At 73.1% G+C, this 57671-nt stretch carries 50 protein-coding genes, 1 pseudogene and 1 riboswitch (1 of these 52 running past the window's edge); of the genes and pseudogenes, 32 read left to right on the top strand and 19 right to left on the bottom strand.

What is annotated here, in order from left to right; all coding sequences use genetic code 11:
• From BG482_RS28570 to BG482_RS28555, 4 genes are all read left to right on the top strand, one after another.
• Positions 1–1056, top strand: the 3' portion of a protein-coding gene (locus BG482_RS28570) for an HAD-IA family hydrolase (RefSeq protein WP_069772040.1). Its footprint begins 408 nt before the window's first position; the window shows 1056 of its 1464 coding nt (coding positions 409–1464); the start codon falls outside the window, past its left edge; the stop codon is at positions 1054–1056.
• 106 nt (positions 1057–1162) lie between these two features.
• Complete coding sequence (locus tag BG482_RS28565) at positions 1163–2272, top strand: MFS transporter (RefSeq protein WP_079142247.1); 1110 nt, start codon at positions 1163–1165, stop codon at positions 2270–2272.
• 187 nt (positions 2273–2459) lie between these two features.
• Positions 2460–3248, top strand: coding sequence for a carbon-nitrogen hydrolase family protein (locus BG482_RS28560; RefSeq protein WP_069772038.1), 789 nt, complete (start codon positions 2460–2462; stop codon positions 3246–3248).
• A 53-nt stretch (positions 3249–3301) separates the two neighbouring features.
• Positions 3302–5014, top strand: coding sequence for an NAD(P)/FAD-dependent oxidoreductase (locus BG482_RS28555; RefSeq protein WP_069772037.1), 1713 nt, complete (start codon positions 3302–3304; stop codon positions 5012–5014).
• Between the two features lie 19 nt (positions 5015–5033).
• On the opposite strand, the gene BG482_RS28550 is transcribed toward BG482_RS28555, so the two are convergent.
• Both BG482_RS28550 and BG482_RS28545 read right to left on the bottom strand, forming a co-directional pair.
• Positions 5034–5756 (bottom strand): DUF5995 family protein, encoded by a 723-nt coding sequence (locus BG482_RS28550; RefSeq protein ID WP_306287006.1) that lies wholly within the window; start codon positions 5754–5756, stop codon positions 5034–5036.
• 108 nt (positions 5757–5864) lie between these two features.
• Complete coding sequence (locus BG482_RS28545) at positions 5865–7244, bottom strand: uracil-xanthine permease family protein (RefSeq protein WP_069772036.1); 1380 nt, start codon at positions 7242–7244, stop codon at positions 5865–5867.
• Between the two features lie 130 nt (positions 7245–7374).
• Here BG482_RS28545 and BG482_RS28540 point away from each other — a divergent pair, with 130 nt between their 5' ends.
• The gene (locus BG482_RS28540; protein ID WP_069772035.1) at positions 7375–7833 is read left to right on the top strand and encodes a thioesterase family protein; all 459 of its coding nucleotides are present in this window, start codon (positions 7375–7377) and stop codon (positions 7831–7833) included.
• Here the strand turns inward: BG482_RS28540 and BG482_RS28535 are convergent.
• A complete protein-coding gene (locus BG482_RS28535) occupies positions 7793–9013 on the bottom strand; it encodes an MFS transporter (RefSeq protein ID WP_069772034.1) in 1221 nt (406 codons plus the stop codon). The two genes, BG482_RS28540 and BG482_RS28535, sit on opposite strands and share 41 nt — an antisense overlap.
• Positions 9014–9146: 133 nt before the next feature.
• Here BG482_RS28535 and BG482_RS28530 point away from each other — a divergent pair, with 133 nt between their 5' ends.
• The gene (locus BG482_RS28530; RefSeq protein ID WP_069772033.1) at positions 9147–10463 is read left to right on the top strand and encodes an ROK family transcriptional regulator; all 1317 of its coding nucleotides are present in this window, start codon (positions 9147–9149) and stop codon (positions 10461–10463) included.
• Here BG482_RS28530 and BG482_RS28525 read toward each other — a convergent pair.
• A complete protein-coding gene (locus BG482_RS28525) occupies positions 10436–11179 on the bottom strand; it encodes an SDR family oxidoreductase (RefSeq protein ID WP_069772032.1) in 744 nt (247 codons plus the stop codon). The two genes, BG482_RS28530 and BG482_RS28525, sit on opposite strands and share 28 nt — an antisense overlap.
• A gap of 738 nt (positions 11180–11917) precedes the next feature.
• Positions 11918–12048: riboswitch (FMN riboswitch) on the top strand.
• Positions 12049–12194: 146 nt separating this feature from the next.
• Here BG482_RS28525 and BG482_RS28520 point away from each other — a divergent pair.
• From BG482_RS28520 to BG482_RS28480, 9 genes are all read left to right on the top strand, one after another.
• Positions 12195–12818 carry a riboflavin synthase gene (locus BG482_RS28520; RefSeq protein ID WP_069772031.1) on the top strand — a complete coding sequence of 208 codons (624 nt, stop codon included), beginning with the start codon at positions 12195–12197 and terminating at the stop codon, positions 12816–12818.
• Positions 12815–13456 (top strand): nicotinamide riboside transporter PnuC, encoded by a 642-nt coding sequence (gene pnuC, locus BG482_RS28515; protein ID WP_069772030.1) that lies wholly within the window; start codon positions 12815–12817, stop codon positions 13454–13456. Before BG482_RS28520 ends, pnuC begins: the two co-directional genes overlap by 4 nt.
• Positions 13453–14742: a bifunctional 3,4-dihydroxy-2-butanone-4-phosphate synthase/GTP cyclohydrolase II gene (locus BG482_RS28510; RefSeq protein WP_069772029.1), complete on the top strand. Its 1290-nt coding sequence runs from the start codon at positions 13453–13455 to the stop codon at positions 14740–14742. Before pnuC ends, BG482_RS28510 begins: the two co-directional genes overlap by 4 nt.
• A gap of 83 nt (positions 14743–14825) precedes the next feature.
• Positions 14826–15311: a 6,7-dimethyl-8-ribityllumazine synthase gene (ribH, locus tag BG482_RS28505; protein ID WP_020138141.1), complete on the top strand. Its 486-nt coding sequence runs from the start codon at positions 14826–14828 to the stop codon at positions 15309–15311.
• A gap of 33 nt (positions 15312–15344) precedes the next feature.
• On the top strand, positions 15345–15617 hold the full coding sequence (locus tag BG482_RS28500) for a phosphoribosyl-ATP diphosphatase (protein ID WP_018534786.1): 273 nt from the start codon (positions 15345–15347) through the stop codon (positions 15615–15617).
• A 79-nt stretch (positions 15618–15696) separates the two neighbouring features.
• Complete coding sequence (gene hisG / locus BG482_RS28495) at positions 15697–16554, top strand: ATP phosphoribosyltransferase (protein ID WP_069772028.1); 858 nt, start codon at positions 15697–15699, stop codon at positions 16552–16554.
• 14 nt (positions 16555–16568) lie between these two features.
• A complete protein-coding gene (locus BG482_RS28490) occupies positions 16569–17051 on the top strand; it encodes a PH domain-containing protein (protein WP_069772027.1) in 483 nt (160 codons plus the stop codon).
• Positions 17052–17257: 206 nt separating this feature from the next.
• Complete coding sequence (locus BG482_RS28485; RefSeq protein ID WP_069772026.1) at positions 17258–18583, top strand: hemolysin family protein; 1326 nt, start codon at positions 17258–17260, stop codon at positions 18581–18583.
• Entirely contained in the window at positions 18580–19665 is a 1086-nt protein-coding gene (locus BG482_RS28480; RefSeq protein ID WP_069772025.1) for a hemolysin family protein, read from the top strand. The genes BG482_RS28485 and BG482_RS28480 overlap by 4 nt, the downstream gene beginning before the upstream one ends.
• A gap of 18 nt (positions 19666–19683) precedes the next feature.
• Here BG482_RS28480 and BG482_RS28475 read toward each other — a convergent pair whose 3' ends face one another.
• Both BG482_RS28475 and BG482_RS28470 read right to left on the bottom strand, forming a co-directional pair.
• Positions 19684–21552, bottom strand: coding sequence for an AAA family ATPase (locus tag BG482_RS28475; protein WP_069772024.1), 1869 nt, complete (start codon positions 21550–21552; stop codon positions 19684–19686).
• Between the two features lie 439 nt (positions 21553–21991).
• Positions 21992–22612: a uridine kinase gene (locus tag BG482_RS28470; protein ID WP_079142249.1), complete on the bottom strand. Its 621-nt coding sequence runs from the start codon at positions 22610–22612 to the stop codon at positions 21992–21994.
• 259 nt (positions 22613–22871) lie between these two features.
• On the opposite strand from BG482_RS28470, the gene BG482_RS28465 reads away from it, so the two are divergent.
• The 3 genes from BG482_RS28465 (at position 22872) to BG482_RS28460 (ending at position 25213) form a co-directional block, all read left to right on the top strand.
• Positions 22872–24248 (top strand): peptidase C39 family protein, encoded by a 1377-nt coding sequence (locus tag BG482_RS28465; protein WP_069772022.1) that lies wholly within the window; start codon positions 22872–22874, stop codon positions 24246–24248.
• Positions 24249–24338: 90 nt separating this feature from the next.
• Complete coding sequence (locus tag BG482_RS42870; protein WP_107450791.1) at positions 24339–24479, top strand: SCO1431 family membrane protein; 141 nt, start codon at positions 24339–24341, stop codon at positions 24477–24479.
• A gap of 74 nt (positions 24480–24553) precedes the next feature.
• Positions 24554–25213 (top strand): TetR/AcrR family transcriptional regulator, encoded by a 660-nt coding sequence (locus BG482_RS28460; RefSeq protein ID WP_069772021.1) that lies wholly within the window; start codon positions 24554–24556, stop codon positions 25211–25213.
• A 68-nt stretch (positions 25214–25281) separates the two neighbouring features.
• Here BG482_RS28460 and BG482_RS28455 read toward each other — a convergent pair whose 3' ends face one another.
• Complete coding sequence (locus tag BG482_RS28455; RefSeq protein ID WP_069772020.1) at positions 25282–26538, bottom strand: glycoside hydrolase family 18 protein; 1257 nt, start codon at positions 26536–26538, stop codon at positions 25282–25284.
• 900 nt (positions 26539–27438) lie between these two features.
• Positions 27439–27894 (bottom strand): hypothetical protein, encoded by a 456-nt coding sequence (locus tag BG482_RS28450; RefSeq protein ID WP_069772019.1) that lies wholly within the window; start codon positions 27892–27894, stop codon positions 27439–27441.
• Between the two features lie 241 nt (positions 27895–28135).
• On the opposite strand from BG482_RS28450, the gene BG482_RS28445 reads away from it, so the two are divergent.
• From BG482_RS28445 to fxsA, 4 genes are all read left to right on the top strand, one after another.
• On the top strand, positions 28136–28576 hold the full coding sequence (locus BG482_RS28445; RefSeq protein ID WP_069772018.1) for an Lrp/AsnC family transcriptional regulator: 441 nt from the start codon (positions 28136–28138) through the stop codon (positions 28574–28576).
• Between the two features lie 46 nt (positions 28577–28622).
• Complete coding sequence (locus BG482_RS28440; protein ID WP_069772017.1) at positions 28623–30239, top strand: amidohydrolase; 1617 nt, start codon at positions 28623–28625, stop codon at positions 30237–30239.
• A 568-nt stretch (positions 30240–30807) separates the two neighbouring features.
• Positions 30808–31776: a polyprenol monophosphomannose synthase gene (locus BG482_RS28435; protein ID WP_256096498.1), complete on the top strand. Its 969-nt coding sequence runs from the start codon at positions 30808–30810 to the stop codon at positions 31774–31776.
• 65 nt (positions 31777–31841) lie between these two features.
• A complete protein-coding gene (fxsA, locus tag BG482_RS28430) occupies positions 31842–32372 on the top strand; it encodes an FxsA family membrane protein (protein ID WP_069772016.1) in 531 nt (176 codons plus the stop codon).
• Between the two features lie 917 nt (positions 32373–33289).
• On the opposite strand, the gene BG482_RS28425 is transcribed toward fxsA, so the two are convergent.
• The 4 genes from BG482_RS28425 to BG482_RS28410 all read right to left on the bottom strand — a co-directional run bounded on the left by BG482_RS28425 (position 33290) and on the right by BG482_RS28410 (position 36815).
• On the bottom strand, positions 33290–33664 hold the full coding sequence (locus BG482_RS28425) for an RNA polymerase-binding protein RbpA (protein ID WP_020128921.1): 375 nt from the start codon (positions 33662–33664) through the stop codon (positions 33290–33292).
• 279 nt (positions 33665–33943) lie between these two features.
• Positions 33944–35293, bottom strand: coding sequence for an MFS transporter (locus BG482_RS28420; protein ID WP_069772015.1), 1350 nt, complete (start codon positions 35291–35293; stop codon positions 33944–33946).
• 53 nt (positions 35294–35346) lie between these two features.
• Positions 35347–36114: a glycerophosphodiester phosphodiesterase gene (locus BG482_RS28415; protein ID WP_069772014.1), complete on the bottom strand. Its 768-nt coding sequence runs from the start codon at positions 36112–36114 to the stop codon at positions 35347–35349.
• Positions 36111–36815 carry a YitT family protein gene (locus tag BG482_RS28410; RefSeq protein ID WP_256096497.1) on the bottom strand — a complete coding sequence of 235 codons (705 nt, stop codon included), beginning with the start codon at positions 36813–36815 and terminating at the stop codon, positions 36111–36113. The genes BG482_RS28415 and BG482_RS28410 overlap by 4 nt, the downstream gene beginning before the upstream one ends.
• Before the next feature lie 99 nt (positions 36816–36914).
• Between BG482_RS28410 and BG482_RS28405 the strand changes: the two genes are divergently transcribed.
• On the top strand, positions 36915–38411 hold the full coding sequence (locus BG482_RS28405) for a PLP-dependent aminotransferase family protein (protein ID WP_069772013.1): 1497 nt from the start codon (positions 36915–36917) through the stop codon (positions 38409–38411).
• A 185-nt stretch (positions 38412–38596) separates the two neighbouring features.
• On the opposite strand, the gene BG482_RS28400 is transcribed toward BG482_RS28405, so the two are convergent.
• Together BG482_RS28400 and BG482_RS28395 are read right to left on the bottom strand one after the other, a co-directional pair.
• The gene (locus tag BG482_RS28400; protein WP_256096496.1) at positions 38597–40531 is read right to left on the bottom strand and encodes a hypothetical protein; all 1935 of its coding nucleotides are present in this window, start codon (positions 40529–40531) and stop codon (positions 38597–38599) included.
• 40 nt (positions 40532–40571) lie between these two features.
• Positions 40572–40766: a hypothetical protein gene (locus BG482_RS28395; protein WP_069772012.1), complete on the bottom strand. Its 195-nt coding sequence runs from the start codon at positions 40764–40766 to the stop codon at positions 40572–40574.
• A 262-nt stretch (positions 40767–41028) separates the two neighbouring features.
• Between BG482_RS28395 and BG482_RS28390 the strand changes: the two genes are divergently transcribed.
• The 5 genes from BG482_RS28390 (at position 41029) to BG482_RS28370 (ending at position 46745) form a co-directional block, all read left to right on the top strand.
• The gene (locus tag BG482_RS28390; protein ID WP_069772011.1) at positions 41029–41421 is read left to right on the top strand and encodes an ankyrin repeat domain-containing protein; all 393 of its coding nucleotides are present in this window, start codon (positions 41029–41031) and stop codon (positions 41419–41421) included.
• Positions 41422–41745: 324 nt separating this feature from the next.
• Positions 41746–43167, top strand: coding sequence for a HEAT repeat domain-containing protein (locus BG482_RS28385; RefSeq protein ID WP_069772010.1), 1422 nt, complete (start codon positions 41746–41748; stop codon positions 43165–43167).
• 219 nt (positions 43168–43386) lie between these two features.
• The gene (locus tag BG482_RS28380; protein ID WP_069772009.1) at positions 43387–44514 is read left to right on the top strand and encodes a glycosyltransferase family 1 protein; all 1128 of its coding nucleotides are present in this window, start codon (positions 43387–43389) and stop codon (positions 44512–44514) included.
• Positions 44511–45788: a glycosyltransferase gene (locus tag BG482_RS28375; protein WP_256096495.1), complete on the top strand. Its 1278-nt coding sequence runs from the start codon at positions 44511–44513 to the stop codon at positions 45786–45788. The genes BG482_RS28380 and BG482_RS28375 overlap by 4 nt, the downstream gene beginning before the upstream one ends.
• Positions 45789–46004: 216 nt before the next feature.
• Complete coding sequence (locus tag BG482_RS28370; RefSeq protein ID WP_069772008.1) at positions 46005–46745, top strand: SGNH/GDSL hydrolase family protein; 741 nt, start codon at positions 46005–46007, stop codon at positions 46743–46745.
• Between the two features lie 127 nt (positions 46746–46872).
• Here the strand turns inward: BG482_RS28370 and BG482_RS28365 are convergent, their stop codons facing one another.
• Genes BG482_RS28365 through BG482_RS28345 form a run of 5 tightly spaced genes read right to left on the bottom strand, consistent with a single transcriptional unit; the run spans position 46873 to position 51325 of the window.
• Positions 46873–47742 carry a biotin-dependent carboxyltransferase family protein gene (locus BG482_RS28365; RefSeq protein WP_069772007.1) on the bottom strand — a complete coding sequence of 290 codons (870 nt, stop codon included), beginning with the start codon at positions 47740–47742 and terminating at the stop codon, positions 46873–46875.
• Complete coding sequence (gene pxpB, locus BG482_RS28360; RefSeq protein ID WP_069772058.1) at positions 47739–48374, bottom strand: 5-oxoprolinase subunit PxpB; 636 nt, start codon at positions 48372–48374, stop codon at positions 47739–47741. Before pxpB ends, BG482_RS28365 begins: the two co-directional genes overlap by 4 nt.
• A gap of 2 nt (positions 48375–48376) precedes the next feature.
• Positions 48377–49153, bottom strand: a complete 777-nt coding sequence (locus BG482_RS28355) for a LamB/YcsF family protein (protein ID WP_069772006.1) — start codon at positions 49151–49153, stop codon at positions 48377–48379.
• Positions 49154–49172: 19 nt separating this feature from the next.
• Entirely contained in the window at positions 49173–49988 is an 816-nt protein-coding gene (locus BG482_RS28350; RefSeq protein WP_069772057.1) for a putative hydro-lyase, read from the bottom strand.
• 35 nt (positions 49989–50023) lie between these two features.
• Positions 50024–51325, bottom strand: a complete 1302-nt coding sequence (locus tag BG482_RS28345; protein ID WP_069772005.1) for an MFS transporter — start codon at positions 51323–51325, stop codon at positions 50024–50026.
• Between the two features lie 171 nt (positions 51326–51496).
• Here BG482_RS28345 and BG482_RS28340 point away from each other — a divergent pair, with 171 nt between their 5' ends.
• From BG482_RS28340 to BG482_RS28325, 4 genes and pseudogenes are all read left to right on the top strand, one after another.
• On the top strand, positions 51497–52198 hold the full coding sequence (locus BG482_RS28340) for a GntR family transcriptional regulator (RefSeq protein ID WP_069772004.1): 702 nt from the start codon (positions 51497–51499) through the stop codon (positions 52196–52198).
• A gap of 210 nt (positions 52199–52408) precedes the next feature.
• On the top strand, positions 52409–53935 hold the full coding sequence (locus tag BG482_RS28335) for a hypothetical protein (RefSeq protein WP_069772003.1): 1527 nt from the start codon (positions 52409–52411) through the stop codon (positions 53933–53935).
• Between the two features lie 82 nt (positions 53936–54017).
• Complete coding sequence (locus BG482_RS28330; RefSeq protein ID WP_069772002.1) at positions 54018–54896, top strand: hypothetical protein; 879 nt, start codon at positions 54018–54020, stop codon at positions 54894–54896.
• 79 nt (positions 54897–54975) lie between these two features.
• Positions 54976–57671: pseudogene (locus BG482_RS28325) on the top strand (hypothetical protein); the annotation flags it as partial.

Here is a 57671-nt window from a genome sequence, read left to right as displayed (position 1 = left end):
CACACCAAGCCCGCCCCCGACCCCTACCTCGCCGCCTGCCGGGCCCTCGGCGTCGACCCGGCGGCCTGTGTGGCCGTCGAGGACACCGAGACCGGGGTGTCCTCCGCCGAGGCCGCCGGGTGCACGGTGCTCGCGGTGCCGTCGCTCGCGCCGATCGGAACGGCGCCCGGCCGGACCGTGGTGGCCGGCCTGGACCGGGTCACCCCGCAGCGGCTGCGCTCCCTGATGCCGCACCGGCTCCGCGTCATGAGCTGGAACCTCTGGCACGGCGGCACCGAGGTCCGCGACCACCGGGCCAAACAGCTCAAGATCCTCACCGAGACCGACGTGGACGTGGTCGGCCTCCAGGAGACGTACGGCGTCGCGGCCGAGGAGCTCGCCGAGGCCCTCGGCTGGCACCACCACCGGGCCGGGGACAACCTCGGGATCATCAGCCGCCACCCGATCACGGCCGCCCTCGGCGACCCCGGCGTGGGCTTCTACGGCGCGGCCGGCGTCCGGATCGAGGTGGGCGGACACGAGGTCGACGTGTGGACGGCCCACCTGGACTGCGCGCCGTACGGGCCCTACGAGTCCGCCTTCGACGGGCTCACCGCGGACGCCCTGATCGCCCACGAGGGGGTGCGGCTCGCCCGGCTGCGGGACGCCCTGCGGCGGATCGGAGCGGCGCCGGGCGTGCCGGTCGTCCTCGTCGGCGACTTCAACAGCCCCTCCCACCTGGACCGGCCGGACGTCGCGTGGCCGGTGACGCGGGCCGCCGAGGAGGCCGGCTTCGCCGACTCCTATCGCGAGGCGCACCCCGATCCCGTACGCGAGCCCGGGCACACCTGGTCGCCGGTCCACACCGAGCACGAGGACGGCAGCGGGCGCCCCGAACCGCAGGACCGGATCGACTTCGTGCTCCACCGGGGCCTCAGGGTGCTCGACTCCCGCACCCATGTCACCGGCCGCCCCCGGCCCTGGCCGGACGTCGAGGACAACGAGTGGCCCTCCGACCACGCGGCGGTGATCACCACCTTCGCGCTGGCCGGGAAACCGGTGGGCGGCGGGGCCTGACCCGGCTACCATCGGTGCCATGACCTGGCGACATTGATCCTCGACCGGCTCCGGCGTCCGTCGACTGACCGCCGCGCTCTACGCGTACGCGTTCCTCGACGAGTTCGTGCTGCTCTACCCGGTGTACGTGCTGCTGTTCGCGGACAGCGGGCTGTCCGTCGCACGGATCTCCTCCCTCTTCGTCCTGTGGTCGCTGACCGGCGTCCTGCTGGAGGTTCCCTCCGGGGCCTGGGCCGACGCCGTGTCCCGGCGGATGCTGCTGTGGATCGGCCCCCTGCTGGGCGCGGCCGGCTTCGCCCTGTGGGTGCTGTTCCCGTCGTACTGGGCCTTCGCGGCCGGATTCGTCCTGTGGGGGGCGCGCGGCGCGCTGGGTTCCGGTGCGCTGGAGGCGCTGGTCTACGAGGAGCTGGAACGGGCCGGCGCCGCGGACCGGTACGCCCGGGTGATGGGCCGCGCCCATGCGCTGGGCCAGGCGGCCGTGATGGCGGCTACGGCACTGGCCGGGCCGGTGCTCTCGGCGGGCGGCTACCGGGCCGTCGGCGCGGCCAGCGTGCTGGCGAGCCTGCTCTGCGCCGCGGCCGCGACCCGCTTCCCCGAGCACCGCGCCCCGGCCGCCCCGTCCGAGGACGGCTGGGCCGCCACCCTGCGCACCGGGTTCGCCGACGTCCGCCGGGACCGTTCGGTCCTCGGCGCCCTGCTGCTCGTGCCGGCCGTCACCGCGGTGTGGGGCGCCCTCGACGAGTACACCCCGCTGCTGGTCGGGGAGACCGGCGTCCCCGACGCCGACGTCCCCTACCTCCTCGTGCTGATCTGGGCCGGCGTCACGGCCGGCAGCCTGCTGTCCGGCGCGGCGGAACGGCTGGGCCGCGCCGGACTCGCGGCGCTCCTCACGGGCGCGGCGCTCGCCCTGGCGGCCGGCGCCCTCATGGGAAGACCCGCGGGAATCGCCCTCGTCGCCCTCGCCTTCGGCGGCTTCCAGCTCGCGACGGTCCTGGCGGACGTCCGGCTCCAGCGCCGCATCGAGGGCGCCGGCCGGGCCACCCTGACCTCGGTCGCGGGCCTGGGCACCGAGCTGGTGACCATCGCGGTGTACGGCGCGTACGGGCTCCTCGGGTCGGCCTTCGGGCACGGCGCCGCGTTCGCCCTGTGCGCGGTGCCGTACCTGACGACGGCCCTGGCCGTGGCCCTGGCGGCGGCCCGGGGGAGGAAGCGGTGAGCACGCGCCACGCAACGAATCGCCGTCGCGCCCCCCGTGCACGCAACGATCCGCTCACCGGTGCGCAACGGCTGCTTCTTGTCCGGCCCGCGCGGCCGACCGTACCGTCTATCTGGCCCCCGCAACGCCTCCACAGAGGCCTCCGGCGACGGCCGCCCGCCCCCCTCGTACCCGGTGAGGATCACGCATGCGCACCGCCCTGCTCCAGAGCTCCGGCCGTCCCGGATCCGTCGTCGAGAACCTCAAGGTGCTCGACGAGGCCGCGGAGCGGGCCGCCGCCGCGGGCGCCGCGCTGCTGGTGGCGCCGGAGCTGTTCCTCACGGGGTACGCGATCGGCGACGACATCGCCCGGCTCGCCGAGCCCGCCGACGGCGACTCCGCGGACGCGATCGCCGAGCTCGCCACGCGACACGGGGTCGCGATCGCCTACGGCTACCCCGAGCGGGACGGCGAGACGGTCCTCAACTCCGCGCAGCTGATCTCCGCCGAGGGCGTCCGGCTCGCGAACTACCGCAAGACCCACCTCTTCGGCTGCTTCGAGCGGGACCACTTCCGCCCGGGCGGGCAGCCGGTGGTCCAGGCCGAGCTGAACGGTCTCACCGTCGGCCTGATGATCTGCTACGACGTCGAGTTCCCGGAGAACGTCCGCGCCCACGCCCTGGCCGGCACCGACCTGCTCGTCGTGCCGACCGCGCAGATGCACCCCTTCCAGTTCGTGGCCGAGTCGATGATCCCGGTGCGCGCCTTCGAGAACCAGATGTACGTCGCCTACGTGAACCGGGCCGGGCGGGAGGGGGAGTTCGAGTTCGTCGGACTGTCCGCTCTGGCGGGGCCCGACGGGGTGGTCCGGGCCCGCGCAGGACGGGACGAGGAACTGGTGTTCGCCGACGTCGACCCCGTCGCCCTCGCGGCGTCCCGAGCGGCCAACCCGTATCTGCACGACCGCCGCCCCGGCCTGTACGGGTCCCTGGTCTGAAGCCCCGTCGTCCTTCGAGTCCGTTCGTCTTCGCCGCAAGGAGTCCGCACCCCATGACGTCCACCGTGCCCAACGCCGTCGAGCACGCAGACGAGCAGCAGCCGCCGATCACCATGTTCGGCCCGGACTTCCCGTACGCGTACGACGACTTCCTCGCCCATCCGGCGGGCCTCGGCCAGATCCCCGCGACCGAGCACGGCGCCGAGGTCGCCGTCATCGGCGGCGGACTGTCGGGCATCGTGGCCGCCTACGAGCTGATGAAGATGGGCCTCAAGCCGGTCGTCTACGAGGCCGACAGGATCGGCGGGCGGCTGCGCACCGTGGGCTTCGACGGCTGCGACCCCTCCCTCATCGCCGAGATGGGCGCGATGCGCTTCCCGCCGTCCTCCACGGCGCTGCAGCACTACATCGACCTGGTGGGCCTGCGGACCGAGCCGTTCCCCAACCCCCTCGCCGAGGCGACGCCTTCGACGGTCGTCGACCTCAAGGGCGAGTCCCACTACGCCGAGACGGTCGACGACCTTCCGCAGGTCTACCGCGATGTCGCGGCCGCCTGGAACAAGTGCCTGGAGGAGGGGGCGGACTTCTCCGACATGAACCAGGCCATGCGCGAGCGCGATGTGCCGCGCATCCGGGAGATCTGGGCGAAGCTCGTCGAGAAGCTCGACAACCAGACCTTCTACGGCTTCCTCTGCGACTCCGAGGCGTTCCGGTCCTTCCGCCACCGCGAGATCTTCGGCCAGGTCGGTTTCGGCACGGGCGGCTGGGACACCGACTTCCCGAACTCCATCCTGGAGATCCTGCGGGTCGTCTACACGGAGGCCGACGACCACCACCGCGGGATCGTGGGCGGCAGCCAGCAGCTTCCGCTGCGGCTCTGGGAGCGCGAGCCGCAGAAGATCGTCCACTGGGCGTACGGCACCTCGCTGGCGAGCCTGCACGAGGGCGGCGAGCCGCGCCCGGCCGTGACCCGGCTGCACCGCACCGCCGGCAACCGGATCACGGTGACGGACGCGGCCGGTGACATCCGCACCTACCGGGCGGCGATCTTCACCGCCCAGTCCTGGATGCTGCTGTCGAAGATCGCCTGTGACGACTCGCTCTTCCCGATCGACCACTGGACCGCCATCGAGCGCACGCACTACATGGAGTCCTCGAAGCTGTTCGTGCCGGTGGACCGGCCCTTCTGGCGGGACAAGGCCGTCGACGACCAGGGAAACCCGACCGGCCGGGACGTCATGTCGATGACGCTCACCGACCGCATGACGCGCGGGACGTACCTGCTCGACGACGGCCCCGACAAGCCCGCCGTCATCTGCCTGTCCTACACCTGGTGCGACGACAGCCTGAAGTGGCTGCCGCTGTCGGCGAACGAGCGGATGGAGGTCATGCTGAAGTCGCTCGGCGAGATCTATCCGAACGTCGACATCAGGAAGCACGTCATCGGCAACCCGGTGACGGTCTCCTGGGAGAACGAGCCCTACTTCATGGGGGCGTTCAAGGCGAACCTGCCCGGCCACTACCGCTACCAGCGCCGCCTGTTCACGCACTTCATGCAGGACCGTCTGCCCGAGGACAAGCGGGGCATCTTCCTGGCCGGCGACGACATCTCCTGGACGGCCGGCTGGGCCGAGGGCGCGGTCCAGACCGCGCTGAACGCGGTCTGGGGCGTGATGCACCACTTCGGCGGGTCGACCGACGCGACCAACCCCGGTCCCGGCGACGTGTACGACGAGATCGCTCCCGTGGAGCTGCCGGAGGACTGAGGTCCCCTTTCCCGAAACCTCAGAGCGGGGTGAGCATCATCCGTCCCGCGAAGCCGACGGCCGTGTCGAGCCGCTCGGTGAACTCCTGGGCCACGTCCGGGAGCCGGCGCAGCGCCCACAGGGCCCGGGCCGCCGTCCAGGTGGCGTCCCGGGCGCGCTCCAGGCTCCAGGAGCCGAGCAGGTGGGTGAGGGGATCGGCGATCTGCAACAGGTCCGGGCCCGGCATCAGGTCCTCGCGGACGCGCTCCTCCAGCGAGACGAGGAGATCGCCCACCCGGTCGAACTCGTCCTCCAGCTCGGCCGGTTCGCAGCCGAGGCTGTGACAGGCGTCCACGACGGCGAGCGCGAGGTCGTGCCCGATGTGCGCGTTGACGCCCGCGAGCGCGAACTGCAGCGGCCGTACGCCGGGATGGCGGCGGAACTGCAGCAGCGGACGCCAGCAGGCGGGTGCGCGCCGGTCCGACGTCACCGGGTCGACGGCGTCCAGGTAGCGCTGCGCGAACCGTACGTCCAGCGTGATCGCGGCGCGCGGGTCGGGGAACCGGCCCCTGTCGATGCGCCGGGCCACCTCCTGGGTCACCGCCAGGTAGACGCGGTTGAAGACCGCGACCCCGTCGTGGGCGGGCAGGGTCGCGTCGAGGGCGCGCATCCGGGCGAGCACGTCGTCGACGTTCGCGCCGGGCGGGCCCGCCGTGTCGGCGTCCGGCTCGACGGGCGCGGTGAACTGTTCGCATTGCGGCATGGGGGCAGGGTCGCAGCCCTGGGCGGCCCCGCGGGTCGGCGAGCCCGGCGCTTCCCCGGAACGGGGGAACGAGCCCGCAGTGCCGGGCGGGTTCGGCCCGCCGTGCGCCTATGCGCCCGCGTCGTCGTAGCTGCTGGTGCCCTCGTCCAGCAGCGGCCGCGGCGTCGTGAGATGGGCGGGCGCGAACGCGCGCAGCGCGTGGTAGCCGGTGATGACGACGACGGTGCCGAGCGCGATGCCGCTCAGCGAGAACGTGTCGGTGAACTTCATCGTCACGTTGCCGACGCCGATGATGATGCCCGCCGCGGCCGGCACCAGGTTCAGCGGGTTGCGCAGGTCGACGCCGGCGTTGAGCCAGATCTGCGCGCCGAGCAGGCCGATCATGCCGTACAGGATGACGGTGATCCCGCCGAGGACGCCGCCGGGGATCGCGGCGACGATCGCGCCGAACTTCGGGCACAGGCCGAACAGGAGGGCGAAGCCTGCGGCGGCCCAGTAGGCGGCCGTCGAGTAGACGCGGGTCGCGGCCATCACGCCGATGTTCTCGGAGTAGGTCGTGTTGGGCGGGCCGCCCAGGGCGGTGGACAGCATCGAGCCGACGCCGTCGGCGGAGATCGCCGTGCCGAGCCGGTCGTCCAGGTTCTCGCCGGTCATCTCGCCGACCGCCTTGACGTGCCCGGCGTTCTCCGCGACCAGCGCGATGACGACCGGCAGGGCCACCAGAACCGCCGACCAGTCGAAGGACGGGCCGTGGAAGGACGGCAGGCCGATCCAGTCGGCGTGACCGACACCGGACAGGTCGAGCCGCCAGTGGTCGGTGACCCTGCCGCTCGCGTCGGCGGAGTGGATGCGGCCGAAGATCCGGTCGAAGGCCCAGGAGACGGCATAGCCGAGCACGAGCCCGAGGAAGATGGCGATGCGCGACCAGAACCCGCGCAGACAGACCACGGCCGCGGCGGTGAACGCCATCACCAGCAGCGCGGTCCACTGGTCCTGCGGCCAGTAGGTCGAGGCGGTGACCGGGGCGAGGTTGAAGCCGATCAGCATCACCACGGCGCCCGTCACGATCGGCGGCATCGCGGCGTGGATGATCCGCGCCCCGAACCGCTGCACGGCCAGCCCGGCGGCGAACAGCGCGGCCCCGACGACGAAGACGGCTCCGGTGACCGTGGCGCTCGTCCCGCCCTGTGCCCGGATGACCGCCGCCACGCCCACGAAGGACAGCGAGCACCCGAGATAGCTGGGCACCCGGCCGCGGGTCGCGAGCAGGAAGACGACGGTCGCGACGCCGGACATCATGATGGCGAGGTTGGGGTCCAGTCCCATGAGGACCGGCGCCACGAAACTCGCCCCGAACATGGCCACCACGTGCTGGGCGCCCAGGCCGAACGTACGCGGCCAGGACAGCCGTTCGTCGGGGCGGACCACCGCGCCGGGCGCTGGGGTACGTCCGTCGCCGTGCAGTTTCCAGCGGACGCCGAGATCCATGGTCGGGGGTTCGCTTTCATGAGGGAGTGGCTGTCGCGCTCATCCTCCCGTGCGACGGGAGGGTGAGCGACCGCTTAGGGGCGGCTTAGGATAATGGTCGTTGCCTCATACATGCACAGGAGAGTCCGTCGTGACCGCCGAAGCCCCGCCCGCCCCCGCTGTGACGTACGGCCGGCTCGTCCCCGTCACCGTCCACTTCGACGACCTGGACGCGCTCGGACTGCTGCACAACGCCCGCTACCCGCTGATGGTCGAACGCGCCTGGACCGAGCTGTGGCAGGAGTACGGCGTCCGCTTCGAGGGCGACTGGGCCACGGCGGGCGACGCCTGCAACGCCGTCAAGGAACTGCGCGTCAGCTACGAGGCCCCGGTCACCAAGCCGGGCGCCTACGCCGTGCACCTGTGGCTGGAGCGGCTCGGCACCACCGGGCTGACGTACGGCTTCCGGTTCTGCTCGACGGACGGGACGCTGACCTACGCGCGCGGCGAACGGGTCCTCGTCCGGCTGGACCCGGCGACCATGCGCCCCGCGCCGTGGAGCGAGACCCTCAGGACCGGGGGCCGGGCACTGCTGCGGCCCGCGGACTGACCTTCGCGCCCGTGCGCTCGCCGCCGCGCAGCACACCGGCGAAGGCCACCAGCCCGCACGCGAGCACCGTCACGACGACGAACGACACCATCAGGCTCGTCGCCTGCGCCACTCCGCCGATCAGGCTGGGGGCGATCAGTCCGGAGGTGTACGTGATGGTCGCGACGCCGGCGATGGCCTGGCTGGGGTTGGGCCCGCTGTGCCCGGCCGCGGCGAAGCACAGCGGTACGACGACCGCGATGCCGAGCCCCATCAGCCCGAAACCGCCGATCGCCACCGCCGGATGACCCGCGACGACGATCAGCAGACCGCCCAGGGCGGCCAGGACGCCCCCGGCGCGCACGGTGCGCACCGCACCGAACCGGTTCACCACCGCGTCCCCCGCGATCCGGGCCACCGCCATGGTGAACATGAAGCCGGTCGTGCAGGCCGCCGCGACCCCGGCCGAGGAGGCGAGCCGGTCGCGCAGGTACACCGCCGACCAGTCCAGGCTCGCGCCCTCGGCGAACACCGCGCAGAACCCGACGGCGCCGATCAGCAGGGCCGAGCGGGGCGGCAGCGCGAACCGCGGCGGCGGCTCCTCGTCCTCGGTGGGCCTGATGTCCAGCACCCATCGGCAGGCGACGAGTCCGAGGACGGTGAGGACGGCCGCAGCGAGCGCGTGATGCAGCCGTGCGTCCGAGCCGAGGTGCGCGGCGAGCGTCCCGCCCGCCGAGCCGACCAGGGCGCCCGCGCTCCACATGCCGTGCAGGCCCGACATGATCGACCTGTCGAGTCGCCGTTCCACCTCGACGCCGAGAGCGTTCATCGCGACGTCCGCGGTGCCCGCGGCGGCCCCGTACGTGAACATCGCCAGGCACAGGAGCGGCAGATTCGGCGCGAGGGCGGGCAGGGTCAGCGACAGCGTCCACAGCGCGAGCAGGCCGCGCAGCGCGGGCCGGCTGCCGAAGCGATGGGTGATCGAGCCGGCCAGCGGCATGGCGCAGGCCGCGCCGAACGCGGTGAAGGCCAGGGCGAACCCGAGCTGCCCGGTGGAGACGCCGGCGTGATCCTGGATCCACGGCACCCGGGTGGCGAACGAACCGGTGACCGCGCCGTGGACGGTGAACACGGCCGCCACGGCGTACCGGGCCCGCCGCACCTGCGCCGGGGTGTGGACCACGTCGCCCGCTCCGCTCATTCCTCGCCCTTTCCGGGTCCGCGTCGCCTCGTCGCGATGCCGACGTAAACTATCAGGAACCCTGCCTGATAAATAGAGGGGCCGGTCACGACGCATCGACCGAGTCCCCCTCGGCCGTGGGAGGATTCCCGCCATGCCCGCATCCCCGAGCACCGCCCGGGTCATCAACGACCGGCTCGCCCTGCGGCTGCTGCAACGCGAAGGCCCGTTGACGGCAGGGCAGTTGAAACAGCTCACCGGTCTGTCCCGGCCCACGGTCGCCGACCTCGTCGAACGCCTCACCGCCTCCGGACTGATCGAGGTCGCGGGGGAGACGGGCGAGCAGCGACGCGGACCGAACGCGAAGCTCTACGACATCGTCGCGGGCCGCGCCCATCTGGCCGCCCTGGACGTGCGTACCGAGGGGGTCGCGGTGCTCGTCTCCGACCTCGTCGGCCGGGTGCTCGCCGAGGGGTCCGTGCCGATCGGCGACGACACCGGCACGGGGACGGCCGTCGAGCGGGCGGTCACCCTGGTCGAACGGGCGGCGAAGGAGGCCGGGGCCGACCCGCTGCACACCCTGGGCATCGGCGCGCCCGGCCTGATCGACCCGGTCAGCGGCGAACTGCGCGACTCCAGCGGGCTGCCCGAATGGCACCGACGTCTGGTGGCCGCCCTGCAGGAACGGTTCCCGGACGCCCGCGCACACGTCGAGAACGAGACCAACCTCGCAGCCCTCGCGGAGCAGCACGAGGGCTGCGCCCGCGATCGCGACACCTTCGTCCTGCTCTGGCTCGGCCACGGCATCGGCGCGGCCGTCGTGCTGGACGGCGGCCTGCGCCGGGGAGCCTCCGGCGGCACGGGCGAGATCGGCTTCCTCCCGGTGCCCGGCACCGACGGCCTGCCCTCGGCCACGGGCTGCGAGGGCGGGTTCCACTCCCTGGCCGGCTCGGCGGCGATCACCGCCCTGGCCGCGGAGCACGGCCTGACGGCACGGGCCCGGGCCGGCGAACCGGTGGCGGCGGAGCTGGTGCGCCAGGCGGTGGACGCGGTCCGCACCACCGACGCCGACCGCCCTCTGCCGGACGACTCGACCGACCGTCTGCGGGACGCCCCCGCCGACCGGCTCCCGGGCGCCCCCGCCGACCGGTTCCTCGACGCCCTCGCCGACCGGCTGGCCCTCGGGGTCGCGTCCGTCGTCGCCGTCCTCGACCCCGGCTGTGTGGTCCTCGGCGGTGAGGTCGGCCGGGCGGGCGGCGACGAGTTGGCGCTCCGGGTGGCACGGCGGCTGCGCCTGATGGCTCCCCTGCCCACGGAGGTGCGCCCCAGCGCCCTGGGCGGCGGCGCGGTCCTGCGCGGGGCGCTGCTCACGGCCCGCGAGTCCGCGCAGGACGAACTGTTCGGCAGCGACGAGCGGGAGGCCCCCGGCCTGCCGGGTGCGGGTCAGCGACGGATGCGTGTCGCCAGGTAGTCCTCGAACGTGCCCTTGCCGACGGCCTGTTCCGGGGCGAGATGGCCGCCCGAGCGGAAGCCCCGGTAGGCCGCGCCGAACAGGGGCACGTTCAGCACGGCGCACCGCCGGCCGCTCGCCTCCAGGAACGCGCGGGCCAGCGACTCCGCGGTGCGCACCTCGGGGCCGCCCATGTCCTCGGCCCGTCCGGAGGGCGCGCCGACCGCCAGTTCCGCGAGCCGGTCGGCGACCTCGGCCACCTCCACCGGCTGGTCGCTCACCCCGGCGGGCAGCAGCAGGACCGGCACCCTGGCCAGCGCCTGGAACGCCTGGACCAGCAGGTCGTGGAACTGCGTGGCGCGCAGCACCGTCCAGCCCAGCCCCGACTCCTCCACCAGCTTCTCCACGGCGAGCTTCGCCCGGTAGTAGCCGTACGGCACCCGGTCCACCCCGACGATCGAGATGTAGACCAGATGCCGCACCCCGGCCCGGCGCGCCGCGGCGATCAGATGCCCGGCCGCCCGCTCGTCACCGCCGCGCGGCGAGCTCGCGCAGTGCACGACGGTGTCCACGCCCGTGACGGCCGCGTCCAGCGCAGTCCCGCCCTCGCGCAGGTCGACGGCGTACGGCGGGGTGTGCCGGCTCAGTACCCGCACCTCGTGTCCTTCGGCCCGCAGCCGCTCGGTGACGAGTCGGCCGAGGGTTCCGGTGCCGCCGGTCACCAGGATCGTGGTCATCGTTCGGTCCCTTCGGTTGCCGGACGCTCCCGGTCGGAGCGCCCTTCGCAGCTGGGACCGAGCGGCGCCCCGGAATGTGACAGCCGCCGCTGTGCCCGGCCCAGTCGCCGTTCCACGAAGGCCAGCTTGTCCGGATTCATCACCGCGTGCACGCCCGAGATCTCCCCGTCGGGGAGACCACCTCACGCTGCTCCGCCGACTCCAGAGGGCCGAGCGTGGCGTCGGAGGTGACGACCGGCTCGGGCAGCCAGGTGCCGACGTACGACCCGCGGCGCGCCCGCGCCGACGTGAGCCGGTTCAGGCAGAGGCCGGCGGCGGTCCTGGCCGGCCAGGACCGCCGGGTACGCGATCCCCGCGCGGTCGGCGCCGCTGAACCGCAGACAGGCGTCCTGGACCGGCGTCCTGCGCCTCGTGGGCCGAGCCGAGCATGCGATGGGCCAACCCGAACAGACGGGGGCGACGGGCCTCGAACTCGGCGGCCCTCGCGGTCGTCATGGCGTCACCCCGCCAGAGCCGCGCGATCGGCCGGACGAGGGGACCCGGCGGCGGGCAAGGGCCGTCGTCACCGCCGCCGGGTCGCAGGCCTCGACCCTAGAAAGGACTAGACCAGTGCGTCAATAGGTATGGACCAGTAAGGGTTACGGGCATGCGTGCTGTCGCGACGCTCTGTGAGCCACCCCACACACTTCACCTGTATGGACCCCGATCGGGCGTGGCACACTGGCCCTGTACCTAAAGCAGCGCACTCCGGGGTCGGTGAAAGTCCGAACCGGCGGTTACAGTCCGCGACCCGGCCGCTTCCAGCGGCCGGTTGACCAGGTGAAATTCCTGGACCGACGGTTAAAGTCCGGATGGGAGGCAGTGCGCGGCGGGCGGGCATTCGTGCGCGCCGCCGTATACGTACTCGTCCGTGGACGAGTCTGTCCGGCGTCGCCCCCGGTGCTCTCGCCCGTACCTGCTGTCGTCATCGACAGGCCCCGGAGTCCGTGCCCGAAGAGGCAGGAGGACCCGGGAAGTGTTCACCGGAATCGTCGAAGAGCTGGGTGAGGTCACCGCCGTCGAGAATCTCGGCGACGCCTCCCGCTTCCGGCTCCGCGGCCCCGTCGTGACCGACGGAGCGAAGCACGGCGACTCCATCGCCGTGAACGGGGTCTGTCTCACCGTCGTCGAGAACGAGAACAACGAGTTCACCGCCGACGTCATGGCGGAGACCCTGAACCGTTCCAGCCTCGGCGCCCTCGGCGTCGGCTCCCCGGTCAACCTCGAACGCCCCACCGCCGTCGGCGCGCGCCTCGGCGGGCACATCGTGCAGGGCCATGTCGACGGCACCGGCGCGGTGTTGGAGCGCAAGCCCTCCGAGAACTGGGAGATCATCAAGATCTCCCTGCCCGACGGCCTCGCCCGGTACGTCGTGGAGAAGGGCTCGATCACGGTCGACGGCATCAGCCTGACGGTCGTCGAGGCCGGCCTCGACCACTTCACGGTCAGCCTCATCCCCACCACCCTCGCCCTGACCACGCTCGGACTCAAGCAGCCCGGCGACCCGGTCAACCTCGAGGTGGACATCGTCGCCAAGTACGTGGAGCGACTGCTCGCCACCACGCAGGGCACGGCCGGCACGCGGGGAGCGGCGCTGTGAACTGGCTGAACTCCGAGGCGTTCGTCATGTTCGACCAGCACATCATCTGGTCGGACATGATCGGGAACATCCTCGGCCTGATCACGCTCGCGCTCGGCTGGCGCCGCTCGCTGCTGACCTGGCCGGTGCAGTTCCTCTCCGGCCTCGTCCTCTTCGTCGCCTTCTACGGTCATCTCGCCGGCAGCGCCGGCAAGCAGGTCGTCGTGATGGTGGTCGCCCTGTACGGCTGGTGGCAGTGGAACCGCAGCAAGGGGCGTTCCGCGGACGGGCAGATCACCCCCCGCTTCGCCACCTGGGCCGAGCGTGCGGCCATGGTCGGCGCCGCCGCCCTCGGCACCGTAGCCGTCGCCCTGCTCTTCAAGGCCTACCCGTCGCTGTCCTGGGACCCCTGGCCGGACGCCTACATCTTCGTCGGCACCGTCGTCGCCATGTACGCCCAGGCGCGCGGCATGGTCGAGTTCTGGATCGCCTGGCTCCTCGTGGACGTCGTCGGCGTACCCCTCAACTTCGCCAACGGCTACGCCTTCTCCGGCTTCGTGTACGTCATCTACGGCGCGCTCGTCCTGTGGGGCATGCGCGACTGGTGGCTGCGCTCCCGCAAGGCCTCGCAACCCGCTCTGGAAGGAGCGCCGGCATGAGCACAGCACCGATCCTCTACAGCGCCGAGGGCGTCGAGGACTTCTCCCTCGACCCGGTCGAGCAGGCCATCGCCGACATCGCGGCCGGCCGCCCCGTCGTGGTCGTCGACGACGAGGACCGCGAGAACGAGGGCGATCTCGTGGTCGCCGCCGAGAAGGCCACCCCCGAGATCGTCGCCTTCATGATGAGCGAGTGCCGGGGCCTGATCTGCGCCCCCATGGAGGCCGACGAGCTGGAGCGGCTGAAGCTCCCGCAGATGGTCGAGGACAACACCGAGTCGATGAAGACCGCGTTCACGGTCTCCGTGGACGCGAGCGGCGCCCATGGCGTCACCACCGGCATCTCCGCGGCCGACCGCGCCACCACCCTCCAGCTGCTGGCGAGCGGCCGGTCCCAGGCGGACGACTTCGTCCGGCCCGGGCACGTCTTCCCGCTGCGGGCCAAGCCCGGCGGCGTGCTGACCCGCGACGGCCACACCGAGGCCGCCGTCGACCTCGCCCGCCTCGCGGGCCTGCGGCCGGCCGGCGCGATCGTGGAGATCGCCGGCGAGGACGGCCGGATGCTCCGGCTGCCGGAACTGATCCCCTTCGCCCGCAAGCACGGGCTGACGATCATCTCCATCGAGGACCTCATCGCCTACCGCCGCGGCTCCGAGCCCACCGTGCGGCGCGAGGCCGAGACCCGCCTGCCCACCGTCCACGGCACGTTCACCGCGTACGGCTACCGCTCGGCCGTCGACGGCGTCGAGCACGTCGCCCTCGTCCACGGCGAGATCGGCGAGGGCGAGGACGTCCTGGTCCGCGTCCACTCCGAGTGCCTCACCGGCGACATCTTCGCCTCCCAGCGCTGCGACTGCGGCCCCCAGCTCGACGCGTCCCTGGAGCGCATCCAGAGCGAGGGCCGGGGCGTGGTGGTCTATCTGCGCGGCCACGAGGGCCGGGGCATCGGCCTGCTGTCCAAGCTGCGCGCCTACGAGCTCCAGGAGCAGGGCCACGACACCCTGGACGCCAACCTGGAGCTGGGTCTGCCCGCCGACGCCCGCGACTACGGGGCCGGCGCGCAGATCCTCGACGACCTCGGCGTGCACAGCGTCCGCCTCATGACCAACAACCCCGAGAAGACGCAGGCGCTCGTCCGGCACGGCATCGAGGTCACCCGGCGCGAGCCCATGCCCGTGCAGGCGGGCGAACACAACATCCGCTACCTGCGCACCAAGCGGGACCGGATGGGACACGACCTGCCCTGGCTGGACGCGGTCCCCGTGTCCCCCTGCGGCAACCAGTGACCGGCGATCGGCAAACGACCGCACGCAGACCAGCACGCACGACCAGCACGCACGACCAGTGAGCACGGCACCAGAGGAGAGACGTGAGCGGCAAGGGCGCACCGGAGCTGTCCGTACGCAATGTGGGTGACCTTCGGGTCGCCGTCATCGCGGCGCAGTGGCACGAGAAGGTGATGGACGGTCTGGTCGACGGCGCGCTGCGCGCCCTGCACGACCTCGGCATCGACGAGCCGACCCTGCTGCGGGTCCCCGGCAGCTGGGAGCTCCCGGTCGTCGCCAAGGTGCTGGCCGGCCGCGGGTACGACGCGATCGTCGCCCTCGGCGTCGTCATCCGGGGCGGCACGCCGCACTTCGAGTACGTGTGCCAGGGCGTCGTCCAGGGCCTCACCCAGGTCTCCGTCGAGACCGGCGTGCCCGTCGGCATGGGCGTCCTCACCTGCGACACCGAGGAGCAGGCCCTGGACCGGGCCGGCCTGGAGGGCTCCAACGAGGACAAGGGGCACGAGGCGGTGACGGCGGCGGTGGCGACCGCGGCCACCCTGCGCTCAGTATCCGAACCCTGGCACTGACCCACCCGGTCTTGGAGCTAGGCTGACCTCACCATGTCGAACAAGACTTTCGAGGAGCTCTTCACCGAGCTCCAGCAGAAGGCCGCCACTGGCGACCCCGCCACTTCCCGCACCGCCGAACTGGTCGGGAAGGGCGTCCATGCCATCGGCAAAAAGGTCGTCGAAGAGGCCGCCGAGGTCTGGATGGCAGCCGAGTACGAGGGCAAGGAGGCGGCCGCCGAGGAGATCTCGCAGCTGCTCTACCACGTTCAGGTGATGATGGTCGCCCGCGGAATCTCGCTGGACGACGTCTACGCCCACCTGTAGAAACGCTCCACGGACCCTGCTCCGCACACACCCGCCCACCCGCCCCCGTTCCACGTACCACGCGAAGGAAGCCGACCTCATGCTGCGCATCGCCGTCCCCAACAAGGGTTCCCTGTCAGGCCCCGCGGGGGAGATGCTGCATGAGGCCGGCTACCGGCAGCGCCGCGAGTCCAAGGAACTGCGGATCGTCGACCCGGTCAACGACGTCGAGTTCTTCTACCTCCGCCCCCGCGACATCGCGATCTACGTCTCCTCCGGCCGCCTGGACATCGGCGTGACCGGTCGTGACCTGCTGGTCGACTCCGCGGCCGAAGCGGAGGAGATCCTGCCCCTCGGCTTCGCCCGCTCCACCTTCCGCTTCGCCGCCAAGCCGGGCACGGCGCACAGCCTGGAAGACCTCAAGGGCCGGACGATCGCCACCTCCTACGAGGGGATCGTCGCCAAGCACCTGGCCGAGCAGGGCGTCGACGCCTCCGTCGTCCACCTCGACGGCGCGGTCGAGACGGCCATCGAGCTCGGCGTCGCCGAGGTCATCGCCGACGTCGTGGAGACCGGGACCTCGCTGCGCAACGCCGGACTGGAGGTCTTCGGCGACCCGATCATGCAGTCCGAGGCCGTCGTCATCCGCCGCACCGGCGCGGACGCCGAGGACGCCGCCGAGCCCAAGGTCCAGCAGTTCCTGCGCCGCCTGCAGGGCGTCCTGGTCGCGCGGACCTACGTGATGATGGACTACGACTGCCGCGTCGAGCAGTTGGAGAAGGCCGTCGCGCTGACCCCGGGCCTGGAGTCGCCGACCGTCTCCCCGCTGCACAACGAGGGCTGGGTCGCCGTGCGTGCCATGGTCCCCGCCAAGGAGGCCCAGCGGATCATGGACGACCTGTACGACATCGGCGCCCGCGCCATCCTGACCACGGCCATCCACGCCTGCCGACTCTGAACGCACCCGGGAACATGTCCGATCTCACGGGTAGCGAGCTGCCCACCCTCCCCGTCACCTTCCGGCCGGGCCGCACCCGTGCGGTGCTGCTCACGGCCGGCGTGGCGATCTTCGTCGTCATCTCCGCCGTGGCCATGCTGCTGGAACAGCTCGGCCCGGGGGAGCGGCTCACCTTCATCCTCACCGGCGCCCTCATCTTCTGGGTGCTGGCCCGGATCGCCCGGGTGCGGGTGGTCGCCGACGACGCCGGCGTCACCGTCGTGAACATCGCCGGCCGACGGCGGCTGGCATGGGCGGAGATCCTCCGGGTGAACCTCCGCCCGGGCGACCCCTGGGTGTTCCTCGACCTCAGCGACGGCACCAGCCTGCCCGCCCTCGGCATCCAGCCCGGCATCGACAAACGGCAGGCCATCGCCGACGCGCGCAGCCTCCGTGCGCTCGCGGAAGCCCGGTCCGTCCGGGACCCCGAGACGCCCCCGGAACAAGATCAGGGCTGACTCGGGGCCATCCACCCTGCCGTTCCGGGCCCTGTCTTGATTAATCTGGTGACGGAGGCGCTGCCCTTGCGCCTCCACCCCTGTCGTGCCCTGCCGGGCTCACGGGGGTTCCTGCTACCCGAGGAGTGACTCCCTCCGGCGATGGACGGTTCGTCCTGTAGTACCTGCGCCGCCCCTGTCCGACCTGGTTCGGAGGCGGCGGCATCATGACCCATCCCCTGCTGCTCCTGGCAGCCGCGTTCCTGCTCATCCTCGCCAACGGCTTCTTCGTCGCCGCCGAGTTCGGCCTCGTCACGGTCGAGCGCCCGGACGCCGAGAAGGCCGCCGCCGAGGGCGACCGACGGGCCGGTACGGTCGTCGATTCGCTGAAGGAACTGTCCTTCCAGCTCTCCGGCACCCAGCTGGGCATCACCATCACCTCCCTCGTCGTCGGCATGCTCGCCGAGCCGGCGCTCGCGGAGCTGCTGCACGGCCCGTTCACCGCGGTGGGCATCCCCGGGGGCGCCGTCTCCGGCGTCGCCGTGGTCGTCGGCATGCTGCTGGCCTCCGCCGTGCAGATGGTGATCGGCGAGCTGGTGCCCAAGAACTGGGCGGTGTCCAAGCCCCTGCAGGTCGCGCGGTTCGTCGCGGGCCCGCAGGCCGGCTTCTCCCGCCTCTTCCGGCCGGTGATCGCGGCGCTCAACACCGTCGCCAACCGGCTGGTGCGCGCCCTGGGCGTCGAGCCCACCGCGGAGCTGGCCTCCGCGCGCACCCCCGGCGAACTCGTGTCCCTGGCCCGCCACTCGGCCCAGGCCGGCGCGCTCGAACAGGACACGGCCGACCTCTTCGTGCGGACCCTGTCGCTGGCCGAGCTGACCGCGCAGCACGTCATGACCCCACGCGTGAAGGTCAGCGCACTGCAGTCGTCGGCCACCGCCGAGGACGTGGTCAACCTGACCCGAGCCACCGGCCTGTCCCGCTTCCCGGTCTACCGCGAGAAGATCGACGAGGTCGTCGGCATGGTCCACCTCAAGGACGCCCTGGCCGTGCCGGTCCATGACCGGCTGCGCACCCCGGTCGTCCGGATCGCCCGTCCGGCGCTTCAGGTCCCCGAGACCTTGCCCGTGCGGCCCCTGCTGGCCCGGCTGCGCAGTGAGCAGCCCATCGCCGTCGTCGTCGACGAGTACGGGGGCACGGCCGGAGTGGTCACTTTGGAGGACATCGTCGAGGAGATCGTCGGCGAGGTCCGCGACGAGCACGACGGCCAGGACGCCCCGGAGCTGGCCGCGGCCCCGCCGGAGGAGGGCAGACCCGCCTGGGACGTGGACGGCAGCTGTCGCGTCGACACGTTGCAGCGCATAGGGCTCGAGGTCCCCGAGGGACCGTACGAGACGGTCGCCGGCCTCGTCGCCGACCTGCTCGGCCGCATCCCGGCCGTCGGCGACCGGGCCGAGCTGCCCGGCTGGCGGCTGTCGGTGCGCCGGATCGGCCACTACCGGGCCGAACGGGTCCGGCTGGTTCGCACCGGCCAGGTCGTGGAGGTCGCCCGATGAGCGCCCTGCAACTCCTCTTCGCCGCGCTGCTCGTGCTCGCCAACGGGTTCTTCGTCGGCGCCGAGTTCGCCCTCGTCTCGGTCCGCCGCAGCCAGATCGAGCCGCTGGGCACCACGCGGGCCCGCCAGGTCCTCTACGGCCTGGAGCGCCTGCCGCAGATGATGGCGGCGGCCCAGTTCGGCATCACCGTCTGCTCCCTCACCCTGGGCGCGGTGGCCGAGCCGACCGTCGCCGAGCTGCTGGAGCCGCTGTTCGAGTGGATCCGCCTCCCGCACGGGATGGTCCACCCGCTCGGCTACGTCCTGGCACTCGCGGCCGTGGTCTTCTTCCACCTCGTCATCGGCGAGATGGTGCCGAAGAACCTCGCCATGGCGGCCCCCGAGAAGGCCGCGCTGTGGCTCAGCCCCGGCCTGGTCGCCTTCGCCCGGGTCTGCCGGCCGATCACCGTGGCCCTCGGCGCCTGCGCCCAGGGCATCCTGCGGCTCTTCCACGTGGAGCCCAAGGACGAGGTCGAGGCCGTCGTCACCAGCGAGCAGCTGAACCGGCTGCTGGAGGACTCCGGTCAGGCAGGCCTCCTCGACCCCGAGGAGCGGGAGCGGCTGGAGGACGCGCTGGAACTGGGCTCCCGCCCGGTGACCGACGTGCTGCTGAAGCGCGAGTCGCTGGTCACCGTCAGTCCGTCCGTCACCCCGGGCGAGATCGTGGAGCTGACGGCCCGCACCGGCTACTCCCGTTTCCCGGTGGCCGCCGAGAACGGCGCCTACATGGGCTACCTGCATGTGAAGGACGTCCTGGATCTGGAGAACTCCGAGCGGGCGGTGCCGCAGCAGGTGTGGCGTCCGATGACGAAGCTCCGCTCCGAACTGCCGCTGGACGACGCGCTCACGGTGATGCGCCGGGCGGCGACCCATCTGGCGCAGGTCGCCGACGCCTCCGGGAGGGTCCTCGGCCTGGTCGCCCTGGAGGACGTGCTGGAACTCCTGGTGGGCGAGGTCACCGACCCGGCGCACCGGGAGGTTCCCGAGGTGCGGCTGACGGAGCCGACGGCGCGCGACGAACCGGAGCAGGCTCTGGCGAGCTGACTCGGACCGCGGGATCCGTCACCTCGCCGACGGATCCTGCGGTCGCCTCCCGGACAGCACCTCGCCGTAGGCCTGCATCAGGTCCGGAAGCCGCAGTGTCGACAAATCGTCCCGGGTCAGTGCCCCCGGGTACGTCGACAGGCGCAGATCCCGGTAGGCGCAGCTCTTCTCGTACAGCGTCCGCAGGAACCGCCCGTTGCCGAGCTCGTCGATCCAGCCCTGGTCGACGACGTGCCCGGCGATCGAGCGCAACTCGTCCAGCGCCTCCTCGTCCCACACGTCGCCGTTCTCCGCGGCCAGCACCTCACCGATGGAGGTGAGCTCCAGGGGCCGGTAGGAGGGGAAGTCGACGCGGGTCGTGAACCGGGAGGACAGCCCGGGGTTCGCGGCGAGCAGCCGGTCCATGCCCTCCGGATAGCCGGCCAGGATCACCACCAGGTGGTCCCGGTTGTCCTCGGCCCGCTTCAGCAGCACCTGCAACGCCTCGTCGCCGTACGCGTCACCCTTGCCGTATCCCGAGTTGGACAGCGAGTAGGCCTCGTCGACGAAGAGCACGCCGCCGAGGGCGGAGTCGATCAGCTCGTTGGCCTTCACGGCCGTCTGGCCCAGGTACTCGCCGACCAGGTCGGCCCGCTGCGCCTCCACGAGATGGTCGCCGCCCAGCAGGCCGAGCGCGTAGAAGACCCGGCCGAGAATGCGCGCCACCGTGGTCTTCCCGGTGCCCGAAGGCCCGGAGAAGACGAAGTGCCGCTTCGGCGGCTGGACCGGAAGCCCCTGACCGGTCCGCAACCGAGCCATGTTGAGCTGCGCCGACAGGGCCTTGACCTGCCGCTTGACCGGCTCCAGTCCCACCATGCGCTCCAGCTCTGCGAGCGCCTCCTCGAGAAGGGCCGGGTCGGTCGGACCGGCCGGCAACGGGCCGGAGGGAACGAGGTTCGTGTTCCGCGCGACCGGCTCGGTCACCTGCGGCAACGGGACGCCCGGGGGTGGGTCGGCGGGCTCGGTGAGCCGCAGATCGCGCCCCTCCGTGCCGAACAGCGGGTCGAAGCCGTCCGGCCCGTCCACCGCGTCCTGCCCGAACCCCGTGAGCGTGATCGCCGCGAGGTCGGCCGTGTCGTCGTATCCGTCGCTCTCGGCGATCGCGGCGAGGCGGGCCGAGGTGTCCATGAAGGCGGCGTCGACGCGGTGGACCGCCCGGTACAGGGGGAGGGCGGCCGCCGAACGGCCGGTGCCCTCATGAGCCCGGGCCAGCCAGTACCGCAGTTCCTTGCGCTGCGGCTGCTCGCTGCGGCAGCGCATCAGCGCCGCCGAGAGCAGCGGCTCGGCCTGCCCGTACATCTCCAGGCGCACCCTGGCCATCCCGCCGAACAGACCGGCCTCGATGCCCAGCAGGGAGTCGTCCAGCAGCGGGTCGGTGTGCCGGACCAGCTGCTCCCAGTCCTTGACCAGATAGGCGCGGCAGGCGTGCAGGAAGCGGACCTGGTGGTCGGCGTCGACGGGCGGGAGCCCGGCGAGCGCCCGGTCCAGCTCGGGCACATGGCGGCCGTCCAGCCAGTGCGAGGCGTGCGCGAGGAGCAGATCGCGCGGGCTCTCCAGCACCGGCTGCACCCACCAGCCCAGCCAGTACCAGGAGTTGAGGGTGCGGCGGTGCCGGGTCCGCTGCTCGCCGAAGCGCTCTCGGTGGCGGAACATCCGCAGCAGCGCGGTCGTCGTGTCGACGCGCAGCGCGTGCAGCCCGAGCCAGCCGTCGGCCATCCCGGGATCGATCCGCACCGCGGTGCGGAACTCCTCCTCCGCCTGGGGATAGGCGCCCATGGTGTAGGCGTCCACGCCTCGCAGCCAGGCCAGGTCGGCCGGGGCCTCGGGGCCCTGCGTGCCGAAGTCCATCACGTCCCCCACAAACCGTGCCCCGTCGGTCTGCCGCCGGGCCGTCGCCCGTCGGCTGCCTTGGTCGAACCGCTGTGCCGCTGACCGGAGTTGCAAGGTGCGTGCAGCAGTCGTCCAGGTCGCACCGAGGGCATCGTACCTGCGTGGGCGTCGCTCGCCGTAGGGTGCCGCACAGGCCGTTCGACGAGGTGGGAGCAGACGGGGCGCACACCCCAACCGTGACCCAGGGTGAGGGAACGGTGCCGCGCCGCGCCCGAAAAGGGGGGAGCGGAACCGGAAGAGGACAGAACGAAGCCCCCGATCACGGGGGAACAACCGGGGGCTTCGCGTCTGAGGGCGGCTTCGATGCCGCACATTGAGAACGTAAGACCTGTACGGGCCGCCGGTCAAGCGGAGTTGAAGCAGTTGGCGAAGTTCGCGTGCGCGACCCTTCACAGGTTCACCACATCGCGGCCGGTCCCTCACGGTGGGTGACATCCTGGTGCGGACCAACGTCTCCCATCGGCCCCCGTAGCACCTCGTATCCCTCCTGCGACTGCCGTACCAGCAGGTCGGCGTACGTTCGCGACGGATCCTCGGCGAAGTGGCCGAGTTCGGCCGGAACCCAGCCGTCCCAGAACTCCCGCTGCTCCTCCCCGTCCCGCGACCGGCCGCGCGCCCAGGCCTCCCCCGCCGGTACGTCCATCCACAGCAGGCACGCCAGCACCGGCCGCAGGGCACGCCGGCCGGCACCGACTCCCTCCATCAGGACGACAGGGGCGGCGGGCAGCGGCCGGGGCGGGCCGAAGTGGCGGGCGCGCCAGTCGTAGGGGGTGTACCGGGCGTTCTCGCCGCGGCCGAGGGGTTCGATCACCTGGGCGAGCAGCCGCCCGGTCCACGCGAACAGCTCGTCGTGAGAGGCGATGTCGTCGAGGTGCAGCACCGGCGCTCCGCCCAGCGCCTCGGCCAGCGCCGCGGCGAAGGTGGACTTCCCCGAGCCGGCGTGTCCGTCGACCCCGATCAGACGGACCGGCCCGCAGGACGGCGGCAGGCGGCGGAGCCGGGAGGCGAGCTGGCGGATGACGGGTCCAGGTGGGCGAGGAGGGGAGAGAGGAGAGAGGCGGCCGGGAGCGGCGGGAGCGCCGGGACGGGCGGAAGCGGCGGGGCGGGCGGGAGGACGCCGTCGTCGCCACGGCCCGAGAATTCTACGTCCGTACGCCACACCGGTGGTTCGGGCCCTCGTCCGTGGGCGTGGCCCGGGCGGCGGTGCTGGAAGGCGCGTCCGCCGCCGTCCATAGTGGGCGCACAGCCGCGCCGAGACCTCGGGGGTCCTTCCGCCCATGAGCAGAGCCGAACAGCCGTCCCGCAGGACAGTCCTCGCCGCCGCGGTCGCCGCCGCGGTCGCCGGCGGATCGGCCCCGACCGCGACAGCGGCGACGGCCGCCGGTGCGAGGGACACCGGCGACGCCGAATCGGCCCCGGGCCGGTCCGTCGACCACCGCGCCTGGACCACCTACGCCGACTGGCTCACAGGCGCCGTCCGGGGTGCCCGGGCCGTCGCGGGCGTCCGCCCGGGCGTCGTCGTCGCCGCCCCGCTCGGCACCGTCGACTACACGGACCCGCACACCAGGACCACCGCCGCCTGGGAGTACGCGACCTGGACGTCCCCGACCCGGGCGCTCGCGGTCCCGGCCACGGAGGTGATCGCCTCCTGGAACGCGAGCACCCCGGCCGGCACCTGGCTCCAGGTCGAGCTGAAGGGCACCTACTCCGACGGCAAGGACACCCCCTGGTACGTGATGGGCCGCTGGGCCTCCGGCGACCAGGACATCAGGCGCACCTCGGTCGACGGCCAGACCGACGGCAGAAGCACCGTGTGGACCGACACCCTGGCCGTCGACGACGCCTCGACGGGGCTGCGTGTCGCCGCCGTCAGGCTCCGGCTCACCCTGTACCGCCGCCCCGGCTCCGACGCCACCCCGACCGTGTGGCGGCTGGGGGTCATGGGCTCCGACGTCCCGGACCGCTTCACCGTCCCGGCCTCCGCGCCCGGCCTCGCGCGGGAGCTGACCGTCCCGCGCTACTCGCAGGAGATCCACCGCGGCCGCTACCCCGAGTACGACAACGGCGGCGAGGCCTGGTGCAGCCCGACCTCCTCGCAGATGATCGTCGAGTACTGGGGCGGCCGGCTCACCCCCGGGCAACTGGCCTGGGTCGACCCCTCCTACAGCGATCCGCAGGTGTGCCACGCCGCCCGGTACACGTACGACTACCAGTACGCCGGCTGCGGCAACTGGCCGTTCAACGCCGCCTACGCGGCCACCTTCCCCGACCTGCAGGGCGTGGTGACCCGGCTGGGCTCCCTCACGGACCTGGAGACGCTGATCGCCGCCGGGATCCCGGCCATGACGTCGCAGTCCTTCCTCAAGGAGGAGCTCACGGGGGCGGGTTACGGCACCTCGGGGCACCTGATGACCGTGATCGGCTTCACGGCCCAGGGCGACGTGATCGCCAACGATCCGTTCTCGGCGGACGACGCGGCGGTGCGGCGCGTGTACCGGCGACGGGAGTTCGAGAACATCTGGCTCAGGACCAAACGCCACAACGCGAGCGGCAAGGTCGCCTCCGGCAGCGGAGGCGTCTGCTACGTCTATTTCCCGGCGCGGCCGACCGCCCGCCAGTGCGCCGCCCTCGATGCGGTGGGCATCCCCGTGTGAGCAACGTCTCTGCCGCAAAGGTCCAGGCAAGTGGCAAGGTGGACGGATCGTGGGGGGATCCACCAGTACGTCCGACCTCAGCGAGACACCATGACCGCACAGACAGCCACCACCGCCCGAGTCCGCACCGGGGGCCCCGACGCCGACGGCCCGAACGTCCTGGAGCACGTCGTGGGCTGGGTCCTCGTCGCGGTCCTCGCGATGCTGGTCACCCAGCTCGGACTGCTGTGACTGGCGTGACCTGACGCACGGTTGACCTGACATACTGCGGAAGTCCCGCCGACCGCCCGAGACCAGGGTCGACATTGAATATCAGTGAACAGCGCGAAGTCGTCCGCCCCAGGGCGCGCGGCACCGAGCGCTCACTGGCGCGCCGCGCCGAACTCATCTCCATCGGCCGGAAGTTGTTCGCCGACACGTCGTACGACGCCCTCTCGATGGATGACATCGCCCGGCAGGCGCACGTCGCCAAGGGGCTGATCTACTACTACTTCCAGTCCAAGCGCGGCTACTACCTGGCGATCATCCAGGACTGCGTCGCCGACCTGGTCACCTTCGCGGCGAGCGGCATGGATCTGCCCCAGGTGGACCGGGTGCACCGCACCATCGACGGCTACCTGCGCTACGCCGAGCACAACCAGGCCGCGTATCGCACGATCGTCAGCGGAGGCGTCGGCTTCGACACCGAGGTGCACGCCATCCGGGACGGCGTGCGCGCGGCGATCGTGGCGACCCTCGCCGAGGGCGCGTACGGCCGCAGCGACATCCCGCCGCTGCCCCGCATGGCCCTGCTGTCCTGGGTGTGCAGTGTCGAGGGGGCCACGCTGGAGTGGATCGACCGCCCCGAACTCTCCCGTGAGGTCATGGGAGACCTGCTGGTGAAGACGCTGGGCGGCTGTCTGCGCGCCATCGAGGAGCTCGACCCTGCTTTCCCCGCGCCCCAGCCGGCCCGCCGCGAGGCCTGAGGCCCAGGCTGCCCGGGAGGCGGCCGGGGGGAGGATCGTGGCCCTCCGCCCCGGCCTGCCGTTCGCGGCTACCTGATGGCCCTGATCAGTTCGCCGTCGGCCGTGTCTCCGCTGAGCTCCCAGAAGAACGTTCCACCGAGCCCCTGCCGGGCCTTGTACTTCATCTTCGTGGCGACGGTCGCCGGGGTATCGTAACTCCACCAGTCGTTCCCGCACTTGGCGTACGCGGTGCCGCCGACGACGCCGGTGGCCGGGCACTTGGTCCTGAGGACCTTGTAGTCCTCGTTGCCGGCCTCGTACGTCCCCGCCGCGGGCCCCGTGGCCGTGCCTCCCGGTTTCGCCTGGGTGACGCCGGTCCAGCCGCGCCCGTAGAAGCCGATGCCCAGCAGCAGTTTGCTCGACGGGATGCCCAGGCTTCGGAGCTTCGCGATCGTGGCGGCGGTGTCGTAGCCCTTCGTCGGCATGCCGGGATAGGAGGTCAGCGGCGAGTGCGGAGCGGTGGGGCCGGTGGCCGCCCAGGCGCCGAAGTAGTCGTAGGTCATGGGGTTGTACCAGTCGACGTAGCGCGCCGCGCCCGCGTAGTCGGACGCGTCGATCTTGCCGCCGGCGGTGGCGTCCGCGGTGATCGCCGCCGTGATCAGCTCGCGCCGGCCGAACTCGGCGCGCAGGGCCGCCATGACGTCCCGGAAGGCCTCACGGCCGCTTGTGTCGCAGGTCAGGCCGCAGGCGTTCGGGTACTCCCAGTCGATGTCTATGCCGTCGAAGACGTCCGCCCAGCGGGAGTTCTCCACCAGGTCGTGGCAGGAGCGCGCGAAGGCCGCCGGGTCCTTCGCCGCCTCGCCGAAGCCGCCCGACCAACTCCAGCCGCCGAAGGACCAGATGACCTTGAGCTTCGGATGGAGTTTCTTCAGCTTGCGCAACTGGTTGAAGTTGCCGCTGAGCGGCTGGTCCGCCGCGTCGGCGACGCCGTCCACGGATTCCTCGGCGGTGAACGGTCTGTCGGTGTCCGCCCAGGAGTCGCCGAGGGCGCACTTGCCGCCGGTGACGTTGCCGAAAGCGTAGTTGACGTGGGTGAGCCGCTTCGCGGAACCGGACGTCTCGATGTTCTTGACGTAGTACCGGCGGTCGTAGATTCCCCAGTCGGTGAAGTAGCCGACGACCTTGGAACCGGTCGCGCCGGTCGGGCGGGCTGCTGCGGGGCCGGGCTCACCGGCGGTCGCGGTGCCCGCGCCGGCGAGCAGGGCGCCGCCGAGCGCGGCGCAACAGACGGCGGACAGCAGCGTCCGGAACCGGGCGCGGGGGCTGGGGCGTAGCGGGTTGTGCACCGGGTGTCTCCTCGCGGGCTTCAGTGAGGCGATCGCACGCCGATCGGCATGAACGCGGGAAGCGTCGGAGCGAAACGGTAAGTGGACTAGACCAGTGCGTCAATGGTTCGGACCAATCGAAGGTGCCGTGACGGTGCGACGCGGCGGGCACGGCCGCATCGCCGTCCTCCGCGTCGAGCAGTGCCCGTCGAGCAGTGCCCGGCCCGATCCGGAGTCCTGTGGAGCGCCGACGGCGCCCTTCGGACCCGACGGCAGGTCAGCGCCCGTCGCCCAGCGGGTCCGCGGAGCCGCCGAACTGTCCTGACCGCACCTGCGGGGCCACCAGCCGCACCCACTCGGGATCGTGCCGCCCCGGCACGGTCCGGCCCCGGTCGGCCCAGGTGCGCAGCAGATCGCGGTAGATGGGAGGGTCCTGAGCGGCCGGTGCGGCCGGCGGAACCGATCCTGCGCGGGTGGATTCCGGGCGCGGCGCAACGAAAAGCTGGCGGTGACGCCCGGGTGCAGCCGAATAGGTGGGGGTCATGCCAGGGCAACGGCGGTGCCGCGGGACAGGTCACCGGCCGCCGCCGTAGAGCGTGAGTTCGGGGGGTGTCCTGTGGAGTGTCCTGGTTCCGCGGGGGCGTCACGGGCCCGCCGTGCGCGCTCCGCGCGACGCGATCCGGCTCCGCATCGATCCGCTGCCCGTCCGGCCGCGGAGCGGGCGACACGCGGCTGACGCCCACCGCTCGACGTGCGCCGGATGCGGTTCGTCCTGCGGAGGGCCTTCGCCGGTGTCGGCCGTACCCCGCCGCACGAGGGGCACGGTCGACACCGACTGCCGCTCGAACAGGCGGAGTTGATCGTGTCCCCGGCCACCGACGGAGTCGAGGCGGCCGGGCGGCGGGTGCGAGGGTCCTGGCGTCAGGCCGCGGCGCGGCGCATCACCGGCACGCGCATCGGGCGCGAGCCCGGGCCGCCGACGTGCGAGAAGGGCTGCGTGCGCCAGTCCAGTCCCTGAGGGAGCGTCAGCAGCAGTGCGGTGTCCTGCTCCTGGGGCTCCGCGGACTCGTCGGCGGACCGGGCCTCGGACGCCGCGCGTCCGGTCCCGGCGCAGACCGTGAGCCCGAACGGGTTCCACGGAGAGGCGCACAGCGCGTGCTCCGGCAGGATCTCCTCGTCCGCGAGCAGCGCGATGGGCTGCGCACAGTCCGGGCAGATCACGCGGTACATCTCGAAGGTGTCGTATGCGTCGACGTGGTCGGCGTCATCGGCGTCGTAACCGTCGGCGTCGAAGGGTTCGACGCCCTCCGGCTCGGGTTCGACGACCGACTGGAGCCGCTTGGGCGCGGTGCGACCAGGGCGCTTAAGACTCTGCATGGGATTCTCCCCCTCGGACTGGGCCGTGAAGGCACTGCGGCCTCGACCACAGCAAGCACTTCCCAGCCCGTTCGTGCGGTAACCACGAGGCCATCACGAAGCCTTGACAAGTGCTGTGGCATTCGTCACATGCCGTTTGCAGATGCCGCACGCCCAGCCCGGCCCGGCACATCACAAACCGGCTATGACCTGGGCTGCATACGTATACGCGGAGATCGCCCGCACGGTAGGTTCTTGCGTCATGGAGGAGCTGGACCGACAAATCGTGCAGCTGCTCGTCAAGGACGGGCGGATGAGCTACACCGATCTGGGCAAGGCCACGGGCCTGTCCACGTCCGCCGTGCATCAGCGGGTGCGCCGGCTGGAACAGCGCGGTGTGATCCGCGGGTACGCGGCCGTCGTCGATCCGGAGGCCGTCGGGCTGCCCCTGACCGCCTTCATCTCGGTGAAGCCGTTCGACCCCAGCGCACCCGACGACATCGCCGAGCGGCTGGCGGGCGTGCCCGAGATCGAGGCCTGCCACAGCGTCGCCGGCGACGAGAACTACATCCTGAAAGTGCGCGTGGCCACCCCGCACGAACTGGAGGAGCTCCTGAGCCGGCTCCGGGCACTGGCCGGGGTGTCGACGCGCACGACGGTCGCCCTGTCCACCCCGTACGAGGCCCGGCCGCCGCGGATCTGAGGGACCCCGTGCCGGGCGGCCGACGCGAGGCGCGAGACTGTTCCCCATGAGTGAGCGCGCCCCCCAGTCGAAGACCGTCCTGCTCCGCCGCGGAGAGGTCCACAGCCCCGCCGACCCGTTCGCGACCGCGATGGTGGTCGAGCGCGGCCAGGTCGCCTGGGTGGGCTCCGAGGGCTCCGCCGACGCCTTCGCGGAGGGCGTCGACGAGGTCGTCGACCTGGACGGCGCCCTGGTCACCCCGGCCTTCACCGACGCCCACGTGCACACCACGTCCACCGGCCTCGCCCTGACCGGCCTCGATCTGTCCGACGCTCCCTCCCTGGCCGCCGCCCTCGCCCGCGTACGAGACTTCGCGGCCGCCCGCCCGCAGGACAAGGTGCTGCTCGGGCATGGTTGGGACGCCTCCGGCTGGCCGGAGGGGCGACCTCCCCGGCGCGAGGAACTGGACGAGGCCACCGGTGGCAGGCCGCTCTACCTCAGCCGGATCGACGTCCACTCGGCCGTGGCCACCACCGCCCTGCTCGACCTGACGCCGGCCGTGCGCACCGCCGCCGGCCACGCGGACGGCGAGCCGCTGACCCGGGACGCGCACCACGCCGTCCGCGCCGCGGCGTTCGCAGCCGTGACGCCCGAGCAGCGCACCGAGGCCCAGCGGGCCGCCCTCGCGCACGCCGCCTCCCTCGGCATCGGCTCCGTTCACGAGTGCGGCGGGCCGGAGATCTCCTCCGAGGACGACTTCACGGACCTGCTGCGGCTCGCCGCCGAGGAGAACGGCCCGCGCGTCGTCGGCTACTGGGCGGAGCAGGACGTCGACAAGGCCCGGGAGCTGGGCGCCCTCGGCGCCGCCGGGGACCTGTTCGTCGACGGCGCCCTCGGCTCCCACACCGCCTGTCTGCACGGACCGTACGCCGACGCGGACCACACCGGCGCCGCCTACCTGGGCGCCGCCGAGGTGGCCGCGCATGTGACGGCCTGCACCGAGGCCGGACTCCAGGCGGGGTTCCACGCCATCGGCGACGCCGCCGTGAGCGCCGTCGTCGAGGGCATGCGCACCGCGGCGGAGAAGCTCGGCCTGGCGCGGATCCGCGCCGCCCGCCACCGGGTGGAGCACGCCGAGATGCTCACGCCGGAGACGATCGCCGCCTTCGCCGAACTGGGTCTCACCGCCTCCGTCCAGCCCGCCTTCGACGCGCTGTGGGGCGGCGAGGAGGGCATGTACGCCCAGCGCCTGGGCGTCGGGCGGGCCCGCACGCTGAACCCGTTCGCCGCCCTGCTGCGGACCGGCGTCCCGCTCGCCTTCGGCTCGGACAGCCCGGTCACCCCCCTCGACCCGTGGGGCACGGTCCGCGCCGCCGCCTTCCACCGCACCCCCGAGCACCGCGTCTCCGTACGGGCCGCGTTCACGGCCCACACGCGCGGCGGCTGGCGGGCGATCGGCCGCGACGACGCGGGCGTCCTGGTCCCGGGCGCACCCGCCGACTACGCGGTCTGGCGTACGGACGAGCTCGTCGTCCAGGCCCCCGACGACCGGGTCGCCCGCTGGTCCACCGACCCCCGCTCCGGCACCCCGGGACTGCCCGATCTGACCCCCGGAGCGGATCTCCCGGTGTGCCTGCGGACCGTGGTGGACGGCCGGACCGTGTTCGTGCGTCCGAGCGAGTGATCTCCCGGGCCGGCGCGGTGAAGATCACCCGTCCGCCCGTCGTCGTGCGACCGGCGTCTCGTCCCCCTGACCAGGGGGTTGACGGAAGACCCGCAGGTCGCACGGCTGTTGACAGCCGACTGCCGATGGCCGGTAGGTTCGGCGGAGTCCACCACCGGACGCCCCGCCGGGGAACGTCCACACACTCGCCGCGGCGCCGCTGGGTCAGGGACGGTGTGCCGTGCCGGCGCACCGCCACTGGCAGCCAGGCTCAGCGCCCGCGCCGCAGCGAGGGAACGTTTCGACCGGTCGGGGAGGTGTGACCCGGGTGGGGCCCGGGCGCTCAGTAGACAACGGCTTTCGGTCGACCCGCAGCCAGCGGATCCCGGGCCGGCCCGAAGAGCGCCGGGCCCCCATCCGCAGCGGGCTTGCACACGACCCGCCCGGGGTAGGGGCGTACATACAAGCCCAAAAGCGCGTTGTTACCCCGCTTTTGTGGACTCGACACCACCATTCGAACGTCCTGTCACGTCATCGCAGGCCGCGGCCACTATGGTGGTCCCCTGCGTACGGACTTGAAGGGGCAGCAGTGAACGACGGCGACGGGACCCGCGCGGCACAGGAACGGGGACGGCAGTTCGGTCCGCTCGGCACGGCCTTGGTGATCATCCCGACCTACAACGAGGCGGAGAACATCAAGAGCATCGTCGGCCGGGTGCGCAAGGCTGTCCCGGCGGCCCACGTCCTCGTGGCCGACGACAACAGCCCCGACGGCACCGGCAAGCTCGCCGATGAACTGGCCGCCGCGGACGACCAGGTCCAGGTGCTCCACCGCAAGGGCAAGGAGGGGCTCGGCGCCGCCTACCTCGCCGGCTTCCACTGGGGCCTGGACAACGGCTACGGCGTCCTGATCGAGATGGACGCCGACGGCTCCCACCAGCCCGAGGAACTGCCGCGCCTGCTCACCGCGCTCAAGGGCGCCGACCTGGTGCTGGGCTCCCGCTGGGTGCCGGGCGGCCGGGTCGTGAACTGGCCCAGATCCCGCGAGGTCATCTCCCGCGGCGGCAGTCTCTACTCCCGCCTCGCGCTCGACCTTCCGCTGCGTGACATCACCGGCGGCTACCGCGCCTTCCGCCGCGAGACCCTGGAGGGCCTCGGCCTCGACGAGGTGGCCTCCCAGGGGTACTGCTTCCAGGTCGACCTCGCCCGCCGCGCGGTCAAGGCCGGGTACCACGTGGTGGAAGTGCCCATCACCTTCGTCGAGCGCGAACTCGGCGACTCCAAGATGAGCCGCGACATCCTTGTCGAGGCGCTGTGGCGGGTCACGGCGTGGGGCGTGGGGGAGCGGGTGGGCAAGATCACCGGCCGGGGAAGCGGGCAGCCGGAACGCCCGCAGGCGCCCGCCCCGGCCCGCAGCGGGGCCGCGAAGTCCGTCGAGCCCGGCAGCGAGACCACAGAGCCCGCCAGTGGCGCCGGGAAGCCCGGCATCGACGCGACGGGGCCGGAGGCCGACGGCGCCTCCCAGGGCGAGGACAGGTCTCACAGCGAGGGCAGGTAGGCCTCACAGCGACGGCTGATCGTCCCCTTATGCCGCGCTGAGCCCGGTCCGGGCACACTGGAGGCATGACGACTGGCTCTCCGATCCGCGCATACCCGACCGACGCCCGGCCCCGCCGCCCCCAGCCCCGTCGGTCCCGCCTGCGGACGTTCCTGCCGCTTGGCCTCGCCGCGTGGCTGGTGCTGGAGATCTGGCTGCTGACCGTCGTCGCGGGCGCGACGAGCGGGCCCGCGGTCCTCCTGATCCTCGGCGCCGGGTTCGTGCTCGGCGTCGTCGTGATCAAGCGGGCCGGACGACGGGCCTTCCAGAACCTCAACGAGGCGCTCCGGCGCGGCCAGGCCCCCCGCAAGGGCGGCGGCAACGGACTCATGATGCTCGGCGGCCTCCTTCTGATGATCCCGGGCCTGGCCTCCGACGCGATCGGCCTGCTCCTGCTGCTCCCGCCGGTCCAGAAGGCGGTCGGCGCCTACGGGGAGCGCAAGCTGCGGGAGGCAGCGGGCACCCCCGGCTCCCTGGGCGACGCCTTCCAGCAGGCCCGCATCCACCGCCCCGACGGCAAGGTGGTGCAGGGCGAGGTCCTCAGGGACGAGCAGTGACCGCGCGGCGCTGACCCCGCCCCCGGGCGCCGACGCCGGCCCCTGCCATGGTCTCCGGCCCCGGCTTCGGCCTCCGGCAGAGACTCTGGCCCTGGCGCGGACTCCGGCCCCTGCCCTGGGCTTCGGCCTCCGGCACGGGATCCAGCCCTGGCGCGGGCTCCGGCCCTGGCTCCGGGCCTGGCTCCGGGCCCCGGCCTGCGGCCCCGGCTCCGCGCTTGCCCCCTGCCCTGCTCCGGGCCCGGCCGTGGGCCCTGGCGCGGACTCCGACTCCGGCCCTGGCTCCGGGCCCCGGCCTGCGGCCCCGGCTCCGCGCTTGCCCCCTGCCCTGCTCCGGGCCCGGCCCTGGGCCCTGGCTCCGATCCTGGGCCCGGATTCCGGTTTCGGCCTCCGGCACGGGCTTCGATCCTGGGCCCCGATTCCGGCACGGGCTTCGGTCGGCGGGCCCGGCCCCGGCCCTGAGTTCCGGCCTTCGGCCCGGGCTCCGGCCCTGGCCCCTGAGGCCACCGGCCCGGGCTGTGGCACCGGCGCCTTCCTCCGGCACTGACTCCGGCCCTGGCCCGGACTTTGGCTCCGGCACAGGTTCCCTCTGGTCTTCGGCTCCGACTCCGGCCCGGGCTCCGACGTCGGCCCTCTTGGGCCTCCGGCTCCGGTTCCCCGGGCCTCCGGCTCCGGCCCCGGCCCTCTTGGGCCTCCGGCTCCGTTCCCTGGGCCTCCGGCTCCGGCATCTCGCTCGGAGTGAGGTCCGAAAGAGAGCGTGAGCGGCCTCCCGGGCAGCCGCAGAGGCCGTACAGGCAGCCGCAGGCGGCCCCTGGGGCGAGGTGTGGGCAGCACGACGACCGCGGGCGCCGTACGTGAAACACGTACGGCGCCCGCGGTCGTCGTCGTGCGCTGTGAAGCCGGTCGCAGCCCCTTAGGAGCTACGCGCTTTTACGGCTGTCGCGGGGATGTACCGCAAGGTTCATCGCCCCGGACCGCAGAACGGCCAGGCGCTCCTCGAGGACCTCTTCCAGTTCCTCGCGGGTCCGCCGCTCCATCAGCATGTCCCAGTGCGTACGCGCGGGCTTGGCCTTCTTTTCCTCAGGGCCGTCGCCGTCGACCAGAAGTGCAGGGGCTCCGCAGACCTTGCACTCCCACTCCGGCGGAATCTCCGCCTCGACCGAGAAGGGCATTTCAAACCGGTGCCCCTTCTCGCATGCGTACTCCACGGCCTGGCGCGGGGCCAGGTCGATACCGCGGTCCGTCTCGTAGCTGGTCACCACGAGGCGCGTGCCGCGAAGAGCTCGCTCACTCATGAATCGTGCCTCCCGGGCTTGTCGCCCACAGGACAGGTGTGTCGCTGTCGTCGTCATCCGGTCAACGTCCGGGCGGCGGTAAAGATTCCCGATCCGAGTCTGTTCCGGGTCGTGCGTCGCCGTCGTAGCCGCAGCCTTGTCAACCAGTGCAGTACCCACCGGCGCCCGGTTTGTCACATCTGAAAGGAGATGTCACCCAGCGTTTCGGCATCTTTGACGCGCAGTAACGGTACGCCTGGCAGGCCAAACGCGTACACTACCGCCCTTTCGCCTTGAGTGCTAAATCCTCTCGGGCACGGGGTTCCCCGCGTCGCCGATCGCCCGTCGTACGGGTACCCGCGCGAGCAGCAGGAATCCGATCACGAAGAAGGCCACCAGCGAGACGATCGCGTCCCGGTAACTGCCGGTGAGCTGGTAGGTGATCCCGAAGATCAGCGGGCCGAGCCAGCTCATGCCCCGGTCGCTCATCTCGTACGCCGAGAAGTACTCGGCTTCCTTGCCGGGCGGGACGAGGTGGGAGAACAGCGAGCGGGACAGGGCCTGGCTGCCGCCGAGGACCAGTCCGATGGCGGCCGCCAGCAGGAAGAACCCCACCGGCGCCCCGGCAGGCAGGAAGTACCCCGCGCCCAGGGTGAGCGTCCAGGCGACCAGCGATCCGAGGATCGTCCGCTTCGCGCCGTACGTCCGGGCCAGCCGTCCCATTCCCAGCGCGCCCGCCACCGCGAGCAGCTGCACCAGCAGGACGGCGCCGATCAGCGTGGACTGGCCGAGGCCCAGTTCCTCGGAGCCGTAGACCGAGGCCTGGGAGATCACCGTCTGGATGCCGTCGTTGTAGACGAGGTACGCCAGGAGGAACGAGAGGGTCAGCGGATGGCGGCGCATGTCGCGGACCGTCGCGGCGAGCTGCCGCAGCCCCGGAGCCGTCGTCTCCTCCCGCACGGCGGCCGGCCGGTCGCGCAGCCGCAGCAATGGGATCAGCGTGAAGCCGCCCCACCACAGTCCGGCCGAGGCCAGGCAGATGCGGACGGCCGTCGACTCCGAGACGCCGAAGGAGTCGTGGGCGAGGTAGAGGACCAGGTTCACGACGAGGACCAGCGAGCCCGCCGCATAGCCGAAGGCCCAACCCCGGGAGGAGACCGCGTCGCGTTCCTCGGGCGGCGCGATCTGCGGCAGATAGGAGTTGTAGAGCATCATCGCCACCGACTGGGCCGCGTTCGCCACGATCAGCAGCGCGCCGCCCAGCAGATAGCGGTCGCCGCCGAGGAAGAACATGGCGGTGGTGGCCGCCGCGCCCACATAGGCGGCCGCGCCCAGCAGCGGCTTCTTGCGGCCCGTGCGGTCGGCGGCCGCACCCACCAGCGGCATCACCAGAACGGCCACGATCACCGAAAGGGACACCGAGTAGGCGAAGAAGGAGCCCGCCCGGACGGGGACGCCCAGGGGATGCACATACCCGTCGGCGTCCGCGGCCTTCCTGGCGACCGAGGTCAGGTACGGGCCGAGGAACACGGTGAGCACGCTCGTCGAGTAGACGGAGCACGCCCAGTCGTAGAAGTACCAGCCGCGCTGCTCGCGCCGCCGTCCGGCGGTCTCGTCGGACGCCGCCGTCCGCACGGTCTCGATGCCCACCCCGCGCCCTCGCTTCCCGGTGCCGGAACCGCGTGCGGGCGGTGGGCCCGAGGTCAGGCCCAGACGCCCCGGTCCTCCATGACCTTGCGCAACGCGTCGATGTGATCGGTCATGATGCCATCGACGCCCAGGTCCAGGAGACGGTGCATCCGATCCGGATCGTTGATCGTCCACACGTGGACCTGCAGCCCGCGCGCGTGCGCGGTGCGGACGAAGCGGCGGTCCACGACCTGGATGCCCGAGTGGGCCTCGGGCACCTGTGCGGCGATCGCGGAGCGGCGCGGCCTCGTGGGCAGGCCCCAGGATCTCAGCCGCAGGTCGAGCACGCCCCGGGTGCCGTACGACGTCGCCAGACGCGGCCCGGCCAGCCGCTGGGCACGGGCCAGGCGTGCCTCCGAGAAAGAGCCCACGCACACGCGGTCCCACGCGTCCGCGCGGGCGATCAGGTTGAGCAGCGGGTGCAGGGCGGGCTCCGCCTTGAGGTCGACGTTCCACCGCACTCCGGGGAACGTTTCCAGGAGTTCCTCGAAGAGCGGCACGGGCTCCTGGCCCCCCACGCGCGCCTGCCGCACCTGCGCCCACGGCAGGTCGGCTATGCGGCCCACGCCGTCGGTCACCCGGTCCAGCGTCGAGTCGTGGAACGCCACGAGCTTGCCGTCCCGTGTGGCGTGCACATCCGTCTCGACGTAGCGGTATCCCGTCTCCACCGCGCGCCGGAACTGCGCCACGGTGTTCTCCAGACCGGCCGCGGCCCCACCGCGGTGCGCGAACGGGATGGGCCCCGGATGGTCGAGATACGGGTGGCGTACGAGGCTGGTCACGGACGCAGTATCGCTCCCTGCGGTGTCCCGGTGGCAACGACCGCGCTGCCGCCCGATGCCGCCCGGACGGCGAACACCCGCAGGAAGAACTGGGCGAGCGGGCCGATCGTGACCGCGTACAGCAGCGTTCCGAGGCCGATGGTGCCGCCCAGGGCGAACCCCGTGGCCACGACCGCCACCTCCACGGTCGTCCGCATCAGGCGGACCGAACGCCCGGTGCGCCGGTGCAGACCGGTCATCAGCCCGTCCCGCGGGCCCGGCCCGAAGCCGGCCGCGATGTACAGGCCGGTGGCCGCCCCGTTGAGGACGAGCCCGGCCACCAGCAGGGGGACCTGCGCGGCCGGCGTGTGCGCCTGCGGGACGCACGCGAGGGTTCCGTCCATGGCGAGCCCGACGACGAACACGTTGGAGACCGTGCCGAGGCCCGGGCGCTGGCGGAGCGGGATCCACAGCAGCAGCACGATCGCGCCCACGCCGATCGACACGACGCCGATCGACAGCCCGGTCAGCTCGGCGAGACCCTGGTGCAGCACGTTCCACGGCTCCAGGCCCAGGCCGGCCTGCACGAGCAGGGCGGAGCTGGCGCCGTAGAGAGCGAGGCCGACGTAGAGCTGGAGCAGCCTGCGGGCGACATGGCCGTTCGGCCCCCGCGAGGACGGCGGTTCCTGCGAGGACGGCTCCCGCGGTGACGGCTCGGACAAGGGGTCCCCCTGGTGGTGGCGGTGGCCTGACTCGTGACACTCTGTGGCTTGGAAGCGCACGTCATCCATGGCCAATTCGGGGAAGGTGGACTGGTAAACATGGCGCAGTGGACCTCTGCGGTGGGGGCCGCGCAGCTCGCCCGGCTCCTCAAGTCCCAGCAGGACCGCCCGGCCGGCTCCGGCGCCCGACGTCCCCCCGCCTACCGCGCGCTCGCCGACGGCGTCCGGCTGCTGGTGCTCGAAGGCCGCGTCCCCGTCGCCGCCCGCCTGCCGGCCGAACGGGAACTCGCCCTCTCCCTCTCCGTGAGCCGTACGACCGTCGCCGCCGCCTACGAGGCGCTGCGCGCGGAGGGTTTCCTGGAGTCCCGGCGCGGCGCCGGCAGCTGGACGGCCGTGCCGGCGGGCAACCCGGTTCCGGCCCGAGGCCTTGAGCCGCTGCCCCCCGAGACCCTGGGTTCCGTGATCGACCTGGGCTGCGCGGCCCTGCCCGCGCCCGAACCGTGGCTCACCCGTGCCGTGCAGGGCGCACTGGAGGAGTTGCCTCCGTACGCCCATACGCACGGCGACTATCCGGCCGGCCTGCCCGCGCTGCGCGCGATGATCGCCGAGCGCTACAGCGCGCGCGGGATCCCGACGATGCCCGAGCAGATCATGGTCACCACCGGGGCCATGGGCGCCATCGACGCCATCTGCCATCTCTTCGGCGGACGCGGCGAGCGCATCGCCGTCGAGTCGCCCTCCTACGCCAACATCCTCCAGCTCATGCGCGAGGCGGGGGCCCGGCTGGTGCCCGTCGCGATGGCCGACGGTCTGGCCGGCTGGGACATGGACCGCTGGCGGCAGGTCCTGCGCGACGCCGCGCCGCGCATCGCGTACGTCGTCGCCGACTTCCACAACCCCACCGGCGCGCTCGCCGACGACGACCAGCGGCGCCGTCTCGTGGAGGCGGCCCGCTCGGCCGGGACGGTGCTGGTCGCCGACGAGACCATGAGCGAACTGCGGCTCGACGACGTGCGGATGCCGCGGCCCGTGTGCGGCTTCGACCCCGGCGGGTCGACCGTGATCACGGTCGGTTCGGCGAGCAAGGCGTTCTGGGCCGGGATGCGCATCGGCTGGGTGCGGGCGGCTCCCGACGTCATCCGCAGCCTGGTGGCGGCCCGCGCCTACGCCGACCTGGGCACCCCCGTGCTGGAGCAGCTCGCGGTGAACTGGCTGTTCAGCACCGGGGGCTGGGAGCAGGCCGTGGAGCTGCGGCGCCGCCAGGCCCGCGGCAACCGCGACGATCTGGTCGCGGCGGTACGGCGGGAGCTGCCGGAGTGGGAGTTCGCCGTCCCCGAGGGCGGCCTCACCCTGTGGGTGCGGGCCGGCGGACTGTCCGGGTCCCGGCTCGCCGAGGCCGGGGAACGGGTCGGACTGCGGGTCCCCTCAGGCCCGCGGTTCGGAGTCGACGGCGCCTTCGAGGGGTATGTGCGGCTGCCGTTCACCGTGGGCGGCGCGGTGGCGGACGAGGCGGCCGTGCGCCTGGCCGCCGCCGCGCGGATCGTGGAGAGCGGGGGCACGGCGGGCGGCGAGGGACCACGCACGTTCGTGGCGTAGGGGAGCGGCGGGTGGCCGACGGACGGGGAAGCGGGCGACACGGACCGGCCCGACTGGCCTGACCGGGCGGCGTGACTGACCGGCCCGACCGGACGGCCTGACCGTCCGGTCGGTGCCGGCCTCCGGTCGGGGCGGTGGGCCGGCCTCCGGTCGGGCCGGTCCGGTGTCCGTCCACTCCGTTCCGTCTACTCCGCGACCGCCGCCTCCGCCACGGCTCCTTCCGGTACCGCCGCCTCCAGGACCGGCCGCTCCAGGAGGGCCGTGTCCGGGACCGTCGTCCGCGCGGCCGCGGTCTGTGCGGTCGCGGTCTGTGCGGTCGCGGTCTGCGCGGACGTGCTCTCCGGGGTCGCGACCGGCGGGGGCGGGGCCGTCGATGCGGCCTTCGTGAGGACGATCTTCGGGATGCCGGTCCCGACCGGCGCCCCCGGCGTCGACGGGTCGGCCGGCGCCTCTGTGGCATCCGGGATCCCCGCTGTGTCATCCGGGATCTCCGCGCAGGCCGCAGTGTCCGCGTCGGGCGCGGACTCCACGTCGATCGGGGACGTCGTGCCGGCCGGGGCGGCGGTCTCGGCGGGGCGCTCCGCGTCGGCTGCCGACTGCGCGTCGGCCGGTGTGGAGCGCGGTGGGAGCAGGTCCAGCACCGCCTGACGGTGCGCGTCGCTCGTCGCGTCGTCGTACGGGTCCGGTGTGGCCGGCACCTGAAGGCGGTGGACCGGCGCCGAGCCCAGTCGGGCGTATCCGCGCCCCGCCGGGACGTCGTCGACCGGGGTGGTGTGCGGGGGCGCGCCGAGCACCGCCGTCAGCTGTTCCGCCGACGCCGGCCCGAGGGTGACCCGCGCGCGGGTGTGCTGGCACACGGCGTCGCTCAGGGAGTCCAGGGCGTCGAACTGCTCGGCCACGACCACCGTGACGGCGGCGGCGCGGCCGTGCCGCAGCGGGACCTGGAGGAACGCCTGCGGATCCTTGTGGCCCTCGGACTGCGCCAGGTGGGTGAAGGCGGTGGGGCGGTCCAGCAGGATCCACAGCGGGCGCTTGGTGTCCTCCGGCGCCGGCTCTCCTGCTTGGCGGGCTTGGTTGGCGGCGATGAGCCGGCGCTCGGTCTCGCCGGCCGCCCACTCCAGCGCGGCCAGTGCGCCGTCGAGGGCGATCTCGACGGCCAGCACGCCCTCCCGGCCGGCCAGGCAGGCGTACTCGCCGGTCCCGCCGCCCTCGACGATCAGCACGTCGCCGTATTGCAGGGCCTGGAGGGCGATGGAGCGCAGGAGGGTCGAGGTGCCGCTGCCCGGCTGGCCGACCGCCAGCAGGTGCGGCTCGGTGGAGCGGATGCCGGTGCGCCAGACGACCGGGGGGACGTCGCGCCGGTCCGCGCCGAAGTCGAGCGGCAGGGTGCGTCGCACCCGGCAGGGATCCGTGAAGCCCAGGACCGTCTCGCCGGGGGCGGTGACGAAGCGCTGGGCCGCGATGTCGGTGGGCAGGGGTGCGAGGACGCTGACCGTGAGCTCGTTGCCCTCCTCGTCCCAGTCGAAGAGGTACTCGCGGCCGCGGCCCGACTTGGCGGCGAGCAACTGCTCGATCCGCGCGCGTGACGCGGCCTCGCCGTCCGGGAAGTACGCCGGGTAGCGGATCACCAGGTGGGCCACGCGGCCCGAGTCGTCGAACTCCATGGTGGGGAAGACCGTCTCCCAGTCGCCGCCGTGGGCGTAGAGGGGAGACGGGTCTTCGGCCGTCGAGAAGTACGGGACGAGGGCCTCGTACAGCACCTGGAGTCGCTGGATCTGCGATTCGTCAGGGCCTTCGGGAGCCGGTGGGGTGCGGTCCCTGCCCTGCCAGGCCGCCGCCGCCATCAGGGTGACGACGGCGAGCAGCGGGCCGTACGGCACGAGCACCACGACCAGGATCGCCGAGGCCGCCAGGAACAGCAGCGGGCCGCGCCTGTCCCTGGGGGTCTCGGCCCATCTGCGCCGCCCGGCCGAGGCCAGCCGGCGCAGTCCGCGGGTCATCGTGATCAGCGGATGGAGGACATCGGTGGCGCTGTCGGCTGCCGTCCGTGCCAGCTCCCGACTCCGGGCGATCTGTGCGCTGCCTGTGCTCAGGATGCGGGGGAGGGGGCGCCGGGCCACTGCTGTCTCCTGGAGGTGCGTGCGGACAGGACGTGCGGCGTCAGAACTTGATGCCGCCGAGAAGGCTGGCCAGGCTCTCGCCGCCGGCCTTGATGCTCGGGGCGATGGCCGTGCTGGCCATGTAGAACCCGAACAGGGCCGAGACGATGGCGTGCGACCCCTTCAGCCCGTCCTTGCGGAAGAAGAGGAAGACGACGATGCCGAGCAGGACCACGCCTGACATGGACAGGATCATTTGGTTTCTCCTGGTTCGCGGGGACAGTCACCATGAGTACTTCCAGGCTCACAGGATGTATCCATACGATAAAAGGTGCAACTGGGTGAAATGCGGCTCATTTCCCCCATGTGGCGGCGGCTCCGATGGGCTGCCCGAGCAGGAGAATTGCGGCGAACAGGGACCTATGTGATCTTTGCCGCGGACGGCACCGGCCATGTGACCGACGAGCCAGTACGCTGGCGATTCACCTGAACGGTTGTAGCGAGAGGCGGTCCGGCCGATGACCGAAGCCCCCGACCCCGAGGTCGTGGAGCTGGCGACCAAGATCTTCGATCTGGCTCGTCAGGGACAGACCGAGGAGCTCGTGGCGTACGTCGACGCGGGCGTTCCGGCCAACCTCACGAACGACCGCGGCGACTCGCTCGTGATGCTCGCCGCGTACCACGGCCACGCCGACGCCGTCCGGGCCCTGCTGGCCCGCGGCGCCGAGGCCGACCGGATCAACGACCGCGGCCAGACCCCGCTCGCCGGAGCCGTCTTCAAGGGTGAGACGGACGTCATCAAGACCCTGATGGAGGCCGGCGCCGACCCCTCCCAGGGCACGCCGTCGGCCGTCGACACGGCCCGCATGTTCGGCAAGACGGAGCTGCTGGACCTGTTCGGCGCGCACTGAGCCGACGGATCCTGAGCAGGTCGGCAGAAGTTCCTGACCAGGTAAATCGACGACCACGGGGGAGGCGGTACAAGGCCGCCGGAAATTTCGGTCGCGGCAGGTAGAACAGCCGGGTCATCATGACGTCGTGATTCACGGACGCGATGGCTGGGCAGGTGTTGCCGCACCGCGCGGGCCGTGATGCGGCCCGTATGGGCCACCGACGAGAGGCAGAGGAAGATGGTCTACAGCAAGCAGGAAACGGCGGGCGCCCCGACGTGTTGGCACGCGGCCAGGTAATGCACGTCCCCGGTTGCGTCGACGCTTGATGTGAGGCTGTTTCCCATGTTCGATCCGGTCATAGCGCCCAGCGGTACGCTGCTCGGCCTGCTCCAGAGGGGCCGCGGCGACGGCACGCTGCACGCGCTCACGGCACCGCGCGCCGAGGCGCTCGCGGCGCTGAACCACTGTGTGCAGCGGGATCCCCGCCACGACTGGCAGGTGGAGAACCGCTCCCTCTACTACGCCCGTCTCTATCTCGACCTGAACGGCGAGCTGGACGAGATCGAGGCCCATCTCTTCGACGTCGAGGACGTCTTCGACACCGAGGAGTCACGCACCGGGCTCGCCCTCGCGGTCCTCGGCCACCTCGCCTCCTACGGCAGGCGGGACGCCCTCGAACTGCTGCGCAGATACGCCGCCACGGGAGCGAACTGGGCCTGGGCCCTGGACGAGCTCGCCCTGCGGGACGACGACGCCGGCCTGCGCGCCCTCGCCGCGCCGGTGCTCGCCCGGTTCTCCACGGACGCCGAGGGCGAGGCCGAACTGGCCGCCGCCGTGCGGGACGCCTTCGAGCCACGGCCCTGGCGGCTGTGGGCCGAGGACCCCCGCGAGTACGTCTCCGCCCGCGTCCGCGCCGCTCACGAGGCCGGCTGTTTCGACCGCTGGCAACGCCAGATGAGTCCCAGCGGCCCACGTCCCGGCTGGAGCGTGCAGGCCGTGTTCGACTGGGCGCAACAGGGCGTCGAGCGCGGAGCCGCGCTCCACGTCCCCGCCGCCCGCTGTCTCTCCGCCGTGGCGGGACCCGAGGACCGCCCCGAGATCGTCCAGGCGGCCAAGGACGGCTCCGAAGGCGCCCGGTGCACCGCCCTGCGCTATCTCGCCGACTGCAACGACCCGGACGCCCTCGTCCTCGTCGAACAGGCCGTCGCCGCGGGCTCGACGACCGTCGTCGAGGCTGCCGTCGACGCCTTCGAACGGATGCGCAGCGTCGCCGCCGTGGACCGGGCCCGGGGCTGGGTCCACCGGCCCGACGCCCTCGGCGCCGCCGCCGGCCGCATGCTCGCCTGCCGGGGCGGCGCGCGGGACAAGGAACTGGTCCTCGGCGCCCTGCGCGAGGCCGTGCGGGGGGAAGGCTGCGACGCGCCCAGCCTGTGGACCCTCGTCGACGGCGCAGGGCGGCTCGGCATCGTCTGTGCGGCGCCCGTGCTGCGCCACATCTACCGTGAGACGGCCTCGTCCCATCTGCGCGGGCGCTGCGCCCGCGCACTCGCCGCCACCGACCCCTCCTACGCCACCGGCTTCGCCGTCGAGTGCCTCTGGGACTGCGAGGAGGGCACCCGCGAGATCGCCGCCCGGCACGCCGAGACCGGTGACGCCCGGGTCGTGGAGCGGCTGCGCCGACTCGCCGCCGACCCGGCCGAGGAGGCCGAGGTCCAGACGGCCGTACGGAGCCGGATCGGACCCGACGCGGCATCCGCGATGTGACCTCGGGAGCAGGCCGCCGCCCGAGGTGATCCCGGCGGCGGCCCGCCCGGCGGGTGAACGGCGAATGGCCGGCGGGGCGGACGCTCATGGACACCGTCCGACCTGCACGCGGGGCGTGCGGAGCGGGCCCGGGCCGCGCAGCGCAACGCTCATGGGACGTTAGTCGTGCGGACAGATCCACTTTGACGCGGCCACGTCCAGGACGGCGACAACACGGGTATGCGTGTCGTCATCGTGACCGAATCCTTTCCCCCCGACGTGAACGGCGTGGCCCACTGCGCCTTCCAGACCGCCCGACACCTCGTCGATCGCGGTCACGCCCCCGTCGTCGTCGCCCCCGCCACCGCCGCGGGGGCCGGGCCGGACGCCGAAGCGCCCTGCCCCGTCGTGCGCGTCCCCTCCCTCCCGCTCCCCGGCTACCCCCAGGTCCGCGTCGCCCTCCCCAGCCGACGCGTCGCCGCTGCCATCACCGAGCACCGTGCCGACCTGGTCCACCTGGCCAGCCCGTTCGTCCTCGGCGTCCGGGGCATGTCGGCCGCCGCCCGGCTCGGCATCCCCGCCGTCGCCGTCTACCAGACCGACCTGGGCGGATACGCCCGCACCTACATGGGCGCCGGCGAGGCCGCCGCCTGGCGCCGGATACGGTCCGTCCACGCCGCCGCCGACCTCACCCTCGCCCCTTCCAGCGCGGCCCTGCACGACCTGGACACACACGGCGTGCCCCGGGTGAAACTGTGGCCGCGCGGGGTGGACACCGAGCGGTTCCGCCCCGACCGCCGCGACGAGGCACTGCGCCGCGCACTCGCCCCGAACGGCGAGCTCATCGTCGGCTACGTCGGGCGGCTCGCCCCCGAGAAGCAGGTCGAGCTCCTGGCCGGCGCCTGCGGGCTGCCGGGCGTCCGGGTCGTGGTGGTGGGCGACGGGCCCAGCCGCCCGGGTCTGGAAGAGGCACTGCCGGGCGCGGTCTTCCTGGGCAGGCGCACCGGCGACGACCTCGCCCGGATCTTCGCCTCGCTCGACGTGTTCGTGCACACGGGCCCGTTCGAGACCTTCTGCCAGACCGTGCAGGAAGCCATGGCCAGCGGTGTGCCCGTGGTCGCGCCCGCCGCGGGCGGCCCGCTGGACCTGGTCGCCCACGGACGCACCGGTCTGCTCGTCCCGCCGCGCGACGCCGCGGCCGTACGGGACGCGGTCGCCTCGCTGACCGGCGACCCCGCACAGCGGGCCGCCTACGGCGCCGCCGGGCGGGCCACGGTCGAGGGGCGCACCTGGACCGCCGTCGGAGACCGTCTCATCGGCCACTACCAGGATGTCCTCGCGGCGCGCCGTCTGGTGGTGGCGGCATGAACGCGTCTGGTGGCGGCACGAACGTCCCGTCGTTGCGGATCGTCCGCCTCGCCAACTTCGTGGCCCCGGCGTCGGGCGGGCTGCGCACCGCGCTGCGCGAGCTCGGCAAGGGCTATCGCGAGGCCGGCCACCAGCCGGTCCTGATCGTCCCCGGCGAGCGGACGACCGACCGGGAGACCGAGCAGGGCAGGGTGATCACGCTGCCCGGACCGCTGGTGCCCGGAACCGGCGGCTACCGCGTCCTGATCGACAAGCGGCGCGTCGCGCGTCTGCTGGAAAGCCTCGCCCCGGACCGTCTGGAGGTCTGCGACCGCACGACGCTGCGCTGGACCGGAAAATGGGCGCGACGGGCCCGGGTGCCCGCCGTGATGGTCTCGCACGAGACCGCCGACGGCGTCCTGCGCACCTGGGGCGTGCCGGAGGGAGCGGCCCGGCGCGCCGCCGACGCGCTCAACCTGCGCACGGCCCACACCTACGCGCGCGTGGTGTGCACCACCGAGTTCGCCGAGCGGGAGTTCGTGCGGATCGGGGCCCGCAACGTGGTGCGGGCCCCGTTGGGCGTCGACCTCGTCGAACGGCGTCCCGCCCTGCGGGACCCCGGGCTGCGCGCCGTCCACGCGCGTGGGGACGAGACGCTGCTGGTGATGTGCACCCGCCTCTCCGTGGAGAAACGTCCCGGCACGGCGTTGGACGCACTGGAGGCACTGCGGCGACGCGGTGTGCGGGCGGTGCTCGTCGTCGCCGGGGACGGTCCGCTGCGGCCGCGGCTGGAGCAGCGGGCGCGGGAACGCGGGCTGCCCGTGACGTTCCTGGGGCACGTCTCCGACCGGGGTGCGCTGGGCGCGCTCCAGGCCGTCGCCGACGTGTGCCTGGCGCCGGGGCCCGCGGAGACCTTCGGCCTCGCCGCCCTGGAGGCGATGGCCTGCGGCACCCCGGTGGTCGCCAGCGCGTCGTCGGCGCTCCCCGAGGTGATCGGGACCGCGGGAGCCACCGCGGCGGACCGGGGGGAGGCCTTCGCGGACGCGGTGCAGGACCTCCTGGACCGTCCTGTAGCGGTACGCCGTGGGGCGGCACGCGCGCGTGCGGAATGCTTCGGCTGGACGACGGCGGTCGACGCGTTCCTCGCGGCGCACGACGCGACGGCGCCGGCCCGCGGCGACGTGCACGGCCGGGCGCCCTCGCCCCGGGCGCAGGCGCCGGCTTCGCCGCCGCCCCTGCCGACGTCCACGACCACCGCTGCCGCGCGCCCGCTCGCGCCCGGAGCCCTCGGATGAGGCGCATGCGCTTCGTGGCCCTCGGGGACTCGCTCACCGAGGGCGTGGGGGACCCCGTGGGCGAGGGGTGGCGTGGATGGGCGGCTCTGCTGGCCGACGGCCTCACCGGTGAGACCGGTGACGCACGACGGGCTGGAGGGGACGAAGGGGCCGAGGGGGCCGAGGGGGGGCGAGGGGGGCGAGGAGGCCGAGGGGGGCGCCGGGACGGGGAGCCCCGTGACCGGTGTCGAGTTCACCAACCTCGCGGTCAGCGGGGCGCAGACACGGGACGTCGTGGAACGCCAGCTCCCGGTGGGCCTGGCGCTGCGGCCCGACGTCGTCTCCGTCGTCGTCGGCGTCAACGACACCCTGCGCTGCACCTTCGACATCCAAGCCGTGGCCGCCCGCCTGGACACGGTCTACGGCGCTTTCGCCGAGCAGGGCGCGGTCCTGCTCACCGCGTGTCTGCCCGACCCGGGCGGGTCGCTCGGGCTGCCGGGCGCCCTCGCCAGGCCGCTGGCCCGACGGCAGCGCGCGGTCGACGCCGTCGTCCACGCGCTCTCCGAGCGGTACGGCGCCGTCCATCTGCACGCCTCGGAGGGCGCGTGGACGACGGACCGGGCGATGTGGAGCGCGGACCGGCTCCACCCCGGTGAACGCGGACACCGTCAGCTGGCGCTGCGCTTCCACTCGTTGCTGGCCGAGGCCGGACTCGCCACCGGGCCCGCCCCCTCGCCCGAGCCCGAGTTCCCGGCGCCCACGGCGTCGGCGAGCCTGTGGTGGCTGGCCACCGCGGGCACGGGCTGGGTGGCGCGCCGATGCACCGACCTGCTCCCCCAACTTCTCACCCTGGCGGCCGACGAGATGCGTCACCGCGCGCGGGGCACGAGCGCCCGGCTCGACCTGCGGACGTCCGCATCGGTGTCGGCCGCGCTGGCCGCACTGTCCGCGCAGGAACGACGACCTGACGCCGCCTAGGGGTCGCCCGAGCGACGGGGAGCAGGGACGCGGGCGAACCCACCGGCAGCGGACGGCTCCGCCGGACGCGTACGGACCCGTCGGACGTGGAGGCCGCACCGGTCTCGTCGTCGGGGACGATCCGGTCTCACCGCCTGCGGACGGCCACGAAGCGGACCGGTGTCCCCGGTCTCGCCTGGGCGGCGGCCGGGAGGTCGGTCGCACGGACGACCGCGATCACCGGGTAACCGCCCGTGGTCGGATGGTCGGCGAGGAAGACCACCGGCCGGCCCGCCGGCGGTACCTGCACGGCGCCCAGAACCATGCCCTCGCTCGCGAGCTCGCCGTCCACGGCGCGCTCGAGCACGGGCCCCTCGGTGCGCAGCCCGATGCGGTTGCTCGCCGAGGAGACACGGAACGTCCGCGACGTGAAGGCGCGCACCGCCTCGGGGGTGAACCAGTCCGCGCGCGGGCCGGGCGTCACCCGCAGGACGAGCTCGCCCGGGGGCGCCGGCTGGGGGCCGACGTCCACGCGCGCGTACGGGGCGAGTTCGCGTCCCAGGTGCAGGACAGTGCCGTTCGTGAGGGGCGCGGGACCGAGACCGGACAGCAGGTCGGTGGAGCGGCTGCCGAGGACCGGCTCCACGGCGATGCCACCGGCCGCGGCGACGTATCCGCGCACCCCGCTCAGGGCCGCTCCGACGTCCAGCACCGCCCCGGCGGGCACCCGTACCGGAGCGCCCCAGGCGACCGGCCGACCGTCCACACGGACCCGGCACGGCGCGCCCCCCACCGCGACGGTCACCTCCGAGCGCGGTCTGAGGGCACAGCCGTCGAGCGTGGTCTCCAGCACGGCCGCGTCGGCGGAGTTGCCCACCAGCCGGTTGACGAGGGCCGCCGCGGGCCCGTCGAGCGCCCCGGAACGGGGCACCCCGAGATGCGCATGTCCGGGGCGGCCCCGGTCCTGCACCGTGGTGAGCGCCCCGGCGCGGACGACGACGAGCGCGCGGTCGCTCATGCCGGTCCCGCCGATCCCGCGGGACCGGCCGGGACGAACCGCACGCGCGTGCCCGGCGACAGCAGCGCGGCCGGCTCGCGCGCGGGGTCGAACAGCACCGCGTCCGTGCGCCCGATCAGCTGCCAGCCGCCCGGCGAGGAGCGCGGGTACACGCCGGTGTACGGGCCCGCGAGGGCCACCGACCCGGCCGGCACGGCGGTGCGCGGGGTCGCCCGGCGGGGGACGTCGTAGCGGGCGGGCAGGCCCGTCAGATAGCCGAAGCCGGGCGCGAACCCGCAGAAGGCGACCCGGAACTCGGCGGCCGCGTGGATGCGGGCCACGTCCTGCTCCCGCACGCCCCAGTGGGCGGCGACCTCGGACAGGTCCGGGCCGTCGTAGCGGGTCGGGATCTCCACGATCTCGTGCTCGCGCGGGGGAGCGGCCGGCACGTCCGCGACGGCGAGCTCGGACGCCACCCGTCCGGGGTCGGCCAGGCCGTCCAGGAGGACCGTGCGGGCCGCCGGGACGATCTCACGCGCCCTGAGCAGGCCCGCCGCGCGGCGGCGCAGCAGCTCCGCGTGCAGGGCCTCGGCCTGCTCGCCCGACTCCACCTCGACGAGCAGGGCGTCGTCGCCGACCGGCAGCACACGCAGGCTCATGCGAAGGCCTCCACCCGAACGCCCGACTCCTCCAGCCGACGACGCACCCGGCGCGCCAGCTCCACCGCGCCCGGCGTGTCCCCGTGCAGGCACAGGGAACGCGCGCGTACCTCGATGGACGAACCCGCGTCGGAGTCGACCCGGCCCAGGCGGGCCAGGCTGACCGACCGCTCCACCACGGCGTCCGGGTCGCTGATCACGGCCCCGGGCCGCCCGCGCGGCACCAGCGTGCCCTGCTCGGTGTACGCGCGGTCCGCGAACGCCTCCGGGACGCTCGGCAGCCCCGCCTCGCGCGCCCGTTCCAGCAGGCGAGAGCCGGGCAGCCCCAGCACGGGCAGCGCGGCGTCCACGAGGAGCACCCCGGCGACCACCGCGGCGGCCTGCTCCTCGTCGTGCACGACCCGGTTGTAGAGCGCCCCGTGCGGCTTCACGTACGCCACCCGCGCGCCCGCGGCCCGGGCGAACACCTCCAGGGCGCCGATCTGGTACGCCACCTCGGCCGCGAGCTCCTCGGACGGCACGTCCATCGCCCGCCGGCCGAAGCCCGCCAGATCCCGGTAGGAGACCTGCGCGCCGACCGTCACGCCGCGTTCGGCCGCCAGCGCGCACACCCGCCGCATGATGACCGGGTCCCCGGCGTGGAAGCCGCAGGCCACGTTGGCGCTGGTGACGACGGACAGCAAATGCTCGTCGTCCGTCAGCCGCCAGCGGCCGAAGCCCTCGCCGAGGTCGGCGTTCAGATCGATCGCGGTCGTCACGGGCGTCCCGGTCATGGTTCCTTCGTACTCCTTCTCAGGCCACGCGGTACTGCTCGTCGCGGGCGTCGGTGAGGAACATCTGTCCCGGAGCGTGGGTGAGGGCGAACGGCGGGCGCGAGGCCATCACCGCGGCCTGCGGGGTGACCCCGCAGGCCCAGAACACCGGGATGTCGTCGGGCTCGGCGTCCACCGGATCGCCGAAGTCGGGCCGCCCGAGATCCCCGATGCCCAGCACCGACGGATCGCCGCAGTGTACGGGGCTGCCGTGCACCGCCGGGAGCAGGCCGCTCTCCCGGATGGCGGCCGCCAGATGCCGCGGCGGCACCGGACGCATCGACACCACCATCGGCCCGTGCAGCCGTCCCGCCGGACGGCACTGACGGTCGGTCATGTACATCGGGACGTTGCGCCCCTGTTCGAGGTGGCGGATGGGGACGCCCGCCCCGGACAGCGCCCACTCGAAGGTGAAGCTGCAGCCGATCAGGAACGACACCAGGTCCTCGCGCCAGTACGCGCGGACGTCCGTCGGCTCGTCCACCAGTTCCCCCTCCGCCCACACGCGGTAGCGGGGCAGATCGGTGCGCAGGTCGGCCCCCTCGGCCAGGACGGTCGTCCAGGAGCCGGCGTCCGTGACGTCGAGCACGGGACAGGGCTTCGGGTTGCGCTGACAGAACAGCAGCATGTCGTACGCCCAGTCCGCGGGCACCGAGATCAGGTTGACCTGTGTGTGGCCCGCCGCGACCCCGGCCGTGGGGCCCGCCAGGCCCGCCCGGAAGCGGGCCCGGGCGGTCTCGGGGCTCCACGCGTGCGCGTGCCGCTCGGTCAGTGCGACGGGACGGTCCTCGCCCAGAGGCGGACGACGGTCCTGCGTGAGAAGGGGGCGTTTCACTCGAGCTCCTTGCCGCGCGTCTCGGGGAGGCCCAGCAGCGCCAGGGCGGCGATCGCGTAGCCGATCGCGCCGAAGGTCAGTGCGCCGCCGACGCCCCAGCTGTCGGCCAGGAAACCGACCGTGGTGGGGAAGACCGCGCCCACGGCGCGACCGGTGTTGTACGTGAAGCCCTGTCCCGTGCCGCGCAGGGCCGTCGGATACAGCTCGCTCAGGTAGGACCCGAAGCCGCTGAAGATGGCCGACATGCAGAACCCGAGCGGGAAGCCGAGGACGAGCAGCAGGGTGTCCGCCCCGCTCGGGATGTTGGCGTACGCCAGGATGCACACGGCCGAGAGCAGGGCGAACAGCCAGATGTTGCGACGCCGGCCCAGTCGGTCGGTCAGGTAGCCGCCGGTGAGATAGCCGAGGAAGGCGCCCGAGATCAGGAAGGTCAGATAGCCGCCGGTGCCGACCACCGACAGGCCGCGCTCCGACTTCAGGTACGTCGGCACCCAGGTGGCGAGGGTGTAGTAGCCGCCCTGCACGCCGGTGGAGAGCAGGCCCGCGAAGAGGGTCGTCCGCAGCAGCGGGCCCTTGAAGATCGCCGGGAACGAACCCTTCTCGGCGCTCTGTTCCCGGGCCGCCGTGGCCTGCGGCGCGTCCTGCACCCGGCGGCGCATCCACACGACGAGGAGGGCGGGCAGCGCGCCCGTCCAGAACATGATCCGCCAGGCCATGTCGTCGCCGAAGAACGAGAACACCAGCGTGTAGGCGACGGCCGCGAGGCCCCAGCCGACGGCCCACGAGCTCTGGATCGCGCCCAGGGTGCGGCCCCGGTGCTTCGCGCTCGCGTACTCGGCCACCAGGATGGCGCCGACGGCCCACTCGCCGCCGAAGCCGAGCCCCTGGAGGGACCTCAGGACCAGCAGAGTCCCGTAGGTGGGCGCGAAGCCGCAGGCGACGGTGAACACCGCGTAGGTGATCACCGTGATCATCAGGGCCCTGACCCGGCCGATCCGGTCGGCCAGGACGCCCGCCACGGCGCCGCCGATCGCCGAGGCGACCAGGGTGACGGTGGTGAACAGGCCGGTCTGGCCGCTGTCCAGGCCGAAGTACGCGGCCAGCGCGACCATGCTCAGGGGCAGCGTGAAGTAGTCGTAGGAGTCGAGGGCGTAGCCGCCGAACGCGCCGGCGAAGGCGCGGCGGCCGCGCGGTCCGAGGGCGCGCAGCCAGGCCAGTGCCCCGTCGTCGGGGGTGTGCCCGGTCGTCGTCCGCCGGTCTTCGGCGGTCGGGGCCTGTGGTGGAGGGGGAGTGCTCATGTGCACCTCGCTGAAGGAGGACGGAGGGTGCTGGGACTGAGCCGTGCCGTGCGGGAGGCGGGTCGCCGCGGTGGGGACGGGGCGGTGCCGTGCAAACGAAGGTAGAGGATCGTTGAACGATTCTTCAATACCCCCGTTGTCTCGTTCTCAGGCGTGCGATTGAATTCCGGCATGGCAGATCAGCTGGCGGGACTGGCCGACGACCGCGCCCTCCTGGGCCGTACGAGCACGGCCGAACGGGTTTCGGACATCCTCAGGAGCCGTATCGCCGAGGGCTACTTCCCGCCCGGGACCCGGCTCTCGGAGGACAGCATCGGCGGAGCCCTCGGCGTCTCGCGCAACACCTTGCGCGAGGCGTTCCGGCTGCTCACCCATGAGCGCCTGCTCGTCCACGAGTTGAACCGGGGCGTGTTCGTCCGGGTCCTGACCGTGGAGGACGTCGAGGACATCTACCGCACGCGCACCCTCGTGGAGTGCGCCGTCGTGCGAGGGCTCGCCGAGCCGCCGTACGCGCTGGAGGGCCTCCGGGCGAGCGTCACGGAAGGGCAGCTGGCTGCCGTGGAGAACGAGTGGAAGGGACTGGGCACCGCGAACATCCACTTCCACCGGGAACTGGTGGCCCTGGCCGGAAGCGCGCGCACCGACGAGTTCATGCGCAGCGTCTTCGCCGAGCTGCGTCTGGCCTTCCACCTCGTCGACGAGCCGCGGAAACTGCACGAGCCCTACCTCCAGCGCAACCGCCAGATCCTCCAGGCCCTGGAGGCCGGGGACCGGGCAGGGGCCGAGCGGCTGCTCACGGTCTACCTCGACGACTCTTCGGCCAAGGTGGTCGAGGTGTACCGGCGAAGGGTGGAGGAGAGTCGCGCCCTTTAGGGGGAGGGGACGGGCGGGGCGGGGCGCCGGGGGAGCGGGGGAAAGGAGCGGCATGCCGGGATCCGGCCGGTCGCGGCTGGTCGCCCGGCGGCACTCCGGCGGACCCCGCCGGCCCGCGGACGCGGCACAGCCGGTGGTCACGGGCCCGCAGGCCGGAGGCGATCCGCGTCGTTTGGGTCGATGTCAGACCGAGGACCTAGTCTGTGCACCGTGACTTCGCCTGCTTCGACGGACCGTGTTCCGCCCCAGCTCAGCGCGGGGCCGCGCCCCGCACAGGGCCCGGCCGCCGACGAGGGGCTGGCGCGGCGGCTGCGCGCGCTCGCCTGCACGGCGCCGATCCACGACCTCGACGCGCGCAAGGCCAATCTGGCCGGCGAGTACTCGGTGTACGGCATGGCGGAGATCGCCCTGGCCGCCATCGACCTCGTCACGCTCAACATGGACTTCGACACCGGCGCCGACCACGACCAGATAGTGGCCCGTCTGCTGCCCCGCATCGCCGCACAGGCCCCGCGACGGCCCGTCGCCGAACACGAACGGGTGGCCCGCTGGGTCCTGGAGAACCTGATCAACGTCGGCAGCGTGGACCGCGGTTTCCGCGCCGCCTACGGCATGTTCGCGCCGGACGGCACCTATGTGCGCCGGGACTACGACTTCAAGCTGATCGAGGAGGTCCCCGGCTACGGCGGCGCGGTCTACCTGCGCACCACCGACGAAGCGGTGAACGTGCTCGTCGGCGCCCTCGACACGGACGTCACCAGCGCGCAGATCGCGGCCGAGGTCAAGCTGGAGGTCCTCATCCGCCGAGGCCGCCTCGCCGACGCCCAGCTGGCCGCCGAACAGGCTCGCTACCGCACGGTGCAGTACTCCGAGACGCTCCGCCGCGCCCTGGAGGCCACCCGTCGCAACGTCCGGGCGGTGGACTGGCTGAACGCGGTGCCCGACATGATCGCCGAGGCTCTGGACCACGTCGCCGACCGCTACCGCCACGAGAACGCGATCCTCACCAACATCCGCAAGGCGCGTGACGAGATCGAGGACGCGCAGAACAAGCGCCGGGCCGCCGAGCTCGTCGACATCGTCAAGGACTGCATCCGCAGGCACACGCAGCTGCAGTCCCGGTTGCTGGAGGCGGGCCCGCTGTTCCGCGCCGAGCAGGACCGGCAGGCCTTCGCCACCCCCATGACGTCGTCGGGGACGGACCTCTACGGGCACCTCGTCGCCCCCGTGCTGCCGTTGCCGGTGGAGCAGGCGGTCCGGGTCACCGACGCGTTCTTCGCGCACGGCACCGGGCTGCGCACCCCGGTGTCCGTGCGGATGGGCGACCTCGTCGACCTCCTGCTGACCCCGCCCCTGGAGCGCGAGCACCTGGGAGCGGAGATGCCGGAGCCCGATCTCATCGCCACGCCGGACGACAGCCGGTTCAGCGAGGAGCAGCTGGCCGCGGCGACGGAACTGCTCGATCTGCCCGCGGACGCCCCGCGACGCCTGTCCGGACTGCTGGCCCAGGCCCGCCGCACCGACCCCGACCTGCCGTACCTGGTGGCCCTGCTGGCGGTGCACGCGGCCAGCCCGGCCGTCGGCACCGCCTATCGGCAGGGCGAGGAGAAGCTGCTGTTCGCCGTGGACGACGGGACGGAGCTGGACGACCCCGAGTTCGGCGGCGCCGATCTCATCGTCGGCACCGCCCTGCTGGACTCCGCGGGCATGGCGGCGGACCGCACGGAGGCGGCATGAGCCGGGTGGAGAACCGAATGGACGAGCACGAGCGCACGTACGGGCACACGCACGCGTGCCGCAACAACGAGGAGCCGAGGCCGTGACCGAGCACGTCGACCGGAGTGAGCCGGAGGCCGCCGTCGTACCTGCCTCCGCCGCCGTCACCCCTGCCGACGCCGCCGACGCGGCGCGGCTCGTCGCCTTCGGGCTGCAGTCCAAACTGCAGCCCGCGCGCGACCAGGAGTACGCCGACCTGCTACGGCGTCACCGCGAGGACCCCGCGTTCGCGCGGCTCGCCGACGCCGTCGCCGCCGGGCTGGGGCTGATCGTGCTGGAGGTGTCCCCCCGCGCCGGCATGGCCGTGACCGCCGCCGAGGACTCGGTGTTCGCCGTGCGCATGGGGGACTACGCCCGTCGTACCTCCGCCGACGGCGGCGACCGCTTCCTGCACGGCCTCGCCCATCTCTGCGTCGCCGCGATGGCCTTCCCGCGCCCCGAGGACCTGGCCGACGACGGATACATCGGCCGGGTCAGCGTCAACGGAGTCGACGCCTTCGTGCGCCAGGCCTGCCACCGCCTCGAGCAACGGGCGCAGGAACAGGGCGAGAACACCGACCCCGCGACCGACGCGCCCGGCCTGGAGGCCGCATGGCGGATCTGGGCCCGCCGCAGCTCCACCGGCGCCACCAAGGACGCCCGCAGACTCGCCGGTTCGACGACCGGCATCGTCGGCAAGGCCGTCGCCTTCCTCACCGACTCCGGTTTCCTGCAGCGGACCGGCGACGACAACGGCGGCACCTACCGCACGACCGCCCGCTACCAGCTCCAGGTGCGCGACATGGCCGGCAGCGCCGCCATGGCCGAGCTGCTCGAACTGGGCGTCGTCCCGGTCACCGACGGGACGCCGACCCTGCTGCCCGCCGAGGAGAGCGACGACCTGGAGCTGGTGGCCGACGCGGGCCTTCCGTTCCACTCCTGACGCCCCCGCCCGCTCCCAGCACTCCGCACCCCCCCTCCCCCTGATCCGCCGATCTGCCGAAGACTTACGAGAGTCCGCCATGTACGAGCTGTCCCGGGTCCGCCTCTACTCCATCGGTCCTGCCGGTGCGCGCTACGCCGACACCGTGCTTGACCTGCGGGGCGTCGGCGACGTCGTGCCCGACCCCGCGCCCACCCAGGCGGAGTTCTTCGCAGAGGAGCCCGTCGGGCCGCCGCGCCGCCCCGCGCCCGCCGGCGTGCTCTTCCTGGAGAACGGCGGCGGCAAGTCCGTCCTGCTCAAGCTGATCTTCTCGGTGATGCTGCCGGGCCACCGCAACACCCTCGGGGGGGCCAGCTCCGGCGTGCTGCGCAAGTTCCTGCTCGCCGACGACTGCGGACACGTGGCGCTGGAATGGCAGCACGTGCTCACCGGCGAGTGCGTGGTGGTCGGCAAGGCCAGCGAGTGGCGCGGCCGGCAGGTCTCCAACGACCCGCGCAAGTTCGCCGAAGCCTGGTACTCGTTCCGGCCGGGACCCGGGCTGAGCCTCGACAACCTGCCCGTCGCCGAGTCCACCGCGGTGCGTCCGCCCGTCGAGGGCGCCTCCGGCGCACGGGGGCGGCGGCGCACCATGAAGGGCTTCCGGGACGCCATCACCGAGGCGGGCAAGGCGTATCCGCATCTGGAGGTGCACTGGGAGGAGATCCACGACCGGTGGATCGAGCACCTCGGCGACCTCGGTCTCGATCCCGAACTCTTCCGCTACCAGCGGGAGATGAACGCCGACGAAGGCGAGGCCGCCGGCCTCTTCGCGGTCAAGAAGGACTCCGACTTCACCGACCTGCTGCTGCGCGCGGTGACCGACACCCGCGACACCGACGGGCTCGCCGACCTGGTCAGCGGCTTCGGCAACAAGCTCGGCCGACGCGCCGAGCTCATCGCCGAACGGGACTTCACCGCCGGGTCCGCGGACCTGCTGGGCCGGATCGTCGAGGCCGCCGAGGCGCGGGCACGCGCGCGTGACGTCCACGCCGGGGCCGAGCGACGCACCCGCGCCCTGGCCCGCCGGCTCTCCGCGCGGGGGCTGCGGGAGAGGCAGCGGGCCGGTGACCTCGCCCAGCGGGTCACGGCCGCCGCCTACGCCGTCACCCACTCCGAGGGCGCACGCGAGCGCAGCGCCCTGATCGCCGCCGAACTCGCCTACCGCAACGCCTCGTTGGCCCTCTCGACCGCCGAGAAGACGGCCGCCGCGCAGAAGCGGGAACTCGCCGACGCCCGTACGCTGCACGCAGCCTGGCAGGCTGCTGAAGCCGTGCTGCGCCACCGCACCGCCGCCGACCGCGTCGCGCGTGTGTCCGCCGCCATCCAGGAGGCCGAACGCGACGCCGCCCCGGCCCTCGCCGCCCGCGCCAGGGCCGCCGTCGACCTCGTGCGCGCCCTGCACGCGGCCGCCGAGAGCGCCGAGAGCCTCGCCAACGAGGAGGAGGAGCGTTCGGCCGCCCTCCAGGACGTCGGCGAATCGGCGCACCGGGACGCCACGTCCGCCGCCACCGACGCCCAGCGCGCCCGCAGCGAGGTCGGGCACCTGCGCCAGCGTCTCGCCGAGGTCGAGCAGGAGACCGCCGAAGCCGTACGCGCGGGCTGGCTCGACGACAGCGCGCCCGACGCCGACCCCGCCCGCGCCGCGCTCGCCGCCAGCGACGCCGAGAAGACGGCCGTCGCCGCCTGGGACACCGCCCGGGAGGCCTCGCGCAGAGCCGGCGACCACGCGCGCGAGGCCGCCTCGGCCGAGTCCCGCGCCGAACTCACCGCAGCCCGCGCAGCCGACGCCGCCACCGCCGCCCAACGCTCCTACGACGCCGAGCGACGCCTCGCCGACTCCCTGGCCGGCGAGGAACGGCTCGCCGAACTCCTGGGGCTGACCGGCGGCCGGGTGCGCCGACAGATCCCGCAGCCCCGACAGGACGGCGAGTCCCACGACGGCTCCCTGCTGAGCCCCGAGGACCTCGACCGCTGCGCCGACGAACTGCGCGAACTCCTCGACGACGCCGTCTCCTCCGCCGAACGGCAGCTCTTCGACCTGCGCACCGCCGCCGCCGACGACGCGCGCATCCTCGGCGCGCTCGGCGACGGGGGACTGCTCCCGCCCGGCCCGGACGTGCTGGCCACCGTCGAGTTCCTCGGCGAGCACGGCATCCCCGCCCTGCCCGGCTGGCGCTACCTCGCGCAGGCAGTCGCCCCGGTCGACCACGCGCGGGTGCTCGCCGCCCGGCCCGAACTGGTCGACGGCGTGATCATCACCGATCCCGGCTCCCACGCACGCGCGCGTGAGGCGCTCGGCGAGGCCGCGCTGCTGCCGCGCTCGGCCGTCGCCGTGGGCACGGCCGCCGCTCTGCTCGCGCCGACCCCGCCCACCGACTCCGACAGCGGGGACGTCTTCCTCGTCCCGCCCAACCCGGCCATGCACGACGAGCACGCCGCCGACGAGGAGCGGCAGGCGCTGCGCGCGCGGGCGAGCGAGCGCGACGAGGACATCCGCCGGCTCGCGGCGCGGCTCGCCAAGGACCGGGAACTGGCGGCGCGCCTCACGTCCTGGCGTACCGGCTGTCCGGCCGGGCGGCTCACCGAGCTGGCGCAGGCCGCCGGGGCGGCCCGCGCGTTCGCCGACGAGTCCGAGGCCGAGCTGGCCGAGGCGCGGACCGTGCGCGCGGAGGCCGACGAGACCGCCGCCGAGGCGGCCCAGGCGCGCGACGAGCGCCAGGAGGCCGCACAGAAGGC

The sequence above is a fragment of the Streptomyces sp. LUP30 genome (assembly GCF_001746365.1).
Classification (GTDB): Bacteria; Actinomycetota; Actinomycetes; order Streptomycetales; family Streptomycetaceae; genus Streptomyces.
This window is presented reverse-complemented; position numbering and strand designations above follow the sequence as displayed.

Excerpts from the sequence above, each read along its gene's own strand:
- BG482_RS28480 (WP_069772025.1), top strand. The coding sequence starts at position 18,580 with ATGAGCGCCCTGCAACTCCTCTTCGCCGCGCTGCTCGTGCTCGCCAAC.
- BG482_RS28555 (WP_069772037.1), top strand. The coding sequence starts at position 3,302 with ATGACGTCCACCGTGCCCAACGCCGTCGAGCACGCAGACGAGCAGCAG.
- BG482_RS28385 (WP_069772010.1), top strand. The coding sequence starts at position 41,746 with ATGTTCGATCCGGTCATAGCGCCCAGCGGTACGCTGCTCGGCCTGCTC.
- fxsA (WP_069772016.1), top strand. The coding sequence starts at position 31,842 with ATGACGACTGGCTCTCCGATCCGCGCATACCCGACCGACGCCCGGCCC.
- BG482_RS28440 (WP_069772017.1), top strand. The coding sequence starts at position 28,623 with ATGAGTGAGCGCGCCCCCCAGTCGAAGACCGTCCTGCTCCGCCGCGGA.
- BG482_RS28550 (WP_306287006.1), bottom strand. The coding sequence starts at position 5,756 with ATGCCGCAATGCGAACAGTTCACCGCGCCCGTCGAGCCGGACGCCGAC.
- BG482_RS28445 (WP_069772018.1), top strand. The coding sequence starts at position 28,136 with ATGGAGGAGCTGGACCGACAAATCGTGCAGCTGCTCGTCAAGGACGGG.
- BG482_RS28535 (WP_069772034.1), bottom strand. The coding sequence starts at position 9,013 with ATGAGCGGAGCGGGCGACGTGGTCCACACCCCGGCGCAGGTGCGGCGG.
- BG482_RS28340 (WP_069772004.1), top strand. The coding sequence starts at position 51,497 with ATGGCAGATCAGCTGGCGGGACTGGCCGACGACCGCGCCCTCCTGGGC.
- BG482_RS28365 (WP_069772007.1), bottom strand. The coding sequence starts at position 47,742 with ATGAGCGACCGCGCGCTCGTCGTCGTCCGCGCCGGGGCGCTCACCACG.
- BG482_RS28510 (WP_069772029.1), top strand. The coding sequence starts at position 13,453 with ATGAGCACAGCACCGATCCTCTACAGCGCCGAGGGCGTCGAGGACTTC.
- BG482_RS28425 (WP_020128921.1), bottom strand. The coding sequence starts at position 33,664 with ATGAGTGAGCGAGCTCTTCGCGGCACGCGCCTCGTGGTGACCAGCTAC.
- BG482_RS28450 (WP_069772019.1), bottom strand. The coding sequence starts at position 27,894 with ATGCAGAGTCTTAAGCGCCCTGGTCGCACCGCGCCCAAGCGGCTCCAG.
- BG482_RS28380 (WP_069772009.1), top strand. The coding sequence starts at position 43,387 with ATGCGTGTCGTCATCGTGACCGAATCCTTTCCCCCCGACGTGAACGGC.
- BG482_RS28525 (WP_069772032.1), bottom strand. The coding sequence starts at position 11,179 with ATGACCACGATCCTGGTGACCGGCGGCACCGGAACCCTCGGCCGACTC.
- BG482_RS28395 (WP_069772012.1), bottom strand. The coding sequence starts at position 40,766 with ATGATCCTGTCCATGTCAGGCGTGGTCCTGCTCGGCATCGTCGTCTTC.
- BG482_RS28475 (WP_069772024.1), bottom strand. The coding sequence starts at position 21,552 with ATGGACTTCGGCACGCAGGGCCCCGAGGCCCCGGCCGACCTGGCCTGG.
- BG482_RS28485 (WP_069772026.1), top strand. The coding sequence starts at position 17,258 with ATGACCCATCCCCTGCTGCTCCTGGCAGCCGCGTTCCTGCTCATCCTC.
- BG482_RS28345 (WP_069772005.1), bottom strand. The coding sequence starts at position 51,325 with ATGAGCACTCCCCCTCCACCACAGGCCCCGACCGCCGAAGACCGGCGG.
- BG482_RS28355 (WP_069772006.1), bottom strand. The coding sequence starts at position 49,153 with ATGACCGGGACGCCCGTGACGACCGCGATCGATCTGAACGCCGACCTC.
- BG482_RS42870 (WP_107450791.1), top strand. The coding sequence starts at position 24,339 with ATGACCGCACAGACAGCCACCACCGCCCGAGTCCGCACCGGGGGCCCC.
- BG482_RS28375 (WP_256096495.1), top strand. The coding sequence starts at position 44,511 with ATGAACGCGTCTGGTGGCGGCACGAACGTCCCGTCGTTGCGGATCGTC.
- BG482_RS28390 (WP_069772011.1), top strand. The coding sequence starts at position 41,029 with ATGACCGAAGCCCCCGACCCCGAGGTCGTGGAGCTGGCGACCAAGATC.
- BG482_RS28530 (WP_069772033.1), top strand. The coding sequence starts at position 9,147 with ATGCCCGCATCCCCGAGCACCGCCCGGGTCATCAACGACCGGCTCGCC.
- hisG (WP_069772028.1), top strand. The coding sequence starts at position 15,697 with ATGCTGCGCATCGCCGTCCCCAACAAGGGTTCCCTGTCAGGCCCCGCG.
- BG482_RS28465 (WP_069772022.1), top strand. The coding sequence starts at position 22,872 with ATGAGCAGAGCCGAACAGCCGTCCCGCAGGACAGTCCTCGCCGCCGCG.
- BG482_RS28490 (WP_069772027.1), top strand. The coding sequence starts at position 16,569 with ATGTCCGATCTCACGGGTAGCGAGCTGCCCACCCTCCCCGTCACCTTC.
- BG482_RS28500 (WP_018534786.1), top strand. The coding sequence starts at position 15,345 with ATGTCGAACAAGACTTTCGAGGAGCTCTTCACCGAGCTCCAGCAGAAG.
- BG482_RS28405 (WP_069772013.1), top strand. The coding sequence starts at position 36,915 with ATGGCGCAGTGGACCTCTGCGGTGGGGGCCGCGCAGCTCGCCCGGCTC.
- BG482_RS28545 (WP_069772036.1), bottom strand. The coding sequence starts at position 7,244 with ATGGATCTCGGCGTCCGCTGGAAACTGCACGGCGACGGACGTACCCCA.
- BG482_RS28560 (WP_069772038.1), top strand. The coding sequence starts at position 2,460 with ATGCGCACCGCCCTGCTCCAGAGCTCCGGCCGTCCCGGATCCGTCGTC.